54 protein-coding genes (1 of these 54 cut by a window edge) are annotated in these 55,454 nt (G+C 53.1%); 17 read left to right on the top strand and 37 right to left on the bottom strand.

All coding sequences use genetic code 11. The features are described 5' to 3' along the window. The 9 genes from ACM615_RS22430 to fkpA all read right to left on the bottom strand — a co-directional run. Positions 1-120 (bottom strand): GTP-binding protein (locus tag ACM615_RS22430; protein ID WP_431012559.1); only part of this gene is annotated, 120 nt, incomplete at its 3' end. 71 nt (positions 121-191) lie between these two features. Then, positions 192-2,306: an elongation factor G gene (gene fusA, locus ACM615_RS22425; protein WP_013573669.1), complete on the bottom strand. Its 2,115-nt coding sequence runs from the start codon at positions 2,304-2,306 to the stop codon at positions 192-194. A 96-nt stretch (positions 2,307-2,402) separates the two neighbouring features. After that, positions 2,403-2,873 (bottom strand): 30S ribosomal protein S7, encoded by a 471-nt coding sequence (gene rpsG / locus ACM615_RS22420; RefSeq protein WP_005969574.1) that lies wholly within the window; start codon positions 2,871-2,873, stop codon positions 2,403-2,405. Positions 2,874-2,969: 96 nt separating this feature from the next. Then, complete coding sequence (gene rpsL, locus ACM615_RS22415) at positions 2,970-3,344, bottom strand: 30S ribosomal protein S12 (RefSeq protein WP_013573668.1); 375 nt, start codon at positions 3,342-3,344, stop codon at positions 2,970-2,972. Between the two features lie 143 nt (positions 3,345-3,487). Then, entirely contained in the window at positions 3,488-3,775 is a 288-nt protein-coding gene (tusB, locus tag ACM615_RS22410; RefSeq protein ID WP_112288593.1) for a sulfurtransferase complex subunit TusB, read from the bottom strand. Positions 3,776-3,788: 13 nt separating this feature from the next. Then, positions 3,789-4,148, bottom strand: a complete 360-nt coding sequence (gene tusC, locus ACM615_RS22405; protein WP_113877162.1) for a sulfurtransferase complex subunit TusC — start codon at positions 4,146-4,148, stop codon at positions 3,789-3,791. Between the two features lie 22 nt (positions 4,149-4,170). Continuing rightward, on the bottom strand, positions 4,171-4,563 hold the full coding sequence (tusD, locus tag ACM615_RS22400; RefSeq protein ID WP_112288595.1) for a sulfurtransferase complex subunit TusD: 393 nt from the start codon (positions 4,561-4,563) through the stop codon (positions 4,171-4,173). Beyond that, positions 4,560-5,282 (bottom strand): helix-turn-helix transcriptional regulator, encoded by a 723-nt coding sequence (locus ACM615_RS22395; protein WP_165353118.1) that lies wholly within the window; start codon positions 5,280-5,282, stop codon positions 4,560-4,562. Before ACM615_RS22395 ends, tusD begins: the two co-directional genes overlap by 4 nt. A gap of 264 nt (positions 5,283-5,546) precedes the next feature. Further along, positions 5,547-6,407 (bottom strand): FKBP-type peptidyl-prolyl cis-trans isomerase, encoded by an 861-nt coding sequence (gene fkpA, locus ACM615_RS22390; protein WP_112288597.1) that lies wholly within the window; start codon positions 6,405-6,407, stop codon positions 5,547-5,549. A gap of 293 nt (positions 6,408-6,700) precedes the next feature. On the opposite strand from fkpA, the gene ACM615_RS22385 reads away from it, so the two are divergent. Next, positions 6,701-6,919, top strand: coding sequence for a protein SlyX (locus tag ACM615_RS22385; RefSeq protein ID WP_112288598.1), 219 nt, complete (start codon positions 6,701-6,703; stop codon positions 6,917-6,919). Positions 6,920-6,990: 71 nt separating this feature from the next. Here ACM615_RS22385 and slyD read toward each other — a convergent pair whose 3' ends face one another. From slyD to kefG, 4 genes are all read right to left on the bottom strand, one after another. Further along, positions 6,991-7,596, bottom strand: a complete 606-nt coding sequence (gene slyD, locus ACM615_RS22380; RefSeq protein ID WP_112288599.1) for a peptidylprolyl isomerase — start codon at positions 7,594-7,596, stop codon at positions 6,991-6,993. A gap of 198 nt (positions 7,597-7,794) precedes the next feature. Beyond that, the gene (locus tag ACM615_RS22375; protein ID WP_013573660.1) at positions 7,795-7,998 is read right to left on the bottom strand and encodes a YheV family putative zinc ribbon protein; all 204 of its coding nucleotides are present in this window, start codon (positions 7,996-7,998) and stop codon (positions 7,795-7,797) included. Positions 7,999-8,077: 79 nt separating this feature from the next. Next, positions 8,078-9,886 (bottom strand): glutathione-regulated potassium-efflux system protein KefB, encoded by a 1,809-nt coding sequence (gene kefB / locus ACM615_RS22370; protein ID WP_112288601.1) that lies wholly within the window; start codon positions 9,884-9,886, stop codon positions 8,078-8,080. After that, positions 9,886-10,440 (bottom strand): glutathione-regulated potassium-efflux system ancillary protein KefG, encoded by a 555-nt coding sequence (kefG, locus tag ACM615_RS22365; protein ID WP_112288602.1) that lies wholly within the window; start codon positions 10,438-10,440, stop codon positions 9,886-9,888. The genes kefB and kefG overlap by 1 nt, the downstream gene beginning before the upstream one ends. 129 nt (positions 10,441-10,569) lie before the next feature. On the opposite strand from kefG, the gene ACM615_RS22360 reads away from it, so the two are divergent. From ACM615_RS22360 to ACM615_RS22350, 3 genes are all read left to right on the top strand, one after another. Then, positions 10,570-12,486, top strand: a complete 1,917-nt coding sequence (locus ACM615_RS22360) for an ABC transporter ATP-binding protein (protein ID WP_129637638.1) — start codon at positions 10,570-10,572, stop codon at positions 12,484-12,486. A 154-nt stretch (positions 12,487-12,640) separates the two neighbouring features. Then, entirely contained in the window at positions 12,641-13,807 is a 1,167-nt protein-coding gene (locus ACM615_RS22355; protein ID WP_374756906.1) for a toxic anion resistance protein, read from the top strand. Further along, complete coding sequence (locus ACM615_RS22350) at positions 13,804-14,859, top strand: 5-bromo-4-chloroindolyl phosphate hydrolysis family protein (protein WP_129637639.1); 1,056 nt, start codon at positions 13,804-13,806, stop codon at positions 14,857-14,859. The genes ACM615_RS22355 and ACM615_RS22350 overlap by 4 nt, the downstream gene beginning before the upstream one ends. 69 nt (positions 14,860-14,928) lie before the next feature. Here ACM615_RS22350 and ACM615_RS22345 read toward each other — a convergent pair whose 3' ends face one another. Continuing rightward, positions 14,929-15,531: a LysE family translocator gene (locus ACM615_RS22345; RefSeq protein WP_112288605.1), complete on the bottom strand. Its 603-nt coding sequence runs from the start codon at positions 15,529-15,531 to the stop codon at positions 14,929-14,931. A 100-nt stretch (positions 15,532-15,631) separates the two neighbouring features. On the opposite strand from ACM615_RS22345, the gene ACM615_RS22340 reads away from it, so the two are divergent. The 3 genes from ACM615_RS22340 (at position 15,632) to ACM615_RS22330 (ending at position 17,894) form a co-directional block, all read left to right on the top strand. Continuing rightward, positions 15,632-16,639, top strand: coding sequence for a hydrolase (locus ACM615_RS22340; RefSeq protein WP_431012557.1), 1,008 nt, complete (start codon positions 15,632-15,634; stop codon positions 16,637-16,639). Next, positions 16,636-16,881 (top strand): YheU family protein, encoded by a 246-nt coding sequence (locus tag ACM615_RS22335; protein WP_112288607.1) that lies wholly within the window; start codon positions 16,636-16,638, stop codon positions 16,879-16,881. The genes ACM615_RS22340 and ACM615_RS22335 overlap by 4 nt, the downstream gene beginning before the upstream one ends. A 143-nt stretch (positions 16,882-17,024) precedes the next feature. Beyond that, on the top strand, positions 17,025-17,894 hold the full coding sequence (locus ACM615_RS22330) for a phosphoribulokinase (RefSeq protein ID WP_112288608.1): 870 nt from the start codon (positions 17,025-17,027) through the stop codon (positions 17,892-17,894). A gap of 5 nt (positions 17,895-17,899) precedes the next feature. Here the strand turns inward: ACM615_RS22330 and ACM615_RS22325 are convergent, their stop codons facing one another. Both ACM615_RS22325 and ACM615_RS22320 read right to left on the bottom strand, forming a co-directional pair. Then, complete coding sequence (locus ACM615_RS22325; RefSeq protein WP_095923781.1) at positions 17,900-19,084, bottom strand: amidohydrolase; 1,185 nt, start codon at positions 19,082-19,084, stop codon at positions 17,900-17,902. Between the two features lie 15 nt (positions 19,085-19,099). Then, positions 19,100-20,290 (bottom strand): MFS transporter, encoded by a 1,191-nt coding sequence (locus ACM615_RS22320; RefSeq protein WP_431012556.1) that lies wholly within the window; start codon positions 20,288-20,290, stop codon positions 19,100-19,102. A gap of 193 nt (positions 20,291-20,483) precedes the next feature. On the opposite strand from ACM615_RS22320, the gene ACM615_RS22315 reads away from it, so the two are divergent. Continuing rightward, positions 20,484-21,395, top strand: coding sequence for a LysR substrate-binding domain-containing protein (locus tag ACM615_RS22315; RefSeq protein ID WP_129637642.1), 912 nt, complete (start codon positions 20,484-20,486; stop codon positions 21,393-21,395). A 1-nt stretch (position 21,396) separates the two neighbouring features. Here ACM615_RS22315 and ACM615_RS22310 read toward each other — a convergent pair whose 3' ends face one another. After that, positions 21,397-21,804: an OsmC family protein gene (locus ACM615_RS22310; RefSeq protein WP_112288612.1), complete on the bottom strand. Its 408-nt coding sequence runs from the start codon at positions 21,802-21,804 to the stop codon at positions 21,397-21,399. 362 nt (positions 21,805-22,166) lie between these two features. Here ACM615_RS22310 and crp point away from each other — a divergent pair, with 362 nt between their 5' ends. Together crp and ACM615_RS22300 are read left to right on the top strand one after the other, a co-directional pair. Next, the gene (gene crp / locus ACM615_RS22305) at positions 22,167-22,799 is read left to right on the top strand and encodes a cAMP-activated global transcriptional regulator CRP (RefSeq protein ID WP_013573634.1); all 633 of its coding nucleotides are present in this window, start codon (positions 22,167-22,169) and stop codon (positions 22,797-22,799) included. A 61-nt stretch (positions 22,800-22,860) separates the two neighbouring features. Continuing rightward, positions 22,861-24,936: a YccS/YhfK family putative transporter gene (locus ACM615_RS22300; RefSeq protein ID WP_129637643.1), complete on the top strand. Its 2,076-nt coding sequence runs from the start codon at positions 22,861-22,863 to the stop codon at positions 24,934-24,936. Positions 24,937-25,638: 702 nt separating this feature from the next. Here ACM615_RS22300 and argD read toward each other — a convergent pair. The 8 genes from argD to ACM615_RS22260 all read right to left on the bottom strand — a co-directional run bounded on the left by argD (position 25,639) and on the right by ACM615_RS22260 (position 33,638). Beyond that, the gene (gene argD, locus ACM615_RS22295; RefSeq protein WP_120162589.1) at positions 25,639-26,856 is read right to left on the bottom strand and encodes a bifunctional acetylornithine/succinyldiaminopimelate transaminase; all 1,218 of its coding nucleotides are present in this window, start codon (positions 26,854-26,856) and stop codon (positions 25,639-25,641) included. A 134-nt stretch (positions 26,857-26,990) separates the two neighbouring features. Continuing rightward, positions 26,991-27,566, bottom strand: coding sequence for an aminodeoxychorismate synthase component II (locus ACM615_RS22290; RefSeq protein WP_129637645.1), 576 nt, complete (start codon positions 27,564-27,566; stop codon positions 26,991-26,993). A gap of 90 nt (positions 27,567-27,656) precedes the next feature. Further along, entirely contained in the window at positions 27,657-28,259 is a 603-nt protein-coding gene (locus ACM615_RS22285) for a putative adenosine monophosphate-protein transferase Fic (protein ID WP_431012555.1), read from the bottom strand. Continuing rightward, on the bottom strand, positions 28,249-28,419 hold the full coding sequence (locus ACM615_RS22280) for a YhfG family protein (RefSeq protein ID WP_112288617.1): 171 nt from the start codon (positions 28,417-28,419) through the stop codon (positions 28,249-28,251). The genes ACM615_RS22285 and ACM615_RS22280 overlap by 11 nt, the downstream gene beginning before the upstream one ends. Before the next feature lie 96 nt (positions 28,420-28,515). Then, positions 28,516-29,721, bottom strand: coding sequence for an aldose 1-epimerase family protein (locus ACM615_RS22275; protein ID WP_129637647.1), 1,206 nt, complete (start codon positions 29,719-29,721; stop codon positions 28,516-28,518). Positions 29,722-29,965: 244 nt separating this feature from the next. Next, positions 29,966-31,489 (bottom strand): helicase HerA-like domain-containing protein, encoded by a 1,524-nt coding sequence (locus ACM615_RS22270; protein WP_129637648.1) that lies wholly within the window; start codon positions 31,487-31,489, stop codon positions 29,966-29,968. A gap of 154 nt (positions 31,490-31,643) precedes the next feature. Continuing rightward, entirely contained in the window at positions 31,644-32,210 is a 567-nt protein-coding gene (ppiA, locus tag ACM615_RS22265; RefSeq protein ID WP_112288623.1) for a peptidylprolyl isomerase A, read from the bottom strand. A gap of 144 nt (positions 32,211-32,354) precedes the next feature. Then, positions 32,355-33,638, bottom strand: a complete 1,284-nt coding sequence (locus ACM615_RS22260) for a cytosine deaminase (protein WP_113877175.1) — start codon at positions 33,636-33,638, stop codon at positions 32,355-32,357. A gap of 222 nt (positions 33,639-33,860) precedes the next feature. Here ACM615_RS22260 and nirB point away from each other — a divergent pair, with 222 nt between their 5' ends. The 5 genes from nirB to ACM615_RS22235 all read left to right on the top strand — a co-directional run bounded on the left by nirB (position 33,861) and on the right by ACM615_RS22235 (position 41,517). Then, the gene (nirB, locus tag ACM615_RS22255) at positions 33,861-36,416 is read left to right on the top strand and encodes a nitrite reductase large subunit NirB (protein WP_431012554.1); all 2,556 of its coding nucleotides are present in this window, start codon (positions 33,861-33,863) and stop codon (positions 36,414-36,416) included. Next, a complete protein-coding gene (gene nirD / locus ACM615_RS22250; RefSeq protein WP_431012553.1) occupies positions 36,413-36,763 on the top strand; it encodes a nitrite reductase small subunit NirD in 351 nt (116 codons plus the stop codon). Before nirB ends, nirD begins: the two co-directional genes overlap by 4 nt. Before the next feature lie 104 nt (positions 36,764-36,867). Then, positions 36,868-38,250, top strand: a complete 1,383-nt coding sequence (cysG, locus tag ACM615_RS22245) for a siroheme synthase CysG (RefSeq protein WP_431012552.1) — start codon at positions 36,868-36,870, stop codon at positions 38,248-38,250. 239 nt (positions 38,251-38,489) lie between these two features. Next, complete coding sequence (locus ACM615_RS22240) at positions 38,490-39,650, top strand: collagen-like triple helix repeat-containing protein (protein WP_129637652.1); 1,161 nt, start codon at positions 38,490-38,492, stop codon at positions 39,648-39,650. A 139-nt stretch (positions 39,651-39,789) separates the two neighbouring features. Beyond that, a complete protein-coding gene (locus tag ACM615_RS22235) occupies positions 39,790-41,517 on the top strand; it encodes a ShlB/FhaC/HecB family hemolysin secretion/activation protein (RefSeq protein WP_431012551.1) in 1,728 nt (575 codons plus the stop codon). Between the two features lie 62 nt (positions 41,518-41,579). Here the strand turns inward: ACM615_RS22235 and trpS are convergent, their stop codons facing one another. From trpS to pilM, 11 genes are all read right to left on the bottom strand, one after another. Next, on the bottom strand, positions 41,580-42,596 hold the full coding sequence (trpS, locus tag ACM615_RS22230; RefSeq protein WP_132966938.1) for a tryptophan--tRNA ligase: 1,017 nt from the start codon (positions 42,594-42,596) through the stop codon (positions 41,580-41,582). A gap of 1 nt (position 42,597) precedes the next feature. Then, entirely contained in the window at positions 42,598-43,296 is a 699-nt protein-coding gene (locus ACM615_RS22225; RefSeq protein WP_129637654.1) for a phosphoglycolate phosphatase, read from the bottom strand. Then, a complete protein-coding gene (gene rpe / locus ACM615_RS22220) occupies positions 43,289-43,966 on the bottom strand; it encodes a ribulose-phosphate 3-epimerase (protein WP_132966941.1) in 678 nt (225 codons plus the stop codon). The genes ACM615_RS22225 and rpe overlap by 8 nt, the downstream gene beginning before the upstream one ends. Before the next feature lie 49 nt (positions 43,967-44,015). Next, complete coding sequence (dam, locus tag ACM615_RS22215; RefSeq protein WP_113877183.1) at positions 44,016-44,828, bottom strand: adenine-specific DNA-methyltransferase; 813 nt, start codon at positions 44,826-44,828, stop codon at positions 44,016-44,018. A gap of 80 nt (positions 44,829-44,908) precedes the next feature. Continuing rightward, entirely contained in the window at positions 44,909-45,964 is a 1,056-nt protein-coding gene (locus ACM615_RS22210; RefSeq protein ID WP_431012550.1) for an SPOR domain-containing protein, read from the bottom strand. 127 nt (positions 45,965-46,091) lie between these two features. Next, positions 46,092-47,174, bottom strand: coding sequence for a 3-dehydroquinate synthase (gene aroB, locus ACM615_RS22205; protein WP_112288635.1), 1,083 nt, complete (start codon positions 47,172-47,174; stop codon positions 46,092-46,094). A gap of 57 nt (positions 47,175-47,231) precedes the next feature. Beyond that, the gene (gene aroK, locus ACM615_RS22200) at positions 47,232-47,753 is read right to left on the bottom strand and encodes a shikimate kinase AroK (protein ID WP_014333540.1); all 522 of its coding nucleotides are present in this window, start codon (positions 47,751-47,753) and stop codon (positions 47,232-47,234) included. A gap of 348 nt (positions 47,754-48,101) precedes the next feature. Continuing rightward, complete coding sequence (hofQ, locus tag ACM615_RS22195) at positions 48,102-49,361, bottom strand: DNA uptake porin HofQ (protein WP_431012549.1); 1,260 nt, start codon at positions 49,359-49,361, stop codon at positions 48,102-48,104. A gap of 30 nt (positions 49,362-49,391) precedes the next feature. Next, entirely contained in the window at positions 49,392-50,237 is an 846-nt protein-coding gene (locus tag ACM615_RS22190) for a pilus assembly protein PilO (protein WP_431012548.1), read from the bottom strand. After that, positions 50,234-50,797 carry a PilN domain-containing protein gene (locus tag ACM615_RS22185; protein WP_120162602.1) on the bottom strand — a complete coding sequence of 188 codons (564 nt, stop codon included), beginning with the start codon at positions 50,795-50,797 and terminating at the stop codon, positions 50,234-50,236. Before ACM615_RS22185 ends, ACM615_RS22190 begins: the two co-directional genes overlap by 4 nt. Beyond that, positions 50,797-51,630, bottom strand: a complete 834-nt coding sequence (pilM, locus tag ACM615_RS22180) for a pilus assembly protein PilM (RefSeq protein WP_159281906.1) — start codon at positions 51,628-51,630, stop codon at positions 50,797-50,799. The genes ACM615_RS22185 and pilM overlap by 1 nt, the downstream gene beginning before the upstream one ends. Positions 51,631-51,751: 121 nt before the next feature. Between pilM and mrcA the strand changes: the two genes are divergently transcribed. Further along, entirely contained in the window at positions 51,752-54,307 is a 2,556-nt protein-coding gene (mrcA, locus tag ACM615_RS22175) for a peptidoglycan glycosyltransferase/peptidoglycan DD-transpeptidase MrcA (RefSeq protein ID WP_112288640.1), read from the top strand. Between the two features lie 75 nt (positions 54,308-54,382). On the opposite strand, the gene nudE is transcribed toward mrcA, so the two are convergent. Next, complete coding sequence (nudE, locus tag ACM615_RS22170; protein WP_112288641.1) at positions 54,383-54,940, bottom strand: ADP compounds hydrolase NudE; 558 nt, start codon at positions 54,938-54,940, stop codon at positions 54,383-54,385. Positions 54,941-55,382: 442 nt separating this feature from the next. Between nudE and ACM615_RS22165 the strand changes: the two genes are divergently transcribed. Then, a protein-coding gene (locus tag ACM615_RS22165; RefSeq protein WP_181955535.1) for an intracellular growth attenuator family protein crosses the window boundary here: on the top strand, positions 55,383-55,454 show its 5' end (the start). The gene runs 2,070 nt beyond the window's last position; the window shows 72 of its 2,142 coding nt (coding positions 1-72); it begins with the start codon at positions 55,383-55,385; its stop codon lies off the right edge, out of view.

Genomic DNA, 55,454 nt, shown 5'->3' with positions numbered 1-55,454 from the left:
GTAGGTTTTAGCCAGAACGGTAGTGATTGCTGCAGTCAGGGTAGTTTTACCGTGGTCGACGTGGCCGATAGTACCAACGTTGACGTGCGGTTTGTTACGTTCAAATTTTTCTTTAGACACGGCTATATTCCTTACTCTTGTGCTCTCCCTTCATAGAGAGAGCACGGGATCATTGTGTTTAAAACTGTGGCTTATTTGCCACGAGCTTCAATAACGGCCAGGGCCACGTTATTTGGCGCATCATCATACTTCAGGAATTCCATGGAGTAAGATGCACGGCCTTTGGTCAGTGAACGCAGCTGAGTCGCATAACCGAACATTTCGGAAAGAGGAACTTCAGCATGAATCACAACGCCAGTAGCGTTAGATTCTTGGCCTTTCAGCATACCACGACGACGGCTAAGGTCACCGATGACGTCACCAGTGTTCTCTTCCGGAGTCTCTACTTCAACCTTCATGATCGGCTCAAGCAGAACTGGTTTCGCTTTCTTAAAGCCATCTTTGAAGGCGATAGAAGCGGCCAGTTTAAACGCCAGCTCGGAGGAGTCGACGTCATGGTAAGAACCGAAGTGCAGACGCACGCCCAGATCTACTACCGGGTAACCGGCCAGTGGACCAGACTTCAGCTGTTCCTGGATGCCTTTGTCAATCGCGCCGATGAATTCACCAGGAATTACACCGCCTTTGATTTCGTTGACAAACTCATATCCTTTCGGATTTGTGCCAGGTTCTAATGGGTACATGTCGATCACAACGTGACCATACTGACCGCGACCACCAGACTGCTTAGCGTGTTTACCTTCAACATCGGTAACTTTAGCGCGGATAGCTTCACGGTATGCAACCTGCGGCTTACCGACGTTAGCTTCAACGTTAAATTCACGACGCATACGGTCAACCAGGATATCCAGGTGAAGCTCACCCATACCTGCGATGATTGTCTGACCAGACTCTTCATCAGTCCAAACGCGGAATGATGGGTCTTCTTTCGCCAGACGGCCCAGAGCCAGACCCATTTTTTCCTGGTCAGCTTTGGTTTTTGGTTCTACCGCAACGGAGATTACCGGCTCAGGGAATTCCATGCGTTCCAGGATAATCACGTTATCTGGATCACACAGGGTATCACCTGTAGTCACGTCTTTCAGACCGATCGCTGCAGCGATATCGCCTGCACGAACTTCTTTAATTTCTTCACGCTTGTTAGCGTGCATCTGAACGATACGACCCAGACGTTCACGCTGAGATTTCACTGGGTTAAATACAGTGTCACCTGAATTGACGAGACCGGAATAAACACGGAAGAACGTCAAGTTACCCACGAATGGGTCAGTAGCGATTTTGAACGCCAGAGCAGAGAACGGCTCTGAATCGTCAGAATGGCGAACTGCCGGAGTGTCTTTACCGTCATCCAACAGACCGTTGATAGCTTCAACGTCAGTTGGTGCTGGCAGATACTCAACAACAGCATCCAGCATTGCCTGTACGCCTTTGTTTTTAAACGCAGAACCACAGGTAACCAGGATGATTTCGTTGTTCAGAACGCGCTTACGCAGAGAAGTTTTGATCTCTTCTTCAGTCAGCTCTTCGCCACCAAAGAATTTCTCCATCAGCTCATCAGAGCCTTCAGCAGCGGCCTCAACCAGTTTCTGACGCCATTCTTCAGCCAGTTCTTGCATGTTTGCAGGGATTTCTTCGTATTCGAAGGTAACGCCCTGATCAGCTTCGTTCCAGTTGATAGCTTTCATCTTCACCAGGTCAACAACACCGGTGAATTTCTCTTCCGCGCCGATTGCCAGTTGCAGTGGCACCGGAGTTGCGCCCAGACGTTTTTCAATCTGATCAACAACTTTCAGGAAGTTAGCACCCATACGGTCCATTTTGTTAACGAACGCGATACGAGGAACTTTATATTTGTTTGCCTGACGCCATACGGTCTCAGACTGTGGCTGAACACCACCAACAGCACAGTAAACCATTACCGCGCCATCAAGAACACGCATGGAACGTTCAACTTCGATGGTGAAGTCAACGTGCCCTGGGGTGTCGATGATGTTGATGTGGTGTGGTTCGAACTGCTTAGCCATACCTGACCAGAAACAGGTGGTCGCAGCGGACGTGATGGTAATACCACGTTCCTGCTCCTGCTCCATCCAGTCCATGGTGGCTGCGCCATCATGCACTTCACCGATTTTGTGGTTTACACCGGTGTAGAACAGAACACGTTCGGTAGTGGTTGTCTTACCGGCGTCGATGTGAGCACTGATACCAATGTTACGGTAGCGCTCAATGGGTGTTTTACGAGCCATTTGATTCCTCTATAACTAGGACGTTCAAGTTCAGTTAACCCAAGCGGGTTGGCTTCTTGAAGCGCCCGCTTGGTTAGCATAACTACTGCGAAGTGATTACCAGCGGTAGTGCGCGAACGCCTTGTTGGCTTCAGCCATACGGTGAACGTCTTCACGTTTCTTAACTGCAGTACCTTTGTTCTCTGCAGCATCAGAAAGTTCGTTCGCCAGGCGGAGAGCCATGGATTTATCACCGCGTTTACGAGCAGCTTCAACGATCCAACGCATTGCCAGAGCATTACGACGAACCGGACGGACTTCAACTGGAACCTGATAAGTAGAACCACCTACGCGGCGGGACTTAACTTCGACAGTCGGACGAACGTTGTCCAGAGCGACTTCGAAAGCTTCCAGGTGGCCTTTACCGCTACGTTGAGCCAGGGTCTCAAGAGCAGTGTAGACGATTGCTTCTGCAGTAGATTTTTTACCATCTACCATCAGAATGTTGACGAATTTTGCCAGCAGTTCGGATCCGAACTTAGGATCTGGCAGGATTTTACGTTGACCAATGACGCGACGACGTGGCATGGAAATACTCCGTTGTTAATTCAGGATTGTCCAAAACTCTAAGAGTTTATTTTGACAGTAAAGTGAAAATGTTTGGCCTTACTTAACGGAGAACCATTAAGACTTCGGCTTTTTAACGCCGTATTTAGAACGAGATTGCTTACGATCCTTAACGCCTGAACAGTCCAGTGCGCCACGGACGGTGTGATAACGCACACCTGGCAAGTCTTTTACACGACCGCCACGGATCAGGATCACGGAGTGTTCCTGCAGGTTATGACCTTCACCGCCGATGTAGGAGGTAACTTCAAAACCGTTAGTCAAACGCACACGGCATACTTTACGCAGTGCGGAGTTTGGTTTTTTAGGAGTGGTAGTATATACACGAGTACATACGCCACGTTTCTGCGGGCAAGCTTCCAGCGCTGGAACGTTGCTTTTAGCAACCTTCGTAGAGCGTGGTTTGCGTACCAGCTGATTAATTGTTGCCATTAAAAAGCTCCTGGATTTTGGTTCATAAACTACTTTGTAAACGCGTGATAAATCGCCCCATAAAAAGCATTAGCTAATATGGGGACGCAGAATTTTAGGGCTGACCTAAGAGGGTGTCAAGAAATATACAGCAGATCAGTGAATCACCATGCTGTTTGCTGGGTGTGTTTCTCAGTCAGCGCGACGAATCCAGTATAGTCGATCAATGTAATTTTGTGTGAAATTTGACCAACCAATCCTCTGGCCGCCAGATCCTCGCTGAGGACATAAATCGACTGAACATGCTGGCTGAGCAGATTACATGCCTCACTGCCATCAAGCGCAGCCAGTACGCCATCCTGCATCAGCAAAAGTGCATCTTCCTGAGCGACCAGCTTAACAATCAATGAGAAATCACATTGTTGCGGGGAACGGGCAAGAGTAAAAAGCATGGAATTTCCTGATTTAAAACGTCATCACCACATCAAAACTGGCCAGTCGTCCGCGAATTTCACTCGCAGACAACGGCTCGACATCCAGCACCCATTCATGTCCCGCAGATAAACCACGTGACTTCAGCGAGTCTTCACAGACAAAGCACTGATCGACGTCGTAAAGTGATAACACACCGAATGTGGCAATATAATTACGGGCGAGAATTTTTTCGGGTTGTTGTGCCGGCATGAGCTGAAAAACACCGTCAGCCATAAAAAACACGCCGATATCCTCGGTCAGAGCTGACGTAGCCAGCAGCGCATCAAGGCCTTCTCTTCCCGCTGACGTGCCGTGCGGTCCCTGAGTGAACACGAACGCTATCTTTTTCATTGCCTGTCCCTGCTATAACCCATCAGAACTGCACCATGCGATCACAGGTCAGCGACGCTTCAGCGAGGCTGCCCAACCCTGTCAGGGCAAAGCCGGCTTGTAAATTCGTCTGGCCGTGTCCCTGATTGTGGGCTTCTGTTTCATCGATGACACCACGACGTAAAGCCGCAGCCACACAAACATTGAGAGCAACCTGATGGTCTGCCGCCATACGTTGCCAGGATCTGACCAGATCAAATTCATCCGACGCGGGTGCCGAAAGCATATTACCGTTGAGAACGCCCTCACGATAAAAAAACACGCTGTCCAGCTGATGGCCACTGCCAATCAATGCCAGTGCGAACTGATACGCCGCACTGGCTTGTTGTGTTCCGTAAGCAGGACCGGTTACCAGGAGGCAATAACGCAGTTTCAACGCTCGTTCCCCACCAGATCCCCGCTTTTAAACTGGCGGATATACAGGTAAACGGTATGCTTTGAAATATTCAGGCGGTCTGCCACCTGATTGATGGCATCTTTGATATCAAAAATACCCTTTTCATAAAGATTCAGCACAACCTGTCGGTTCTTCGCGTTATTAGAAACACTGCGGTCAGCGTTCACTTCTTCGATGGTGAATTCCAGCGTTTGCGCTACCAGGTCATCCACAGATGAGGCGAAGTTTACGGAAGAGGCCACTTCCTGAGTTTCAGGTGGCATAAAGGTCTGAATAATTTGCGAGAAAGGTACGTCGAGATTCATGTTGATGCACAACAAACCAATGACACGTTGCTCACGGTTGCGAATAGCGATGGTGACTGACTTCATCAGCACACCACTTTTCGCACGGGTGAAGTAGGCTTTGGACACATTGCTGTCCGCACCGGTCATGTCATGCAACATGCGCAGGGCTAAATCGGTAATCGGTGAGCCGATCTTACGGCCGGTATGCTCACCATTTGCAATACGGACCGCTGAACATTTCAGGTCTTCCAGTGAATGCAGAACAATTTCGCAATGCTCACCGATCAGCATCGCAAGCCCGTCCACCACGGCCTCGTATGAAGACAAAATCTCATGATCGACCTGGCTGAACGGACGTTGGTCCAGCAAATCCAGTTCACCGGTTTCGCCAGTTATAAGCGAATTAGACATTGAAGCTACCACCCTCTCTATCGCGCCTTCCAACGGGAGTCAGGACGCATTATTCATCATTCCACGGTCGTTACTGTATCAAAGACACAGAAAAAACGGCCTTGCGATTATATGGATCTGTGACGTTATGCCGGGGAAACAAAAGCGTCAAGTTATCATCATAGAGTAACCTCAATAAAATGAAGGGCGGCCTGTAAGAAAAGTTTAAGGCGAAAAAAAACCGCCGCATTTAGCGACGGTTTTCTGCAACAGCTCAACAGCAACTTAGTTTGCTTTTGGTGCCGCTTCAGCTTCGGCAGGTTTTTCAGCTGCTTTCGGGTCAGCCTTAGGTGCCGCTTTCACATCCAGCAGTTCAACATCGAACACCAGAGTAGAGTTAGCCGGGATCCCCGGAACGCCAGTTTTGCCGTAAGCCAGTGCCGGTGGAATGACCAGCTTGATTTTGCCGCCTTTCTTAATGTGTTTCAGGCCTTCGGTCCAGCCCGGGATAACACCATCAAGACGGAAAGACAGCGGCTCACCACGGGTATAAGAGTTATCAAACTCAGTACCGTCGGTCAGAGTCCCTTTGTAGTTCACTACAACGGTGTCGCTGTCTTTTGGCGCTGCCCCAGCACCTGGTTTTTCAACCTGATACAGCAGGCCTGATTCAGTCTTCTTCACGCCTTTTTCTTTGGCGAAATCAGCACGGAATTTGTCGCCTTTGTCAGCGTTAGCTTTAGCGTCCTGCTCCATCTTAGCCTGCGCAGATGCTTTCACACGGCCTTCGAAGGTTTGCAGAGTCTTCTCGATTTCCTGATCAGACAGTTTGCTTTTGTTAGCAAACGCATCCTGAACACCGGCGATCAGCTGGTCTTTATCCAGTTTGATGCCCAGTTTTTCTTGTTCTTTCAGGGAGTTGTCCATGTAGCGACCCAGTGATGCGCCGAGAGCATAAGCGGCCTGCTCGTCATCACTTTTGAACTTGGTCGTGTCTGTTGCTGCCGGAGCAGCTGCAGCAGGGGCAGCGGCTGGCGCAGGTGCAGCAGCGGCCGGTGCTGTGGCTTCAGCAGCCATAACCTGGGTGGCATTCAGGGCGATCGCCATGGTAGTTGCCAGCAGAGTTACTTTAAACAGTGATTTCATCCATTTCTCCAGGACCAGAAGCATATGACCTCTGGTAATAATTACGAAAGTTCGGCGGTTACTATAACTGTCCGTCTCACGACAAAACAATCTCTATACACGCCATTAGCGTCATATTCAGACCTTTTTTACATCAATTAGTTTCGTCTGCTCATGAAGAGTCAAAGATAAAGCGCCGCAGAGGTCAGGTAATTAAGCAGGTTTACGGGTAGAATCGCCGGTCTACAATAGAGTATGGGGTTCCGGTCAGTGCTCAACCTGATCAACTTGAGCCGCACAATGAGGTAATGATTATGGACTCAAACACCGTTGAACAACGTCTGGAGATGCTGGAAAACAAGCTGGCTTTTCAGGAAATCACGATTGAAGAACTGAATTTGATCGTCACTCAGCATCAGCTGGAAATGAGCAGATTGCACGATCACCTGCGCCTGCTGACAGACAAACTCCGCGCCAGCCAGCCATCAATGATTGCCGATCAGTCGGAAGAAACGCCTCCGCCGCATTACTGATACTGTTTCTGACGCAACAAAAAGGCGCCTTTCCGGCGCCTTTCGTTTTTATCGCTTTGCTTGCAAAGTGATCAGTGGCAACCGCAGCCGCCGTTACCGCCACAGCCGCCTTTTTTACCGTGATCATGACCGTGGTCGTGATCATGGTCGTGGCCGTGACCACCGCAGCAGCCTTCGCCGTGTTCATGGTCGTGACCATGATCGTGGCCGTGTTCGCCGTGAACGTGGCCGTGAGCCAGTTCTTCTTCAGTTGCTTCACGGATTGCCACCACTTCGACGTGGAAGTTCAGATCCTGACCTGCCAGCATGTGGTTGCCGTCGACAACAACGTGGTCGCCGTCAACTTCAGTGATTTCTACAGGAACCGGACCCTGATCGGTGTCAGCCAGGAAACGCATACCGACTTCCAGCTCATCAACACCCATGAACACGTCTTTAGGCACGCGCTGAACCAGATTTTCGTCGTAGTTGCCGTAAGCGTCGTTCGCGCCAACATGCACATCAAAAACGTCACCAATGGCATGACCATCCAGCGCAGTTTCCAGACCGGAGATCAGGGAACCATGGCCATGCAGGTAATCCAACGGCGCGCTCACCGGAGATTCATCAACCAACACACCGTCTTCTGTACGTACCTGATATGCCACGCTGATGACCAGGTCTTTTGCTACTTTCATGATAACTCCTACCGTTGGAAACTCAATTTGTTGTCTGCGGGCGTTTCATAACGCACGCAACTTCGCTTAAGGCTAATTCAGTGACGGCCACTTTTCGATGAGATCATCCTGAAAAGTGCGACCGGATAAATTTGGCGAAGAGTGTAGCGGAAATCCGCGTCTCTGTACTACCAGCATAAAAAAACACGAGCAAGAACGCTACTTCGGATCGAAAATACCAATCACCTGCTCTTCCGGCCGTAGCTTCTTGCTGACCTGTGCATCCGTCTGACGCTGATGGTGCCCGCACTTCACACACTCCACCACTTCGACCTGATCTTCCTGCCATAAAGCCAGCGTATCCATCGCCTTACATTTAGGACATACCGCACCAGCGATAAACCGTTTACGGGTTGTAGCCATGTTACTTCTCCTGAAATCTGCGACATTGCGTCCGGTCATTTTTCATTCAGACGGCAACATTATTTTTTCGCCAGCCGGACTATTCGTCATCGTCCCAGCCATCAAGCTGACGACGTTCGTTGTGCATTTCGCTCTGGAAGATATCCTCCAGTTCGCGCCGCGCTTCTTTCACACGGGAAATCTGCGCCACATCGCCGCGGTTTTGCGGCACCAGTTCACGTAGCATCCGCATATCAAGACGACGGAAATGTTGTTGGGCACGGTACGCACTGTGCGGATGCATACCCAGCGTGACCAGCGCCTTTTTGCCTAATTCCAGCGCACTGGAAAACGTCTCGCGGGAAAAATTCGCCACACCGGCCTGCAACAGTTCATGCGCTTCAACACGGCCACGGGCGCGCGCCAAAATATTCAGATGAGGAAAATGCTGCTGACACAAATGCACGATGGTCATGGTGTCCGCAGGCTCATCACACGTAATCACAATCGATTTGGCCTTTTCAGCACCAGAAGCCCTGAGCAGTTCCAGTTCGGTCGCATCGCCGTAATACACTTTATAACCGTAAGTCCGCATCAGCCCGACGGCGCTGATATCACGCTCAAGCACTGTGATACGCATTTTATTGGCCATCAGCAAACGTCCGATCACCTGTCCGAAACGTCCGAACCCGACAATAATCACCTGCGGTTCGTCATCCTGCACAAAATGCTTTTCATCACTTTCTTCGCCGTCGTTGTAACGTCGAACCAGGATGCGATCGACCCACTGCATCAGCAACGGCGTGGTCATCATTGATATCGTCACCACGACCAGCAACAGCGAAAGCTGCGACGAGGAAATCACTTTCTGCGCGCCAGCCGCCGAAAACAGCACGAAAGCAAATTCGCCGCCCTGACTGAGCACGGCAGAAAACTGCAAGCGTACCGATGTGCGCAGACCAAATATGCGGGAAAGCCCGTACAGCACCGCGCCTTTGACCGTCACCAGAATCATCACGCCTGCCAGCACCAGCAAAATATGCGTATACAGCACGCCCAGATTCAGCGCCATGCCGACAGAAATAAAGAACAGCCCGAGCAGTAAACCCTTAAATGGCTCGATAGCGATTTCCAGTTCGTGCTGATATTCGCTTTCAGCCAGTAAAATCCCGGCGATAAACGTTCCGAGCGCCATCGAAAAGCCCAGCGTATCCATAAACAGCGCCGAACCAAGCACCACCAGCAGCGCGGCGGCGGTAAACACTTCACGCACGCCGGAAGCCACAATCAGCCGGAAAATCGGCCGCAGCAGATAGCGTCCGCCAATCAGCATGCCGCCAAAGGCCAGCACTTTCAGGCCGATCATCTCCCAGTTATTGCTGCCTTCCGAACCGCCCGCCAGAATCGGGATCAGCGCCAGCGCCGGGATCACCGCGATATCCTGGAACAGCAGCACGGCGAAACCCAGCTGACCGCCTTCGTTACGCGTCATGCCTTTGTCGCGCATCAGTTGTAATGCCATCGCCGTGGATGACATCGCCAGCCCGATACCGCCAATCACCGCGGCTTGCCAGGAAAACTTCGTCAGATACAACAAACCGCCGAGCACCAGTGCAGTCAGGATCACCTGCCCGGCGCCGACACCAAAGATTTGCCGCCGCAGCGCCCACAGTTTTCCGGGGTTCAGTTCCAGCCCGATGATAAACATCAGGAAAACTACGCCCAGTTCGGAGAAGTGCAGAATTTCATCCACGTCGCGGATAAAGCCTAAGCCCCACGGACCGATGGCAATACCGGCCAGCAAATAACCCAGCACTGCGCCAATGCCTAAACGCTGTGCCACCGGCACCGCCACTACGGCAGCGAACAAAAACAGCAGGATCGCCATGGGAATATTCGAAACATCCATCAGGCAATTCCCCCCTGCGGTAACGGCGATTTCAGCCATTCGCCGTAAGCTTCGGCATGACTTTGCAGCACATCCGGTTTCTGACGACGCGCCCAGTAAATGATAATGGGCGTCATCCAGTGCATATGGCACATGGCAGACGTCAGCTCAAACGGACGCATAATGTCGGACATCGGATAACGGTTATAACCGCCCGCCCGGTACGCACCTTCCGGTTCACCCGTGGTGACCACCGAACGCCAGTACTTGCCGTTAAGCGCATTACCGCCTGCCCCGCTGGCAAAACCACGCGCCAGCACGCGATCCATCCACTCTTTCAACAACGCCGGACAACTGTAGGTATAAAGAGGATGCTGAAAAACAATCACCTTATGATCGCGCAGCAATTGCTGCTCACGATGAATATCAATAAAAAAATCAGGATAGTGGGCGTACAAATCATGCACGGTGACATGTTCAAGCTGTTGAGCTTGTTGCAGTAAAACGCGGTTGGCGACCGAATCGGGCGATTCCGGATGGGCATACAGCAGCAAAACCTTTGGTGGCTGCGACATCAATACCTCCAAAGCGTCGTCAGGGTGCGGTTTTTCCGTTACCATGCTTCGCAAAGACAAAATGGGACGCGATACGTCTTGTTTAGATCATTATCATGACAATTTAACATACTCTCAACACGGCGCTTTATGATTGTTTTCTCCTCCTTACAAATCCGACGCGGCACCAATGTGCTGCTGGACAACGCGTCTGCGACCATCAATCCCGGCCAGAAAGTCGGGCTGGTGGGCAAAAATGGCTGCGGTAAATCCACCCTGATTTCCCTGTTAAAAGGTGAAATGAGCGCCGATGCTGGCAACCTGACGTTTCCGTCTAACTGGGCGCTGGCCTGGGTGAATCAGGAAACGCCTGCGCTGGACGAACCGGCGATAGAGTATGTTATCGACGGCGACCGCGAGTTCCGCCAGCTGGAAGCACAATTACAACAAGCCAACGAGCGGGATGACGGCCATGCCATCGCCACGCTGCACGGTAAGCTCGACGCCATTAACGCCTGGACTATTCCTGCGCGCGCGGCCAGCCTGCTCAGCGGGTTGGGCTTTACCCAGAATCAGTTACAGCAGCCGGTGAAATCCTTCTCCGGTGGCTGGCGTATGCGCCTGAACCTGGCGCAGGCGCTGATTTGCCGTTCTGATTTACTGCTGCTCGACGAACCGACCAACCACCTGGATTTGGACGCGGTCATCTGGCTGGAAAAATGGCTGAAAGGCTACACCGGCACGCTGGTGCTGATTTCCCATGACCGGGATTTCCTCGATCCGATCGTCGATAAAATTATGCACATCGAACAGCAGTCGCTGAACGAATACACCGGTAACTACTCGTCCTTCGAGCGCCAGCGTGCGACCAAACTGTCGCAACAGCAGGCATTGTTTGAAAGTCAGCAGGAAAAAGTGGCGCATCTGCAAAGCTACATCGACCGGTTCCGTGCACAGGCGACTAAGGCCAAGCAGGCGCAAAGCCGTATCAAAATGCTGGAGCGTATGGAGCTGATTGCGCCGGCACACGTCGACAATCCTTTTCATTTTAGCTTCCGTTCGCCGGAAAGTTTGCCCGATCCGCTGCTGCGCATGGAAAAAGTCAGCGCCGGTTATGGTGACACCACCATTCTGGAGTCGATCAAACTGAATCTGGTGCCGGGATCGCGTATCGGCTTACTGGGCCGTAACGGTGCCGGTAAATCGACGCTGATCAAACTGCTCGCAGGCACTATGCCACCGCTTCAGGGCGATATCGGCCTGGCGAAAGGCGTTAAGCTTGGTTACTTCGCCCAGCATCAGCTGGAGTTTTTGCGTGCTGAAGATTCACCGTTGCAACATCTGGTGCGTCTGGCGAACAAAGAAACCGAACAGCAACTGCGCGATTATCTCGGCGGATTTGGTTTCCACGGCGATAAAGTGACAGATCCGACCGGGCGTTTCTCCGGCGGCGAAAAAGCGCGTCTGGTGCTGGCCCTGATTGTCTGGCAACGCCCTAACCTGCTGCTGCTCGATGAACCGACCAACCACCTGGATCTCGATATGCGTCAGGCGCTGACCGAAGCGCTGATCGACTTCGAAGGCGCGATGGTTGTCGTCTCGCATGACCGTCACTTACTGCGTTCTACCACCGACGATTTGTATCTGGTTCACGGCGGCAAGGTGGAGCAGTTCGACGGCGATCTGGAAGATTACCAGCAATGGCTGGTGGACATTCAGCGTCAGGAAAGCCAGCAGGATGCACCGGCCAAAGACGGCGGCGTTAACAGCGCGCAGTCGCGTAAAGACCAGAAACGTCGCGAAGCCGATTTCCGTAATCAGACCCAGCCGCTGCGTAAGCAAATCACCAAACTCGAAACCCAGATGGAAAAACTGAGTACCGAGCTGGCGGCTATCGAAGAGCGTCTGGCTGATTCCGCGATTTACGACAACAGCCGTAAAGCCGAACTGACGGAATGTCTGCAACAGCAGACCAAAGTCAAAGGCGCGCTGGAAGAAACCGAAATGACCTGGCTCGATGCACAGGAACAACTGGAAGACATGTCGAAGGCGTTTGATCTCGACTAGAAGATCCTCCCTGAAATCGCCATCGTCCGTAACAGGCATGGCGGTTTATCTCTCCCCGCTGGGTTCACTGGCAGTCATGCGTGTTGCGCGTTAAAATCCTTTCATCTTTTCGATTGTGCAATCGATAACCGCCCAAAGTTAAAAGGATTATGACGTGACGGACATCTCTTCTTCGCAACCTTTGCCCGAACCTGTTTTATCATCCCAGCTCGCCACCGACCTGACCTCCGACGCCGGTGAATCTACCCCCGCTATCAGTGCAGAAGAACAACAAAAAATTGAAGAGATTGCGGCGCAGATCGACATTACTGATCCGGTGCTCTCGATTGCCTATGGTGCAAAAACCCTGAATGCCATGTCGCGCTTTAACGAATCGCTGATGCAGGAAGTGCGCGCCAAAGACACGGGCGAAGTGGGTGCCCAACTGACCGACCTGCTGAGCAAGGTAAAAGGCATTGACCTGACAGTGTTCGACCAGAAAAAAAGCCTGCTGGCCTCTGTCCCGCTACTCGGCAAACTGTTTAACAAGGTCGAGCGGACGTTACTGGAATACCAGACGCTGGCCGGACAGGTGGATACGCTTTCCGAAAAATTGCAGAACACCATCACCGAACTGCTGCGCAATATCGCCACGCTGGAACAGCTTTTTATCCGCAACCGTGATTACTTCAAAGACATCAGCCTGCACATTCTGGCGGGCAAAAAGAAGATCGCGCAAATTCAGTCCGACGTGATCCCGGCGGCACAGGCGCGGGTGCAGGCTTCCGGCGATGCGATGGAAGCCCAGAATGTGCGGGATCTGGTCGAAGGTGTTCAGCGTTTCGAACGCCGCCTGAGCGACCTGATGCTGACGCGCACGCTGTCCATCCAGACCGCACCGCAAATTCGTCTGATGCAAAGCAACAGCCAGTCGCTGGCTGAGAAGATTCAGAGCAGCATTCTGACCACCATTCCGGTGTGGAAAAGCCAGATCGTGCTGGCGCTGTCGCTCAATTCCCAGCGTCAGGCGGCCAGACTGCAAAAAGATGTCGCCGACACCACCAATGCCATGCTGCGCCGCAATGCTGAGTTGTTGCAGACCGGTAGCATCGAAACCGCCACCGAAGTGGAACGTTCGATTGTGGACGTGGAAACATTACGGGATGTTCAAGGCCGTTTGCTGAGCACACTGGAAGACACCATGCAGATCGCCAGCAATGCCCGCACCCGCCGCGCGGAAGTGGAAAAAGAACTGGGCGCAATGGAGCAGGAACTGCGCAGCAAACTGGCATCGATTGCAGCGGAAAATAGCTCACAGAATAAAGTGACCGCGCAGTCATGAGGGCAATCAATCACAACACGGACATACTCAGCACCACCTATCATCAGTCACGGGGCGCGCAGATATTCCTCCATTTTCTGCTGTTGATAGCTGCCATTGCCTATGGAAAAGCGACCGCCAGCGGGTATCTCAACGTGGCGGACAGCGTTGTCAGGAAAGATCTGAGCGGCGCCTCTTCCGTTCTGGTGTGGATGTCCTTCATCCTGTTATTTCATACGTTTCTCTATGACCGCCTGAGCCTGTACTACAGCGTGATCATTGGCGCGATCTGGGCCTTCACGGGCGATGCCCTGGCGATCCCTTTCTGGATGGCCACTGCGGCACTGCTGCTCAGCTTAATCACGCAGTACCGTTTCCCTCTGACCGGGATGCTGCTGCCCTGGCTCATCGGCCTGATTTCCTATGCCGAATTTTACAGCTTCGCGCCTTATGCTGTTTTCTATGTGGCCTTTGTCATCGTGATGATCGGTTCCGTGATCCATCTGCGCAAAATCGAAAAACGCGGCGCCGTGCCTTCCCCTGCGCCGGTGGACAACATTCAGCCCGTGCCGTTACGCCGCCGGGAACCGGTAAAAACGGAAAGCACACCGGTGGACACGCCGCGCGAAGACGCCTGGACGGAGGATAAACCGGTCAGAAAATCCACATCCTATATTCCCGACAGGCCGTTCGACCAGGACATTACGCAGCTGGAAAACAAATCTGAGCTGAGCGACTTCCCGCAGGAAATCCGCAGCGAGATCGCCGAAATCGTCTCGTCAGCGCGCCGTATACAAAAATGTATGCAGGAAGATCCGAAAGATGTCACACCGGCCACCCGCTTCTTCCAGCGGTATTTACCTGCCGTGAATACCTTCATCGACAAAGATCTGAATTTACGCCGCCAGCAGGCCGGGGATGCACCAACCAGTGCCCGGACGCTGCAAACCCTGAAAGACATCCGCAGCATGTTTGATCAGCAGCACCAGCGGCTGCTGGAAAACGATCAGCTTGAGCTGGATACCGAAATGGGTGTGCTGGATAATCTGATGAAAACCGACGGCTTCAAATAATCTGCCGCTGAAAGTCAAAAGCCCGCCCGGAATAAACCCGGCGGGCTTTTTTGTCAGTGCCGGATCGACTTAGTGCCAGATCAGCAACACACAGGCGGCGGTCAGAATCCCCATCGCGATATTGAAGGTGTACCACGCACGCTTACTGCGCAGCAGGCGGCCAATGACGGTACCGAACCCGAGCCAGATAATCCCGGAAACCAGATTCACCAGAAACATGCCGAGGCTGATACCGGCAATCGAATGGTTGTAAGCCGCACCCGCCAGACTGAAACTCGCCACTGCGCCCAGCCCCATCAGCCACGCTTTCGGATTGAGGAATTGCAGCAACCAGCCCTGATACATGCGGATGGGTTTCGGTGGCGGTGCGCCAGTTTCCAGTTTTTCATAGGCCGACGTCGCAATTTTCCACGCCAGCCACAGCAGATACAGGCTACCGGCAATTTTGAGGAAAAGGTGTAACGCGGGATAAACCGTGATCAGGCCGCCAACGCCGAAGGCCACCAGCAGCAAAATACTCTGCATGCCGAGCATAATGCCGATCATCAGCCAGATTGAGCGGAAGAAACCAAAGTTAGCGCCAGATGTTGTTAACAACATATTGTTCGGGCCAGGGGTGATTGCAGCGACCCATAAAAATCCGAGCATCGAAAAAAATAAACCAAGTTCCATTTAATTTGGGTACTCCGACCCGAAAGATGTGCGATAGCATTGAAGCTAACAGCGTGATATTGATCGCACAAGAGCCTCTTAAGAGAAATTTATTCATCTTATGGTTGAATCCTTTCGTCCCCTGCGCGGGGCCAGTAATCCTCACATCCAGACGTTGTTACCACGGCTGGTGCGCCGCCATGCAAAACTCAAACCTCACTGGCAAAGACTCGATACGCCGGACGGAGATTTTCTCGATTTAGCCTGGAGCGAAGACCCGGAACAGGCGCGTCATAAACCGCGCATGATCTTGTTTCACGGACTGGAAGGCAGTTTCTACAGCCCTTACGCCCATGGCTTATTGCAGGCGTGGAAAGACAAAGGCTGGCTCGGCGTCGTGATGCATTTTCGCGGATGCAGCGGCGAACCGAATAAACTTCAGCGGATTTATCATTCCGGTGAAACCGAAGATGCGCGTTTTTTCATTCGCTGGCTCAATGAAACCTATGGCGAAGTGCCGACCGGCGCGGTGGGCGTATCCCTCGGCGGAAATATGCTGGCCTGTTATCTCGGGCAGGAAGGCGAAAACTGTACGCTTAAAGCGGCGGTTGTGGTGTCTGCGCCACTGATGCTTGAGCCGTGCGCTTACCGGCTGGAGCGCGGTTCATCGCGCATTTATCAGCGATACCTTCTCGATCAGCTCAAAGGCAATGCTTCGCGCAAACTGGCGAAATATCCGGGCACGTTGCCGGTGACGCTGGCGCAGCTGAAAGCCATGCGCCGCATTCGTGAATTTGACGATGCCATCACTTCAAAGGCGCACGGGTTTACCGACGCGCTGGATTATTACCGCCGTTGCAGCGGTCTGCCGTTGCTGTCACAGGTCAGGACGCCGCTGCTGATTATCCATGCCAAAGACGACCCGTTTATGACGCCGGAAGTGATCCCGAAAGCCGAGGATTTGCCGGCTTGCGTGGAATATCAGTTAACTGAACATGGCGGACATGTCGGTTTCGTCTCCGGCAGCTTACGCCATCCGCAAATGTGGCTGGAACAGCGCATTCCGGCCTGGATCGCCCCATTTTTAGAAACAAAAACAGAAACAAAGACAAAGGAACCAACAAAGTGATTATTCCCTGGCAGGAACTGGACGCCGAACTGCTCACCAGCGTGGTGGAATCCTTCGTATTGCGCGAAGGCACCGATTACGGCGAGCAGGAGCGTTCTCTGGAACAGAAAGTCGACGACGTAAAACGTCAGCTGAAAAGTGGCGAGATCGTACTGGTCTGGTCAGAACTGCATGAAACGCTGAACATTATGCCGCGCGGTCAGTTCCGCGCCGGACAGGAAGAAAACCCGCAGGACTGGTAAACACGATCATAAAATGGATTTGGACAGCCTGTCCCTCAGCGAATAATTATGGTAACAATGGGATTAATTATGCGCTTTGTTTCCGCCTGCCCTGAATGACCAGAAGGGCAATCTGGCGTGACGTTTATGGAGTAAGCCCGACTATGTCAGCAAAACATCCTGTAATAGCAGTTACCGGCTCCAGCGGAGCAGGCACCACCACCACCAGCCTGGCATTTCGTAAAATATTTCAGCAGCTTGGCCTGCGTGCCGCTGAGCTGGAAGGCGACAGCTTTCACCATTTCACCCGCCCTGAAATGGATGCGGCAATCCGCAAAGCCCGTGACCTCGGGCGTCACATCAGCTATTTCGGACCGGAAGCCAACGACTTTGGTCTGCTGGAAAAAAGTTTTATCGAATACGGTAAAACCGGTACCGGTCGTTCGCGCAAGTATCTGCATACTTATGACGAAGCGGTTCCCTACAATCAGGTGCCGGGCACCTTTACGCCGTGGCAGGCGCTGCCGGAACCGACTGACATTTTGTTCTACGAAGGGCTGCACGGCGGCGTTGTCGCAGACAAAATTGACGTTGCCGCGCAGGTCGATTTACTGGTCGGCGTGGTGCCCATCGTTAACCTTGAATGGATCCAGAAACTGGTGCGCGATACCGGCGAGCGCGGACATTCCCGCGAAGCGGTGATGGATTCCGTGGTGCGTTCGATGGATGACTACATCAGTTACATCACGCCGCAGTTCTCGCGCACGCACATCAATTTCCAGCGCGTACCGACTATCGATACCTCCAACCCGTTTGCCGCTAAAGCCATTCCTTCACTGGATGAAAGCTTTGTGGTGATCCACTTCCAGGGGCTGGATGACATTGATTTCCCGTATCTGCTGGCGATGTTGCAGGGTTCGTTTATCTCGCACATCAAAACGCTGGTGGTGCCGGGCGGAAAAATGGGGCTGGCGATGGAGCTGATTATGGCGCCGCTGGTGCAGCGCCTGATGGAAGGGAAAAAGATCGAGTAACGGACTCAGGCGTCGTTCATCAGCAACTGACGGATAAACCCGACATGCAGCGCGACGCCAGTCTGTAACGCCTCTTCATCGAGACGAAAACGCGGATTATGTACGCCGTAAGTCGCGCCAATTTTTTCATTCCCGCTGCCAATAAACAGAAAACACCCCGGCACTTTTTGCTGGTAGGAAGAGAAATCCTCTCCGCCAAACAGCGGCTGAGTAACTTCGCGCAGCGCCTGCGGTCCCAGCGTTTTTTCAATCACCTGACGCGCTATCGCACAGGCCTCAGGATGGTTGTCACCGTTCACATAGCCGCGTGTCCAGCGCAGTTCGTATGTCGCGCCATGCGCCGCCGTGATCCCCGAAATGATCTGCTCCATCACCTGCGGCACCTGTTCGCGCACGTTGCTGTGATGCGTCCGCAGCGTTCCGGCGAGCTTCACCCGCTCCGGGATCACGTTATAACTTTCGCCCGTCTGGAAGGTTGCGATAGTCAGCACCGGCACCTGAAGCGGATCAATACGGCGCGCCACAACGTTTTGCAATGCGGTGACGACTTCCGCGCCGATCACCACCGGATCGATACACAAATGCGGCATAGAACCGTGGCCGCCTTTGCCGGTAATGGTGATGTCGAAGTTATCTGTGGACGCGCAGAACACGCCCTCTTTCAGCCCCACTTCACCGGTCGGAGAATTAGGCATCACGTGCAGGCCGAAGATTTTCTCAACGCCATCCAGCACGCCTAAATCCACCAGTTCCTGTGCCCCGCCCGGTGGCACTTCTTCAGCATGCTGGAAGATAAACCGCACAGAACCATGCAACTCAGACTGACATTGGGTCAGCACTTTTGCCGCACCCAGCAACATTGCGGTGTGAGCATCATGACCACAGGCGTGCATCACGCCGGGGACCGTTGAGCAGAAAGGTTCATCGTTCTCTTCCTGAATCGGCAGGGCATCGATATCCGCCCGCAGCGCATACACCGGCCCCGGATGCGCCCCTTTCAGATCGGCAATCACGCTGTTGGGCGTCAGATGTGTCAGGGTCAGACCGCCGAAACTTTCCAGTTGCTGAGTAATGTACGCCGCCGTTTTATGCTCCTGAAAAGAGAGTTCAGGATGGGCATGAATATGTCTGCGCCAGCGCAGGACGTCCGCTTTGACTTCAGCCAGCATTGCTTCGAAATTAAAAGTCATCACTCTTCTCCTCAGTTAAGCCACATCGCGCATTGGCGCACGAGGTTTTATTGCCAGCGGCAGGATAGCCAGACCGGCCACCACCATCGCCAGCGCCAGAAATACAAACGTAGAAAGGTAACCGTGGCTGGCGGTGATGAGATATCCCATCGCAATCGGCGCCACAAATCCGCCGAGAGTCCCGCCGGTATTAATGATCCCCATCGCCGCGCCCATGACGTCAGAAGGCAGGCGTTTCATCGGCAGCGTAAAGACAGTCACAAAGGACGCCATCAGGAAAACGTAGCCGAGGAACAGGAACAACCCGGCCGTTATGGCTGATGCCGACGTAAAGACCAGCCAGATGCACAACGCACTGAGCAGTGCACAGCAGAAAATCACTTTCGGCTCTTTGCCCTGCATATAGCGTCCGACCAGCCAGCCGGTTGCCAGTGAAGAAATCCAGATACCCAGCCCGCCGGTCGCGACCACCATGCCTGACACGTCGAGTGACATACCGCGCTGCTGGACCAGATATTTCGGCAACCACGCCATCAGGCCGTAAGACGGAATGTTGATGCAGAAAATTGAGACAAACAGCAGCAGGACAATCGGGTTTTTCAGTAAGTCCCGATAACCGGTTTTCGCGCCGGTACGGGCTTGCGCTTCCGGCGGATTGGGCACAAAAATCACAATCGCTATGGCGATGGCAAAAGCCAGCAATCCGAGAATGGAGAACGATCCGCGCCAGCCAAGATGATCCAGGCTGTAAACCGCAATCAGCGGTCCGGCAGTCATCGCCAGTCCGGCGGAAGACAGCAAAATCGACTGCGCAAAGGTTCGCTTCTCAACTGCGAAATTAGACACTACCGCTTTGGCGCAGGACGCAGGATAGCCGGAATGGCCGACGCCGGAGAGAAACCGGAACGTGACCAGCAATCCCAGGCTGAGGCCCAGCGTTCCGAAACACAGCGCGAAGCCGCCCAGCAAGAACAGCGACATGCCGAGCACTTTTTTGTAGCCGAACCGGTCATTCAGCCAGCCCGCAGGGATCTGAAACAGCGAATAGGCCAGGAAGAAAATGCCGGTGATATACCCCAGCTGTTCAGGTTGCAGATTAAATTCGCGCTCGATGGGCAGCAGCGCAAAGCCCATCACTGTTTTATCGATATACACCACGGCATAACCGACAAATAGCAGGAAGATCATCAGGGAACGACTTTTCATAGCGGATATCCCTTTTTGTTATCACCACGTCAGATTTTCTCACTGCCGGATGAATCGTAAAATGCGACATGCATCACGTAATCAACTGAATAACAACATATTATTTTTCGCGATCCTGACGCTATCAGCTTTACAGCGTGACCATAAGATGCAATTTTTGGGCGGGTGATGCTTTTTACTGATAGGGATCGTGATGCGCTATTTGCCGAAATTGCAGCAACTGAAGGTTTTCCAGCAGGTTATCCGCAGCGGCAGTATTCGCGGCGCGGCGCGGGCGTTGAATCAGTCACAACCGGCGGTCAGCAGAACATTGCGTGAACTGGAACAAACGCTCGATACGCAGCTGATCGTGCGTGGCAATCAGGGGATGACGCTGACCGAAACGGGGCGGGCATTTGCACAGCGTATGCAATTTATCCTCGAAGAGCTTGAGCGCGCCGCCGATGAAATTCGCCAGATCGAACAATATTCGCAGGGCTCCGTCGCCATTGGATTTTCATCGCTGCTGGCGCTGACGGTTTTTCCCGGACTGGCAGGAGAATTTAAGACGCAGTTTCCGCAGTCCAAACTGCTGATCAAAGAGGGGCAACTTTCCACGTTATTACCTGCACTGCGCGAAGGGAAACTGGATTTCGCAGTCGGTACCGCCGGGCCGGGATTTCCGCTGGAAGATCTGGTACGTGAGCCACTGTTCAGCGCACCTTTCTGCGTTATCGCCCGGCGTGGACATCCGCTGGCAGGCTCCACAACTCTGGAGGAATTACAGGATGCGCGCTGGCTGTTGCCCGAAACGGATATGGGGTATTACCAGCAAATCAGGGTATCGATGGGAGGATTTCATCAGCCGGCAGCGGAAATGCCGGTGCATACAGATTCGGTGGTGTGCGGGCTAAATATGGTGTTGCAGTCTGATTATCTGACCATTGTGGCGCGGGCGATGAAAGCGCCGTTCGGATTGCAGGACAGGCTGAGTGTGCTCAATATCGATACCCTGCCGCAGGCGGAATATTGCGTGCTTTACTCGCAAAAATCGCCGCTGACGTTTGCCGCGCGGCGATTTTTGGATTTATTGCGCAGCCAGTGCCACGCGTATGACTGGTCGTAACTTATTCGACGCTGATCACTTCAAAGCTGTGCGTGATGGTCGCCGCTTTGCCGAGCATCAGGGACACAGAGCAGTACTTTTCCGCAGACAGGCTAACGGCACGTTCGACAATCTTATCGGTGAGATCTTTACCGGTGACGATAAAATGCAGATTGATGTGCGTGAACAGGCGCGGCGCTTCTTCGCGGCGTTGTGAGGTCAGCTTGACTTCACAATCACGCACGTCATTACGGCCTTTTTGCAAAATAGACACCACATCAATCGCGCTGCAACCGCCTGCGGACATCAGCAGCATTTCCATCGGGCTGGGTGCTTTATCGCCCGCATTACCATCCATAGAAATCTGGTGGCCTGACGCTGACTCGCCTAAAAACGTCAGCCCTTCTACCCATTTTACGCGTGCGTGCATGAACTATTCTCCCGGTGAATAAACTCGTCGAATTCCGCTCCCAGAGTACCCTTCCACCTAAAATCTGGCAACGTAACCCGATCGCCATCATGCTGAAGCGAGACAACAGAAGACAGCATTGCAAACCTGTGCTACAAACAAAGCCGAAACATACTTTCCAGTGAATTGCGGTGACGGTTTTCGCGGTTTAAGAACAGAACCCACGGTGATAACGGCAATAATCAGGCTGTTTCACTCCGACACCCGCTTGCAGCATTTCTGGGGAGTTATATGCTGAAAGGGCGCTTTTTTTATGAAGTGCCGTACAGGGAACTCTGAGCCCTGTGATTTTGGGCAGCGATAACAACAGAGGATAATAGCAAATGGTTCTCGGCAAGCCACAAACAGACCCGACTCTTGAATGGTTCCTGTCTCACTGTCATATACATAAGTATCCTTCTAAAAGTACGCTGATTCACCAGGGTGAAAAAGCCGAAACGCTTTACTACATCGTGAAAGGGTCAGTTGCTGTCCTTATCAAGGATGAAGAAGGCAAAGAAATGATACTGTCCTACCTTAACCAAGGTGACTTCATCGGCGAGCTGGGACTCTTCGAAGAAGGTCAGGAACGTAGTGCGTGGGTTCGTGCAAAAACTGCCTGTGAAGTGGCTGAAATTTCTTATAAAAAATTCCGCCAGCTGATTCAGGTTAACCCGGATATTCTGATGCGTCTTTCCGCGCAGATGGCAAACCGTCTGCAAGTGACGTCAGAGAAAGTCGGCAACCTGGCCTTCCTCGACGTAACAGGGCGTATCGCTCAAACTCTCCTTAATCTGGCTAAACAGCCTGATGCGATGACCCATCCGGACGGGATGCAAATCAAGATCACCCGTCAGGAAATCGGCCAAATCGTCGGTTGTTCACGTGAAACAGTCGGACGTATTCTCAAAATGCTTGAAGATCAAAGTCTGATCTCGGCACACGGTAAAACGATTGTCGTTTACGGCACACGTTAATCCCTTAAAAATCGGCGCGGCAGAATACTGTCGCGCCTTTTTTATGGGCTAAGCTTTATCCATGACGCTATGGCGAAGACTGTTTTACCATCCGGAAGTTAACTACGCGCTGCGCCAGACGCTGGTGTTGTGCCTGCCCGTTGGTATCTGCTGGTTGTTCGGCAATCTGCAAATGGGGCTGCTGTTCTCTCTTTGTCCTGCCTGCTGCAACGTCGCGGGCCTCGATACTCCGCACAAACGCTTTTTCAAACGCCTGATAATTGGCGGAACGCTGTTTGCCGTGAGCAGCATTCTGCTGCAAGTGATGCTGGAAAGCTGGCACATCCCCCTGCCGCTCATCATGTTGTCGCTGGCATTACTGCTTGGCGTGACCGGCGAAATCAGCCCGTTGCATGCGCGGCTGTTGCCCGGCGCGCTGGTGGCGACCATCTTCACACTGAGTATGGTCGGCGTACGCCCTATATGGCAGGCGCCGGTGCTTTTCGCCGCCGGTACGGCCTGGTACGGATTATTTAACTGGGCGTGGTTTCGCATATCGGAAGAACAGCCGATGCGCGAAACGCTCAGCCAGCTCTATCTGCAACTCGCGGATTACTTCGAAGCTAAATACAGCCTGCTGACGCAACACACCGATCCTGAAACCGCGTTACCCCCGTTGCTGACGCGACAGCAGCAGGTCATCGACCTGATTGCCCTGCTCTATCAGCAACTGCACATGCTGCCGCAACACGGCCATCATCATCACCATAAAAGACTGTTTCAGCGTTTTCAGGTCGCGCTTGATTTGCAGGAGCACATCACGGTGAGCCTGCATCAGCCGGAAGAAGTGCAGAAGCTGGTGGAAGAAAGCCACGCCGAAGCGGTTATCCGCCGTAATGCGCAGGTGATTTCCGCCCGTCTGCGGGTCATCGCCGACGACATTCTTTATCACCGTTTATCCGCGCGGTTTACGATGGCCAACGAGCTGGCCGCGCTGGAAAAAATTGCCGCGCGCAATCCTGAGAACCCGGTCGGCCAGTTTTGCTACTACCACTTCAGCCGCATTGCGCGCCTGCTGCGGACACAGCGCCCGTTGTACAAACGTGACCTGATGAACACTCAGCCGCGTTTACCCTTCTGGCCTGCGCTGAAAAGCTATCTTTCCTTCAAATCTGTCGCCCTGCGCAATGCCGCCCGTCTGGGGATCATTCTGGCGATTGGCAGTAGCCTGGGCCTGTTCTTTAATCTGCCCAAGCCTTACTGGATTTTGCTGACCATCATGCTGGTGAGTCAGAACGGTTATAACGCCACGCGCGTGCGTATCCAGCACCGTGCGCTGGGCACGCTGGCCGGATTGCTGATTGCCGCCGGATTGCTGAAGCTGGAATTACCCGAAGGCATCACGCTGATGTGTATGCTGATCGTCACGCTGGTGTCGTATACGGTGCTGCGTAAAAACTACGGGCTGGCGATGGTCGGCATGACCGTGACGGCGGTATATACCCTGCAACTGCTGGCGATGAACGGCGTGCATTTTCTGGTACCGCGACTGGTGGATACGCTGATCGGCTGCGCGCTGGCGTTCGGCGGCACCATCTGGCTGTGGCCGCAATGGCAGAGCGGATTACTGCGTCAGAACGCGCACCAGGCGCTGGAAACCTATCAGGATGCTATCCGCTTACTGCTTGAAGAAAACCCGGATACATCGAAGCTTGCCTACACCCGTATGCAGGTCAATCAGGCGCACAACAAGCTTTTCACGTCACTGAATCAGGCCATGCAGGAGCCCGGCTTTAACTCGCATTATCTGGCGGATATGCGCTTGTGGGTGACGCACAGCCAGTTCATTGTCGAGCACATCAACGCGATGACCATCCTCGCCCGCGAGCATTACATGCTACCGGAGAAACTGGCGACGGAGTATTTACAGACCTGTGAAATTGCGTTGCAGAGTTGTCAGCAGCGACTGCTTTATGACGGACCGGGCAATGAGAACACGCTGATCAATGCACCGGAACTGCATCCTGATATGCCACTGACCGAGATGGAACGCCATCTGCGGCGTGTGATTTCACATCTCAGCGTGATGCATACTATTTCGTCACTGGCGTGGAAGCAGAGACCACATCATGGGATCTGGTTGACGCGGAAGGCGTGAACGTGAAGGGGATTGCCCCTTTTAAATCCCCTTTTTACTGGCTTACAGCCAGACTGCTTTTTAAAGCTAATCGGAGAATATTTCGGTTTCTTAAGTACGGATGCCGTGTACTGGCGGCTTGAAGCAGACCGGAGAATATTTCGGTTTCTCAAGTACGGGGATCACTTAACGCGCTGCGCCGAAACCGCCCAAAGGAGGAAAGTGCTTTTCCTCCTTTGGATTCCTCCTCGCTTTTTCAACACGCGCTCCGCTTGCTGGCTATGTTTCAGCAACTGCGGTGACAGGCTGGAAATCTTACCGCTGCGCGGTTCCCTCTCTCGGTCCTGAAGCCCTGGGTCTTCAGGCCGCTCCGTTCGGCAAGATTTCTGATTCGCCCGCGAGATCTTAAATTCAACAGCAGACTGTTTTTATCTTTTAGATAAGTTGACTGGCGTGCTCAAAAATGGCACCGAATGAACGGTTCGAGACCAGAGGCTCGAAGCCTGAAATTCGGGAATCGCGTAGCGATGACATTTTGCGCCACTCACTAATACACCAGAACATGTCCGTCATGCCTGCGGCAGCGCGCAGTAAAAAAGCGAGGGGAGTGCAGAGGGGAAAAGCCTTTCCCCTCTGCTCGGTTTCGGCGCACAAGGCCTTGTGATAACCGTACTTGAAAAACCGAAATTTACTCAGTCAGTTGCAAAGATAGGGCCGTGGGGCTCACCCCCCACAAACTTTCCCCACTGCTTTCTCAAATCTTTCCATCCCTTCGCTGATATCAGCGAAATCAATCACCAGTGAGGGCGCAAACCGCATGACGTTCGGTCCGGCGACCAGCATCATCAGGCCGAATTCGGCGGCGGCGGCATGGAATTCGCCTGCACGATTTTTAAACGCGTCGGAAAGCTCAGCGCCGATCAACAAACCCTGACCGCGGAACTCGCTGAAGATGTGATATTTCTGATTAATGGCCTCCAGCGCGCTGATAAATTTCTCGCGACGCTCGTTGATACCGGCCAGCACGTCTGGCGTATTGATGATATCCAGTGCGGCTTCAGCGACGGCGCAGGCCAGCGGGTTACCGCCGTAAGTGGTGCCGTGTTTGCCCGGTTCCATCACCGAGGCCACTTCTTCGGTTGCCAGCATGGCGGAAACCGGGAAGCCGCCGCCCAGCGCTTTGGCGGTGGTCAGGATATCCGGCGTCACGCCGTAATGCATATAGCTGAACAACTTACCGCTGCGCCCCATGCCGCTTTGTACTTCGTCCAGCACCAGCAGCGCATTATGTTTATCGCAAAGCTCGCGCAGCCCTTGCAGGAACTCTTTAGTAGCCGGTGTGACTCCGCCTTCACCCTGAACGGGTTCGACAACGATCGCACAGGTGTGATCGTCGATGACCGCTTTTACCGCGTCCAGATCGTTAAACGGCACGTGGACAATGTCGGCCGGTTTCGGGCCGAAGCCGTCGGAATATTTTGGCTGACCGCCGACAGAAACGGTAAACAATGTGCGGCCATGGAAAGCGTTATGGAAAGCAATGATCTTACTTTTGTACGGGCTGTGGCGATGGGAAGCGTAATAACGCGCCAGTTTAAAAGCAGCTTCATTGGCTTCAGCGCCGGAGTTGGCAAAAAATACGCGGTCTGCAAAGGTCGCGTCGATCAGCTTCTGAGCCAGGCGCAGTGCAGGTTCGTTGGTAAACACGTTGCTGACATGCCACAGGGTTTCGCCCTGTTCGTGTAACGCTTTTACCAGTGCCGGATGGCAATGCCCGAGCGCCGTCACCGCGATACCACCGGCGAAATCAACGTATTCGGTGCCCTGCTGATCCCAGACACGACTGCCTTTACCTTTAACAGGAATAAATTTCGCAGGTGAATAAACCGGCAAAATCACTTTGTCGAACGTACCCCGATCTACCGCTGATTTTTCTGCCATAACCCTTCGCCCTTACTGATAGTGATGTGAAAATATAATCATAAAATATGCATAAAAAATCACACACAGGCAAACAGAAATCGCACCTGATGGGTAAGTAATTTTTGCAGCGATGTTAATGAGGAATTAAACGGTTAGATTTTAAGGAAATTATCCAGAAGCTGATGCCCCTGCTCGCTCAGAATGCTTTCCGGGTGAAACTGCACCCCGTGCAGCGGCAAGGTTTTGTGCATGATGCCCATGATTTCGTCGCGCTCGCCGTCGCGCTCTGTCCAGGCGGTGACGTCAAAACAGTCCGGCAGCGTATCGGGCGCAACCACCAGCGAATGGTAGCGGGTGACAGTCAGCGGATTATTCAGCCCGGTAAATACGCTCTGACCGGTATGTCGCACCGGCGATGTTTTACCGTGGATAGCCTGACGCGCCCGCACGATTTTCGCGCCGAACGCCTGCGCCATAGCCTGATGCCCGAGGCATACGCCAAGGATCGGCAAACGGGTGGAGAAATGCGCGATGGCTTGCAGGGAAATACCCGCCTGATCCGGTGTGCAAGGGCCGGGAGAAATCACCAGATGCGACGGAGCAAGTTGCTCTATATCGGTCAGCGTCAGCTGATCGTTACGCAGCACTTTCACCTCAGCGCCCAGCTCGCAAAAATATTGATAAAGGTTGTAGGTGAAGGAGTCGTAGTTGTCGATCAGCAGCAGCATAGCGTTCCCGGTAAAAGTCGAAAATTTACCGGGCAATTCTACGCATTTTTCAGCACAGGCTTCAGTATTTTGTCGCTCTGATCTTGCGCATCAATGTTCGTCATCGATTTCACTGATCACTTCACTGAAGATGGCGACCAGATCGGTTTCATCACCAAACACCGCCGTTTTATTGGCGGACAGCCAGCGTTCACGGCTGATGCTGGACCAGTCGATGTCATACCCGGCGTGGATAACCAGCTGCTCGACAAAAATCCTCAGCACCCGCCCGTTGCCCTCGCGAAAAGGATGCAACAAATTCAGGCCGGTATAATAGTGAGCCAGCCGCTCGGCAAGCTTATCAAGCGGTAAACTGACCAGAAACTCCTCTTCCTCAAGCTCCTGCATCAGGGCGTTGCCTTCATTTTCGATATAGCCGAAATGGCAGAACTGGGTATCGTCCTTGTAGATGTCGATCTCACGAAACTCCCCTGCCCATGGATAAATATCCTGAAACAGCGACAGGTGAATGGCGCACAGATGTGGCAAGCCCATAACCGCCGGGCCGAGTGGCATAGCCGCCGCCCGTAACGCCGTAAAGGCCAGTTCAGCCTGTTGCAGCCGGTGAGCTTCACGGATATCGAGAGAGTTTTTCAGGACATTGATGCCGGGATAATAATAAGGATCCGCACCGTCCACGAGTTTATCGTTCATAGTGCCCCCTCAGTTCGGCCAGACGTTGTGCAATTTTCTCGTTATCCAGAGACACGACTTCCACCTCCAGGCCATCCAGCGCGCTGCTGGCCTGAAAATTCTGCCGCTGACGTTCGCGAAAGAGTTTTTCCTGCTGTCTGAGTGTCAGTTTCTTCGCCATATTTCCTCCCTGGTTACCGCCATTCGGGCGCATACCTTGTGGGATTAAGTATAGACAGAGAAAAAAGGGCGCCAGCGTTAGCGCCCTAAACTCGGATTATTCAACAGCGATCGGCGTCTCGTTCACGTCCGTTTTATGCGTGTCCTGCAGCGTTTTCACCCGTTCCTCAAGCTGCTTCACTGCCTGCGCATCGGGCAGAAGTGAATATTTCAGCTCAAACACCGTGCTCTGGCCAGGCTGCAACTGTTTTACGCGCCCTTGTTTACGCTCGATGGTCACCGGATACGCATAGTTGGTGCCCGGTTCGATGCCTGTCACGTAACCTTGTTTCAGGGTGTCGGTGTTTTTCCACAGCGTCAGTAACGGCAACTGATGGGTATCAAATTCAATGGATGCCCCTTTGTTCCCCGCTTTGTTCACCACACCGGCAATGGTTTTGCCCTGCGCATCTGCCAGCGGCACCATATTAAAGACCATCTCATCAAATCCTTTGGTCGGTCCGGCGTAAGTCTGCCAGTCAGCTAACCCTTTTTTGGCGTAATCATTGAACGGTGAAATTGATTTCAGAGGCGCGATGAAACGGGCGCCCGCTTCGAGGATCGGCTGACCGAAGTTACTGTGATAAATAATCTGGTAGTCGTGCGGATAATCCGACAAGTTTGTCAGGGTGTCGTGGATAGACCAGGAATGGCTGCCGGGCACGTAACGCAGCTCGGTCCAGGTTTCCAGCCTGGCTTTCTTAAAGGTGTCTTCTTTCAGCAAGCCTCGTACGGTGATTTCATACGGGGCTTTGTCGGCAATCTCAACCTCCACTTTCGAGGCTGGCGTATTGCCCGCCCGTCCGTGCAACGTATAAATCATGCCGTCAGCGGTCACCGGATGTCCGGTCCATTCAAAGCCGCAGCGCACCATCATTTCATTGAAACCTTCCAGCCAGCCCACACCGTTACGGCTTTCAAGGTTGATATACGCCGGATTGACCACTTCCTGCACCGGTGAATCCCAGCCTAAGCGGATGTTATCGCCGGTGACGTGCAGCAAATCCATCCCCCGCGTCGGGCTGAGCGCAATTGTCAGCCCCTTGCTGGTAATGGTGATGACTTTTGACCCTTCCTGTTTACCCCCGTGCAACACTTTCTGTTCGATGCTGAAATCCGGACCTGCGATATTCAGCTTTTTACTGTCTGTCTTCCAGTTTCCCAGTTCAGTACCGGCTTCAGCATCCGTCAGCACAATGGTTTGTGCCGCAGCTTGCCACGAAAAAAGCCCCATGACGATCCCGGTAACGAGTAATTTTTTCACAATAACTCCTTTTTGCTGAATTGATTTAGCCCAAAAGCAATTCAGCCTACAAACCCGGGCAGGCTAAAAACGTGACAGCCTTCAAGTTGAGCGGTTTTAATACTGAACCGCAGGCAGTAACGTGCCGGACTCCGCAAAAAGCCATGCGTTAAGGAAAAAATTGCAGATGAAAATGAGAACTCAGACAGGACCAAACGCACAAAAGCTGATCCGTTTCAGCTTTTGTGCGTAAGCAGAACAGTGATTACTTTTTCCTTCCGCCCATAATCGAGCCGAGAACGCCACGCAGGATCTGACGCCCTAAATCGCGCGCCATGCTTTTGGCTGCGACCTGCACCACGCCGTCGCGTTTACCGCCACGCGGACCGGTGCTGCCAAACAGGATTTCATTCAGGCCGCCCAGCAGCCCGCCGCCGGAAGACGTTGGTTCCGCCGGTTTCTGCGTGCCCGTTTGTTGCGGCGCAGCGACGGTGCCAAAGCCTTGCGCAGTGATTTTCTCGTAAGCGGATTCGCGGTCAATGCTGTCTTCATAGCGGCCATACAGCGGAGACTGATTAATCGCTTTGTTGCGCTCATCGTCGCCCAACATGCCCATTTTGGATTCCGGGGCGATCACCATCGCACGCTGCACCACCTCCGGACGTCCCTTTTCATCGAGGAATGACACCAGCGCTTCGCCAACGCCCAGCTCGGTAATGGCCGTTTCAGCATCGAAAGCTGGATTCGCCCGCAGAGTTTGCGCTGCCGCTTTCACTGCTTTTTGATCACGCGGCGTGAAAGCGCGCAGGGCGTGCTGCACGCGGTTGCCCAGCTGCCCGAGCACGCTGTCGGGAATATCCAGCGGATTCTGCGTGACAAAATAAATCCCCACGCCTTTGGAGCGGATCAGGCGCACCACCTGCTCGATTTTAGTCAGCAAAGCCTGCGGCGCATCGTTAAACAATAAATGCGCTTCATCGAAGAAGAACACCAGTTTCGGCTGTTCCGGGTCACCGACTTCCGGCAGCTGCTCAAACAGTTCTGCCAGCAGCCACAACAGGAAAACAGAATAGAGCTTCGGCTGGTTGATGAGCTTATCAGCGGCCAGTAAATTAATAATGCCGTGGCCGTTTTTATCGGTTTTCATCAGGTCGTTGATATCCAGCATCGGCTCACCGAAGAACTGGTTGGCACCCTGACCTTCCAGCGTCAGCAGACCGCGCTGGATGGCACCAATGGAGGCAGAGGAAATATTGCCGTACTGCGTCTGGAATTGTTTCGCGTTATCACCGGTAAACTGCACCATGGCACGCAAATCTTTCATGTCGAGCAACAACAGGCCATTGTCGTCGGCAATCTTAAACACCAGTTGTAATACGCCGCTTTGCACCTCATTGAGATCAAGTAACCGCGCCAGCAGCAACGGCCCCAGATCAGAAATCGTCGCACGGATAGGATGGCCTTTTTCTCCGAAAATATCCCACGGAATAATGCTGCACGCTTGCGGTTGCCAGTCCGTCACACCGATATTATTTAGCCGCGCGGTGAGTTTTTCCGACAGCACGCCTTCTGCGCCAATACCGGATAAATCCCCTTTCACATCCGCCAGGAATACCGGAATGCCGATGCGGGAAAACTGCTCGGCCATTCTCTGCAACGTGACCGTTTTGCCGGTACCGGTCGCGCCGGTAATCAGTCCGTGGCGGTTGGCCAGCGCGGGGAGGATCACCAGATCCTGCACCGGTTTACCTTCATTCATGGCTTTTGCAATCAGACGGGCTTCACTCATTTCATTTTCCTTGAAAGTGGACGCAGGGCGTTCCTTAAAACCTATTAGTCAGCGGGATGGGCGTCAAGAAAGGGGCGTCAAATGGGCAAGAAAAAGCCCCCGGCTGGCGGAGGCTTGATCTTGTACTGCAGAAAGGAACGGAAAGGCTGAGAAATTAAGGCAGCACTTTCGCAGACAAAATCACAATCGGCGTGGTCGGCACGTTCTGGTAAGGCCCGACGTTGTCCGTTTTCACCTGTGACATTTTATCTACCACGTCCATGCCTTTGATGACTTTACCGAATACGGCATAGCCGAAATCACGCTGACCGTGATCCAGGAAGGCGTTATCCGCTACGTTGATGAAGAACTGGCTGGTTGCGCTGTCTTTGTCAGCAGTACGCGCCATCGCGACAGTACCACGCAGGTTACGCAGACCGTTGTCGGCTTCGTTCTTGATCGGCTCTTTCGTCGCTTTCTGCTGCATATCAGCAGTAAAACCGCCGCCCTGAACCATAAAGCCCGGGATCACGCGGTGGAAAATGGTGTTGTTGTAATATCCGCTCTGGGCGTAATCAACGAAATTCTTCACAGAAACCGGTGCTTTAGCACTGTCGAGTTCCAGTTCGATATTCCCTGCTGAAGTGGTCAGCATGACGTGGGTTTGACCAGCAGCAAAAGCCGGCGTTATTGCAGTCAGGGAGAGCAGCGCAGTTAAGGCCACCAAAGTACGTTTAAACATGACAATTCCTTTCTTGAAAGTACAAACAACAGATCCCAATGATTCTAAAGAGCCTTTACGCTCAGCGCCAGACCTTTACGGTTATTTACGCTTCATAGCAACTTTTTCAGATATTTCAAATTGTTACTATCGTTTTCTCAACGGTTAGCTGTTGAAATTAACGGGATAATCTTTATCGAGATGGATCGTCGTTTTCGCAGGCTGAGTTTCGGCTATCACCGAACCCTGTCGGATGGAATAGCGCACAGGGACTTGTCTGCGTAGCGCATCAAATCCGCTTTCTGCTGGCAGGATCACCAGACTTGCGGCGTTGCCACTTTCCAGGCCATAACCGTCCAGATTCATGGTGCGCGCACTGTAAGTCGTAATCAGCTTCAGCCCGTCATCAATTTGCTGATAACCCATCAGCTGGCAAACATGCAGCCCCATATGCAGCACCTGCAACATACTGGCAGTGCCCAGCGGATACCACGGGTCAAACACATCGTCATGACCAAAACAGACGTTTATACCGGCATCCAGCATCTCTTTGACACGCGTAATGCCGCGGCGTTTCGGATAGGTATCAAACCGTCCCTGCAGATGAATATTCACCAGCGGATTAGCGACAAAGTTAATCCCCGACATCTTCAGCAGGCGGAACAAGCGCGAGGTGTAAGCGCCGTTGTAGGAATGCATCGCCGTCGTGTGGCTGGCGGTGACGCGTGCGCCCATGTTTTCCCGCAGCGCGAGTGCCGCGACGGTTTCGACAAAACGCGATTGTTCATCGTCAATTTCATCGCAATGCACATCGATAAGCGCATGATATTTTTTCGCCAGCGCGAAAGTTTTGTGCAGAGATTCCACGCCGTATTCGCGGGTGAATTCAAAATGCGGGATAGCGCCGACCACGTCCGCACCTAGCTTCAGCGCCTCTTCCAGCAAAGCTTCGCCGTTCGGGTAAGACATAATGCCTTCCTGCGGGAACGCCACAATTTGCAGTGTCACCCACGGGGCAACTTCGGCTTTCACTTCGAGCATGGCTTTCAGCGCGGTGAGCGTCGGGTCGGAAACATCAACATGTGTACGCACATGCTGAATGCCGTTGGCGATTTGCCATTTCAGTGTCTGCCACGCGCGCTGTTTGACGTCCTCATGCGACAACAACGCCTTGCGTTCCGCCCAGCGTTCAATGCCTTCAAATAATGTACCGGACTGATTCCACGCTGGCTGACCGGCGGTCTGCGTAGTATCGAGATGAATATGCGGCTCGATAAAAGGAGGTATTGCCAGCCCGCCTTCCGCGTCCAGGATATGTTCGCCGTAATCGGCATTATCCAGCTGCGAAGTGATATGGCGAATAACACCGTCATCGATATCTATCTGCCACAACCCTTCCCGGTCCGGCAGGCGTACATTTTTAATAGTACGCAAAGGAGTTTTGGTCACGCGTTACCTCATCGTTTTAGAAAGACTTCATCATCAGTGATGTTATAGCCAATCTTAGAACAATAGCCTGAAAGTGTTTATAAATCGAAAGGTTACATAAAAACCCAATGAAATCAGTCAAATACCCCCTAAGGAGTATATTGGGAGCGGCTTGATTTGCATCAATACCCCCTGTTACGCGCGCGTTATGTTTAGCCTCAGAAAATCAAAATTGAGGCAATTATGAGCAAAGTCAGACTCGCGATTATTGGCAACGGCATGGTCGGCCATCGCTTTATCGAAGACTTACTGGATAAAGCAGAACCGGGTCAGTTCGACATCACGGTACTATGTGAAGAGCCGCGCGTGGCCTATGACCGCGTCCATCTTTCCTCCTATTTTTCACATCATACCGCCGAAGAACTGTCACTGGTTCGTGAAGGGTTTTACGAAAAGCACAACGTGAATGTGCTGATTGGCGAACGCGCCATTACCCTCAACCGCCAGGAGAAAGTTATTCATTCCAGCAGCGGCCGGACGGTGTATTACGACAAACTGATTATCGCGACGGGTTCCTACCCGTGGGTTCCGCCGATCACCGGCTCTGACGGTCAGGATTGCTTTGTTTACCGCACCATTGAAGATTTACACGCGATTGAATCCTGCGCCCGTCGCAGCAAACGCGGTGCTGTGGTTGGCGGTGGTTTGCTTGGCCTCGAAGCCGCCGGCGCGTTGAAAAACCTCGGCGTTGAAACGCATGTTATTGAATTTGCACCCGGTCTGATGGCCGAACAGCTCGATGTCATGGGCGGCAGCCAGCTGCGCCAGAAAATCGAAAGCATGGGTGTGCAGGTTCATACCGCCAAAAACACCAAACAGATTGTTCAGGGCGGCACGTCTGCCCGTAAGACGATGGAATTCGCCGACGGCACTTTCCTCGAAGTCGATTTCATCGTGTTCTCTACCGGTATCCGCCCGCAGGATAAACTGGCGCGCCAGTGTGATTTAGACATCGCTCCGCGCGGCGGCATCGTGATTAACGATCAGTGCCAGACCAGCGATCCGGACGTGTACGCTATCGGCGAATGTGCGTCGTGGAATCAGCGAACCTTCGGTCTGGTGGCGCCGGGCTATAAAATGGCGCAGGTCACCGCCGACCATTTACTCGGTCGCGATAACGCCTTCACCGGCGCAGACATGAGCGCCAAACTGAAACTGTTAGGCGTAGATGTGGCCGGTATCGGCGATGCGCACGCACGCACACCGGGCGCGCGCAGCTACGTTTACCTCGATGAAAGCAAGGCGCTCTATAAACGTCTGGTGGTCAGCGAAGACAATAAAACACTGCTCGGCGCGGTGCTGGTGGGCGATACCAGCGATTACGGCAATCTGCTGCAACTGGTGCTGAACAGCATTCCGTTGCCGGAAAACCCGGACGCGCTGATCTTACCTGCTCACGCAGGCAGCGGCGGCGGCGCGGTTATTGGTACCGATGCCTTGCCGGAAAGCGCGCAAATTTGCTCCTGCTTTGACGTCACTAAAGGGGACATCATCAAAGCCGTTCAGGGCGGTTGTCATACCGTGGCGGCACTGAAATCAGCAACCAAAGCCGGTACCGGCTGCGGCGGCTGTATTCCGCTGGTGACGCAGGTGCTGAATGCTGAACTGAGCAAGCAGGGCATCGAAGTTAACCATCATCTGTGCGAGCACTTCGCCTATTCACGTCAGGAGCTATACCACCTGATCCGCGTGGAAGGCATCCGTTCGTTCGATGATTTGCTGAATAAATACGGCAAAGGCTACGGCTGCGAAGTCTGTAAACCGACCGTCGGCTCGCTGCTGGCGTCGTGCTGGAACGATTACGTGCTCAAGCCACAGCACACGCCGTTACAGGACACCAATGATGTGTTCCTCGCCAACATGCAAAAAGACGGCACCTATTCCGTGATCCCGCGCTCGCCGGGCGGTGAAATTACCCCGCAGGGATTGCAGGCGATTGGTGAAATCGCAGCTGAATATAATCTTTACACCAAGATCACCGGCTCGCAGCGCATCGGCATGTTCGGCGCGCAGAAAGATGATTTACCGGCCATCTGGCAGAAACTGATTAATGCAGGATTCGAAACCGGTCAGGCCTACGCCAAAGCGTTGCGTATGGCGAAAACCTGCGTCGGCAGCACCTGGTGCCGTTACGGCGTGGGCGACAGCCTCGGTTTCGGCATCAGCCTGGAAAACCGCTACAAAGGCATCCGTACGCCGCACAAAATGAAGTTCGGCGTGTCCGGCTGTACCCGCGAATGTTCTGAAGCGCAGGGCAAGGATGTCGGTATTATCGCGACGGAAAATGGCTGGAACCTGTACGTCTGCGGTAACGGCGGCATGAAACCTCGTCATGGCGATTTACTGGCCGCCGATCTGGATAACGATACCCTGTTGCGTTACCTCGACCGCTTCATGATGTTCTACATCCGCACCGCCGATAAGTTGCAACGTACGTCAGTCTGGATGGACAACCTCGAAGGCGGTATCGACTACCTGCGTAAAGTCATCATCGATAACAAACTGGGGCTTAACGATCAGCTGGAAGCCGAACTGGCGCGCCTGCGGGGATCCGCGGTTTGCGAGTGGCAGGAAACACTGAATGACCCGGCGGCGCAAACCCGCTTTACCCACTTTATCAACAGCAGCCAGCGCGATCCGAATGTGCAGTTCGTCGGTGAACGTCAGCAGCATCGTCCGGCGCGTCCGGACGAGCGTATTCCGGTGACACAAATCGCTGACGGGGAGGAAGTATTATGAGCCAGTGGTTAACGCTTTGTTCTGTCGATCAGATCCTGCCAGGTTGCGGCGTTTGCGCACTGGCGGACGGTCAGCAAATCGCGCTGTTCCGTCCGTATGCCGACGAGCAGATTTTTGCGCTGTCGAATATCGACCCGTTCGCGCAGGCCAGCGTGCTGTCACGCGGGATTATCGCCGAACATCAGGGCGAACTCTGGGTCGCCAGTCCGCTGAAAAAACAACATTTTCGCCTGACAGACGGCCTTTGTATGGAAGATGAAGCGCATTCAATTTCCGCCTACGACGTGCGTATCCGCGACGGCAATGTTGAACTGAATACCGCCAGTCTTCAGGCGCAAACCAGCTAAACTCCGCGCTTTCCACGCCGCCTCCGGGCGGCGTTGTTCATATTTAAAAGAATGTCGTTAAAAGAACGCCGTATCAAAACGCGCCATCTCAGAGAAGATTATCTATGGATTACCTGCCCCTTTTTTGTCAGTTAAAAAACAGAGCCTGTTTGCTGGTCGGTGCCGGTGACGTGGCTGAACGTAAAGCGCGCCTGCTGCTGGATGCCGGTGCAAAACTGACGGTTAACGCCCTCACCTTCACGTCGCAGTTTCAGATCTGGGCTGAGGAAGGCAAAGTCCGGCTGCTGAAAGGCGAATTTTCCCCGTTGCTGGTCGATGAAAAATGGCTGGTGATCGCGGCCACCGATTCAGACTTAGTGAATCAGGAAGTCAGCGAGGCCGCTGAACATCGCCGCGTATTCTGTAATGTGGTCGATGCCCCTGAAAGCGCCAGCGTAATCATGCCGTCGATCATCGACCGTTCACCGCTGATGATCGCGGTGTCTTCCGGCGGCAATGCCCCGGTGCTGGCGCGTTTGCTGCGTGAACGCCTGGAATCCATTTTGCCGCAACATCTGGGCAAACTGGCACAGGTGGCGGGCGGATTGCGGGCTCGCGTGAAAGCACACTTTACCGATGCCTCTGAGCGCCGCCGCTGGTGGGAAAAGCTGTTCAATAATCATCGTCTGGCGCAGTCGCTGGCGAATAATGACGAGGCACAAAGCGGGCAATATCTCGAAGAACTGTTCAGCGAACCGGTCGATAAACACGGCGAAGTCATTCTGGTCGGTGCCGGGCCGGGCGATGCCGGATTGCTGACACTGAAAGGTTTGCAGCAGATGCAACTGGCCGATGTGGTGGTTTACGACCGGCTGGTTTCCGACGGCGTGATGAATCTGATACGTCGTGACGCCGAGCGAATTTTTGTCGGCAAACGCGCAGGGCATCATTGTGTGCCGCAGGAACGTATCAACGAAATCCTGCTGGAACAGGCGCAAATGGGCAAACGCGTTGTCCGGCTAAAAGGCGGCGATCCCTTTATCTTTGGCCGTGGCGGCGAAGAACTGGAAGCACTGAAAGCCGCGGGTATCGCTTTTTCCGTGGTACCGGGTATCACGGCGGCATCCGGGTGCTCTGCCTATAGCGGCATTCCGCTGACCCATCGCGATCACGCGCAAAGCGTGCGGCTCATCACCGGTCATGCAAAGCAGGATGGCGTTTTAGACTGGGCCTGTCTGGCGCAGGGTCAGCAAACGCTGGTGTTTTATATGGGGCTGACCCAGGCCTCTGAGATCCAGCGCCGTCTGCTGGAAAACGGGTTGCCAGCAGAAACGCCTGTGGCACTGGTCGAAAACGGCACCAGCCAGACGCAGCGCGTGGTCACCGGCATTCTCACTGAGCTCGGTAAACTGGCGACACAGGTACAGAGCCCGAGTTTGATTATTGTAGGTACCGTAGTGAGTTTGCGTCAGAAACTGAACTGGTTTGCCAGCGAAACCCGTCTGTAACGCCCTTCTGCTCAAAAAATCTCCATTTATTTTATTAATCAATTCAGAGAAGTGAATTCAGATTCACTTCTCGCCCTCCACTTATAAGATAAATCTTATAACAGAATATAATTCGTGTTATTTCACCCTTCACGATCGCAATTCAAAATAATCACCCCACTCAAATGGAATATTCAGAATCTTCACCTTAAACTTTAATTACGCCAACTGTGGCGTAATCTCCCGTGGAGGGTCAAATCATGCGCCATACCATTCATGTTGGTCATGTTAACAAGGTTGCCCTGGCAATCTTAGTCGCCCTGTCACTGGCTGCCTGTAGCGGCAGTGGCGGCGGCGGTTCTTCTCATACGGCAAAAACATCCACGACCGGATCGGCAACAACCGGCGATGGAACAACTTCAGGCAGTGACGGAACCACTACCGCAGGAACCGGCACCAGTACAGGGACAGGGACCACCACTACAGGTGATGGCACCACTACTGCGGGGAATGGAAGCGGAACGGGTACCGGAACAGGCACAGGAACGGGGACTGGCACCGGAACAGGGACCGGAACAACGCCATCAACAACCCTCGCGACGGGCACCATCCTGAGCAGTGCGGGCGGTGCTGTGAGCGGTGTAGGGACGCAAGTCAGCAGCATCGCAACTCAGACGCCAGTCAGTAATATTCCTGTCGCCGGTACCGGCGTCGTGACCATCATCGACAGCACCGGTAAAGCCGTAACTGCCGTCGGCAGCGGCGTGCAAAACGGTGTCGGACAACTCGGCACCAATCCGAATGCAATAGGCACCACTGTCGCCGGTGTACCTGTTGCCGTGGCTGATTTAGGCACCGGCGTTTCCGGACTGGGTACTTCTCTGGCAGCAAACACCACCGGAACACCTGCCAGTGGCGTGACATCAGCCGCAGGCGGGCTGGTAGATAATGTCGGGAAAGTGGTCACCACCACGGGCAACGGATTAGCCGCGAATGTGCAGACCGGCTCACTTTCCAATGTAACCACTGCCGCCACCGGCATCGTCACCCCCGTTGTCGCCAAGGTTCAGGGCACTACCCAGACCGTGGGCGGCGCCACCGGACTGGGCGCACCGGTTAACGGCTTGCTGAATCAGGTCGGCACCACCGTGAGTGGCGCAGGTACACAACTTTCCACCAGCACGCCAGCACTGGCCGGTCTGGGGACAACGGTGACGGATACCGGACAGGCCGTTTCTAAAACCGGCACGATCCTGGTTCCGGCGAGCAGCACCACCACGACAACGGCCAGTAATTCCGGCAGCATCTCAGCCGGAGCAGGAGCATCGGCTTCACAATCAGGAGGATTACTTGCTGGCGTGGGCACCACCGTCGGCGGCCTCACAGGAGGACTGGGTCTGAAAGTCAAAACAACCCCATAAGTCTGATGTGGTAAATCTTTAGCTGTAAATCTGTCGTTGTTATCTTCAGCTGTAAAAAAGCCCGCTCTCCGGTTTTCTGCGCAGAGCGGGCTTGATTCACCGGGTTCCAACATTTGCCTGTGCGTTCAAAGGAATATTTATGAGAATAAAATCCTGCATGGTGGCTTTATTGGGTTCTGCCATTGGTTACAGTTCGGCAGATATGTTTCCCACTTTGATCGACCCGAATAACCCGGCCAAACTGGCTGAGCCCATTTCCCAGCCTCCGGCCAAAACGCAAAAAATCGCCTTACCTTCACACTCCTTACCGGCAAAAGATTCCGCCCCCAAGCTGACACCTCAGACACTGATTGAGATAAAACACATTCAGTTTATCGGCGGCACTCAATACCCGCTGGATTCTCTGGTTGCGCCCTTCGCGTCCTTTGTGGGCAAAAAGGTGCCGCTGTCGGCATTACTGTCCGCCACTGATTCCATCACGCAACGCTATCACCGCGACGGTTTTATTCTCTCTTACGCCTATATTCCGGCCGATAACTTTAAAAACGGCACCCTCAACGTCGGGCTGGTTGAAGGATATATTTCCGGAACCCAAATCCACAGCGACAATCAGCAGGTTGGCCGCTGGCTGAGCAAATTATCGCAGCACATCATGGCGGAGAAACCGCTGACGCAGGACACCTTCGAGCGCTACACGATTCTGATGCAACGCACACCGGACACTAAAGTCAGCGCGACGGCCAATAATCCGAACAACATTTACGGTGCTACCACGCTGAATGTAGATGCGGTGCGGCAGCGAAACTGGAATATCGCCACCGCCGTGGATACCCGCAAAGGTGACAGTTCTGCGGTGGTGAACGCCACGCTGAGCGGCCTGAGCACCTACGGCGAACAACTGGGTATTGCGACACTCATCCCGCTGGAAAGTGATACCCGCAAAACCTATGCCGGTCTGAACTATCAGCAATATCTCGGTGATGATGGATTGCTGATGCAGCTTAAAGGCAGCTATTACCAGCAGAAAGACAAGGATTACAACACCATCCTGTTCCTGCCTAACGGCATCACTGTGGATTCACAGGATAAGCAAACGCAATACAACGGTGGCGTGGTATTCAGTTACCCGTTACAACTGACGCGGAAAAAACAGTGGACAGTCAGCGGCGGTCTGGATTATCTCGACAAGAAATATGAGTACGATTTACTGGCAAGGCTCGGCAATCAAAAACTGCAATTACCGCAGGTAAGCCAGCGGATACGCTATCCGGCAGCCGAGCTTTCCCTGACCGGATATCGTGAATACGATCAGGCTTACTGGAACACGACGTTTAACGTTCGTCAGGGAATTGACGGACTCGGCGCAACCAATTCGACACCCAACGCCGATCTGACCTTTACCCGCTGGAAATTTAACGGTGACTCGGCGTATCTGTTTGATAAAAAGTGGCGGCTCAGCGCGTCGGTTGAAGGTGACTGGTCGGACAATGATTTGCCGGAGCCTGAGCGGGTGAATTTTGGTGCCCTGCATTACGGGCGTGGCTATCCGGACAGCGATGCGCAGGGGGATTATGGCGTCGGCGGACAGGTGGAAATGCGCTATATCCATAGCCTGGAACAGGGAGTGTGGCTGAAAACCATTCAGCCTTACGCCGTGGTGGATGCGGCGCATACGGGTTTCAATCAGCAGGGGTTACCGAAGCAAAATCTGTCGTCTTACGCCATCGGTGTGATGTTTGGCGATAACCGTCATTACACGTTATCCGTGGAAGCCGCCCGCCCGATTGGCGACACGCCGCTCGACAGCACATCCCGCGACTGGCGTTATAACGCGACATTTACCTATAACTTCAGTTCCGGTTCATGATGCGCTGAAAATAAAAAACCACGTCCGGGGACGTGGTTTTTTGCTTTGATGCCAGACCAGAATTATTCGTAGCTGACAAAACCAATAGCTTCATAGGCTTTCTTCAGCGTCACACTGGCACGGGCGCGGGCTTTTTCAGCGCCCTCTTTCATCACCTGTTGCAGATAAGCTTCGTCGCCGCGGAAACGGTTAAAGCGCTCCTGCACCTCGGTCAACATGCCTGAAACAGCTTCGGCCACTGCGCCTTTCAGATGACCATACATCTGGCCTTCAAATTCCGCTTCCAGCTCAGGGATCGCTTTGCCGGTGACACCGGAAAGAATATCCAGCAGGTTAGAAACGCCCGGCTTGTTCTTAATGTCGTAACGGATGACTGGCGGCTCTTCAGAGTCGGTCATCGCGCTTTTGATTTTCTTGGTCACCGCTTTCGGATCTTCCAGCAGGCCGATAACGTTTTTACGGTTGTCATCAGACTTGGACATCTTCTTGGTCGGTTCCTGCAGGGACATCACGCGGGCACCAGACTTCGGAATAAATGGCTCAGGTACAGTAAACACATCGCCATACAGCGCGTTGAAACGGGCGGCGATATCGCGGCTCAGTTCCAGATGTTGTTTCTGGTCTTCACCCACCGGCACCTGATTGGTCTGGTACAGCAGAATATCGGCGGCCATCAGCACCGGATAGTCGAACAGACCGGCAGTAATGCTTTCGCTGTTAGAAGTCTCGTAACGCGCAGACTTGTCTTTAAACTGCGTCATACGGCCCAGCTCACCGAAATAGGTGTAGCAGTTCAGCGCCCAGCTCAGCTGACTGTGTTCAGGAACGTGAGACTGCACGAAGATGGTACTTTTCTTCGGATCAATGCCGACCGCCAGATACAGCGCCAGCGTGTCGAGTGTCGCTTTGCGCAGTTTTTCCGGATCCTGACGCACGGTGATCGCGTGCAAATCGACGATGCAGTAAATGCATTCGTAATCGTCCTGCATTTTGACCCATTGACGCAGCGCACCCATGTAGTTGCCAATGGTCAATTCGCCGGAGGGCTGTGCGCCACTAAATACGATGGGTTTACTCATTTTATGCTTCCTGATCTTTTAAAGATGACAGCCCTAATATGGGCAAAAGGTCGGCAAAATTATCCAGCACACGATCGGGTTTGGTCAGCGCGATAGTTTCACCGTAGTTATAGCCATAAGTCATGCCGACACACGGGCAGCCTGCGGCCTGTGCAGCATGGATATCATTGCGGGAATCGCCCACGAATACCATTTCACTGGCGCGCAATCCGAGCAAGGCTAACGTCATGTAGACGGGTGCCGGATGCGGTTTTTTCGCCACGACATCGTCACCGCCAATCACCACGGTGAAATAGCTGTCGATACCCAGAGATTGCAGTAATGGCGCGATGAAAGGCGTCGGTTTGTTAGTCACCAGCCCCATCGGAATTCCGGCTGCGGCCAGAGCGGCCAGCGTCTCTTTGACTTGGGGGTACAAACGGCTGCCGCCCGCGGCAGTATCGGCATAATAGTGATCGAATTTATCGCGCACTTTCTGCAGAAACTGCGGTGATAAATCGCCTTCGGCCCAGCGCACGGCGCGCTCAACCATGATATCGGCACCGTTACCAATCCAGGTGCTCAGGCGTTCAACGCCTGCGGCAGGCAAATTAAAATCTTGCAGCGCCCTGTCCAGCGCGTCAGAAAGACCGGGCGCGCTGTCAACCAGCGTGCCGTCGAGATCAAAACCTAAACCGAGGGCTTTCAGTGGCTCAGTCATGGGTGGCCTTAGCCAGCTCGCTGCGCATGTGGTCGATAACGGTTCGGTAATCCGGCTGATTAAAGATGGCTGAACCGGCCACGAACATATCCGCACCCGCCGCAGCGATTTCACCGATATTTTCGGCTTTCACACCGCCGTCAACTTCCAGACGAATGTCATAACCGCTGGCATCGATGATTTTACGTACCTGACGCAGTTTATCGAGCGTGCCCGGAATAAACGACTGACCGCCAAAGCCCGGGTTCACCGACATCAGCAGGATCACATCGAGTTTATCCATCACGTATTCGAGATAACTCAGCGAAGTCGCAGGGTTAAATACCAGACCCGCTTTACAGCCATGGCTTTTAATCAGTTGCAGCGAACGGTCAACGTGTTCTGATGCTTCCGGATGGAAGGTGATGTAAGTCGCACCGGCCTCGGCAAAATCCGGAATAATACGATCTACCGGCTTAACCATCAGATGAACATCGATCGGCGCCGTAATGCCGTAGTTGCGCAGCGCTTTCAAAACCGCCGGCCCCATCGTCAGATTAGGTACGTAGTGGTTATCCATGACATCAAAATGGACAACATCTCCGCCAGCTTCCAGTGCTTTGGCAGTGTCTTCACCCAGACGGGCAAAGTCAGCCGACAGAATGGACGGTGCAATCAAAAACTGTTTCATCCGCTTCTCCAAACGATAGGGTTATCCGTCACTCACCGCTGAACGGCAATCACCGGTAGAGCGCTAAAAGTTCATTCACCAGGCTGCGTTTTGCAACTTTACTGCTGATGGTACGCCGTGCCGAAACACGGTGCAGAACCGCCTGTGCGTACCATTCCAGCGTTTGTGGTGTTTCGTGGTTGGAAATCAGCACCGGCACATCATTCTCATGGGAAAGCTGATACGCCAGCCGCGCCAGATTACGCTGATCATCCATACTAAAACTGTTGGTGTGGTAAGCCGTAAAATTTGCAGTCGCAGAAAGCGGGGCATACGGAGGATCGCAATACACCACCGAGCCAACCTGTGCTTTCAGCAAAGTGTCCTGATAATGCTCACACACAAATACTGCATTTTTTGCTTTTTCAGCAAACCAGTAGAGTTCTTCTTCCGGGAAATACGGCTTTTTATAACGGCCGAAAGGCACGTTAAATGCCCCACTGAGATTGTAACGGCACAGACCGTTGTAACAATGGCGGTTGAGATAGAGGAAAAGCACTGAACGACGATAAGGGTCGCTGCTGGCATTAAACTCAGCCCTCAGGACGTAAAAACGCTCTGACTCATTAAACTCTGGCGTGAAAAGCACACGGGCATCACGCACAAATTCATCAGTGCGTGTCTTCACAATGTTGTAGAGGTTGATCAGGTCGTTGTTGATGTCCGCCAGAATATAAGCGTCATACTCGGTATTTAAAAATACCGAGCCCGCGCCAACAAAAGGCTCAATCAGACAATCTCCCGCCGGAAGATGACGTTTGATGTCATCAATCAGCGGGTATTTGCCGCCAGCCCACTTCAAAAACGCGCGGTTCTTCTTCATGCCGTCAGTTAGCTACTTATACAATTCACAGCCGCGGATTGTATCCTGTTTTTAGACAGCAAATCGCGTTGAGATCAGTTTCATTTTTTCAGGTCTTGCTGTACCTGATGTACAGGTTTGACCCACGGTTTTTTCGCCTGAACTTCCGCAGGCAAGCTGGAAATGGCACGTTTGGCTTCTGCAGAAGAAGCATAGTTACCACTGACCAGCACAAACCACGGCTTCCCGTCGCGGGCTGTCTGATATACCAGATAATTTTTCAGACCTTGCTGTTTAGCAAAGGCGTTCAGCGAGTTCGATTGTGAAGCTCCGCTTAATTGCAGGGTAAAGTGCGTACCCGGCGCTGACTTGATGGCCGCTGAACTGCCTGACGACGCGACAGAAGATGACGCTGACGGAGCCGCTGTTGCCGATGATTTGGAAGCCTGCGGTTTCGCTGCATGTGCAGTCTGGCTGGTCGCAGCAGGTTTGTGCTCTGCCGGTTTCGCCGTGTGTGAAGTCTGTGGATTACGAACAACCGGAGCCGGGCGGATATGCGAGGCGGATGGTTGAGCACCGGCCACTGCCTGAGTGCGGGCAGAACCGTTCACGGTCGCCGGGGCGGTTGGCAAAGAGGTCAGTGACTGTGCAGCAGGATTCATTCCACCCTGCGCGGCATTATCCACCTGATTTTGCTGAGAAGATAACGCATCACTCATATCGCCAGGCAAATCGACCCGCTCTTTCGCCTGACCATTATCCGGAACGGGCTGGGCTTCCGTTGGTGTGGAGGAAACCGGCGGTAAGCCGATACTCTTCGGTTGCTGGCCATCAGCAGGTTGCTGACCGTTAACGGCTTGCGCCGTATTGGCCTGAGCCTGGGCAGAAGGCTGAGCAGGCGCTGCTGCATCGTTACCGGCAAGACTAATGTCTTTCGGTCCGTTGTTCTGCTGGGCTGGCTGATTGGATGTTGGCGACTTCATGGCGGAGCCGATGCCGACAATCAGCAATACCAGCACCACAATACCGATGCCGATCATCACGTACTGACGGGAAACAGCAACTTTGGGAATGGAAGGAGACGGTTTGCGGGCGCGCGGCGGGCGGCGATCGCTGGTGTCTGGTTTGAGATCGTCTTCCGGTGTTAAATCATCCATCTAAAACCTCCAACCCGGCTAAAAGCCTAAACTGGCTTTACGCGGAGCAACTATCCTGACTAAAAAATAAAGCTTTGCTGGCATGGGTGAAATCGGTCGTTATCTGGCCAAAATTATGGCCACATTCTTAACGGCAATCTTCAATCGAAGCCAGCACCATTTCATGTGATACGCCGGAGCGTACTTCAGACTGACCAATGGCTTTTGGTAAAACCAGACGCAACTCGCCAGCCAGCACTTTCTTATCACGCATCATGTGCGGCAGATAAGACGGGGCGTCCATCACTTCGGGACCGGTTACCGGTAAACCCGCACGAGTCAGCAACGCTTTCACCCGGGCAATATCACCCAGACTGAATTGCCCAAGACGATGAGCCGTATAACAGGCCATCACCATCCCGGCCGCCACAGCCTCGCCGTGCAACCAGTTGCCATAACCCATTTCTGCTTCAATAGCATGGCCGTAAGTATGGCCCAGATTCAGCAAGGCGCGCAGTCCGTTTTCACGTTCATCGGCTGCCACCACCTCGGCTTTCAGCTCGCAGCAACGACGGATGCAGTAAGCCAGCGCGTTCATATCCAGCGCCAGCAGAGCGTCCATGTTGTCTTCAAGCCAGGTAAAGAAGTCGGCATCCAAAATAATGCCGTATTTGATGACTTCCGCGAGACCCGATGACATTTCACGGGCAGGCAGAGTTCTCAGACAGTCAAGATCAACCACCACCGACGCAGGCTGATAAAACGCGCCGATCATGTTTTTTCCGAGGGGATGGTTTACCGCTGTTTTACCGCCAACAGAGGAATCGACCTGAGATAGCAGCGTGGTTGGCACCTGAACAAAGCGTACACCGCGTTGATAACTGGCTGCGGCGAAGCCGGTTAAATCACCGACAACGCCGCCGCCAAGGGCGACAAGCGTGGTATCACGTCCGTGCGGCTTTTCAAGCAGCGCGGAAAACACGTCATTTAGAACAGCCAGGGATTTGTATTGTTCACCATCAGGCAAAATCACCTGATCAACACGAACGCCTGCCTGCTCCAGCACTGAACGGATTGCGTCCAGATAGAGAGGGGCGAGGGTTTCATTGGTCACTATCATGACCTGATCGCCTGCCTTTACCGGCATAAAAGAAGCCGGATCGTGGAACAATCCGGCAGCAATCGTAATGGGGTAGCTACGCTCCCCTAACGTTACGGTAATCCTCTCCATGTCGTGCTCTGTGACCTTCTTTAACTAACACCCTCAGGCAATGATGGAAACCAATAATCAGTTACTTTCCAGCATGTTAATAATCTGGTTAGCAACGACTTTGGCACTTTGATCATCGGTACGAATAGTGACGTCGGCAATCTCTTCATACAAAGGATTACGCTCTCTCGCCAGTGCTTCAAGCACTTCACGTGGCGGAGCACTCACTTGTAATAATGGACGTTTTTTGTCGCGTTGTGTACGCGCCAGTTGTTTTTCGATGGTAGTTTCAAGATAGACGACAACGCCACGCGCTGACAAACGGTTACGGGTTTCACGTGATTTCACGGAACCGCCACCTGTCGCCAGAACAATGCCTTGTTTTTCGGTCAGTTCGTTGATCACTTTTTCTTCGCGGTCGCGGAATCCGTCTTCGCCTTCTAAATCAAATACCCAGCCCACATCAGCTCCGGTACGTCGCTCAATTTCGTGATCGGAGTCGAAAAACTCCATATTGAGTTGCTGAGCTAACTGTCGACCAATAGTGCTTTTGCCGGCACCCATAGGCCCAACCAGAAAGATATTGCGTTTCTCTGCCATGTTTTTCGGTATTACTAAGACAATTCGTTGATGATAACCCGCCCCGCCAATCAAATTAGCGGCGGGACCTAAACTGAAACCTCATGAGCGATATAGTGCGAGATCAGAAAAAAATTATCTCAACACTCTTGGTAGTTTGGCAACCGAATAAATCACTTTGCACGCCGCAGGAGGGAAACCGTACGTTTTTATCGGCGTGTCTGTCGTAATAAAAAGATCACGGTGCTCAATTCGGTAACCCTTGTAAGCTAAATCGACGGCAGCGTCAAACGCAGAAGCCTCTTGCGACACAAAAAGTTGCATGTGCTCAACGTTATTGTGCAATTTACGTTAAGTCAGAATACCCGTTTATCGCGTGTGGATTAGGGTCGGAGTGATAAAAATCACCAACTCACGCCGCTGTTCACTTGTGTACTGATGTTTAAACAAGGAACCGACCACCGGCATGTCGCCCAGCAACGGCACTTTTGTATCTGTTTTCTGATTTTTACGCTGAAATATCCCGCCAAGCACAATGGTTTCCCCATCCTTCACCGTCACCTGAGTTTTAATTTCCTGCTTGTCGATAGCCAGTGCCTCGCCTTCTGACTGTTTTATACTTCTTCCCGGCATGTTCTGGCTTATCTGTAAGGCCATCTGAATGCGCCCGTCGCGTAAGATCTTCGGCGTCACTTCCATCCCGAGCACGGCTTCTTTAAATTCAATGGATGTGCTGCCACTGGCGCCGCTCGAAACCTGATAAGGAATTTCGGTCCCCTGCTTGATACTGGCGGTTTGCATATGCGCCGTCATCAGTCGCGGGCTGGCAATAATATCCACCTTATCTTCCTGCTCAAGGGCGGTCAGTTCCAGTTCCAGGATCCGCCCGCTGATGTGCGCCAGATTGAAGCCCGCCGTAAATATCGGATTCTCAACCGGCATTCCCATACTGAAATTGTTCATACGCACGGCTTTCGTGATCGGCTCATCACCGGTAAACCCCCATTGCACGCCCAACTCCCGCAAGCTCTCACTGTTCATCGTCACGATATGTGCCGCAAGTTGTACCTGCTGTAGCGGGAAATCCATTTCTTTTATCCACGGCGCAACAACGTCCAGCGCCTCCTGCGTATCCCGTAATAAAAGCGTATTGGTTCGGGTATCGGCCGACGCATTGCCTTTCACCGAAAGCAAAGACCCTTTTTGGGTATTCAGACTCTGCGCAGTATCTTTGGCATCCGCATACCGCAGCGGCACGGTCATGCTGATGATCGGGCTGTTCAGCGCCCGTTGCCCGGCGGCATCTTCCTGCTGCTGTCGCTGAATCAGCGGATCAACCACCGGAGACACCAGTAAAACATTGCCCTGCAACTCGCTGGTGAGATGGCTCATTTTCAGAATGATGTCGAGCGCCTGCTGCCACGGCACCTCTTTAAGCTTCACGCTGATTTCGCCGTCCACACCCGGTGCAGTGACCAGATTGAGTTGCCGCGAATCCGCCAGTGCCTGCAAGACCAGGCCGACAGGCGATGACGGAAACTCCAGAGAAATAAGCGCCGGGGCAGCTTTCACCGGACTGAGGCACAGGCAAAGCAGAACAAGAGCCAGTTTATGATTGATGTATTTCATTATTTTCCTTTCCGTGGAGAATCGTTTTTCTTACTTAAACGCAGAGTTCTTACCCAAACGCAGAGTCTGGCGCAGCAAACCGCACCGTGGCTCGCTGAGACTGAGCTCTGCCTGCGAGGCGTTCAGTGTTTCGACTGTCCATGCGGGCGTTCCCACCTGATTACCGGCCTCGACTTTTGTCCAGCGGCCATCTGGCGATAACAGCCAGCCTGATTGCCGGCCATCCGCCTGTGAAATGCCGCTCAGGATCCAACCCGACATCGCAGAATCGTCCGGACATGTTGAGGAAGCCAGACGTGAAAAAGGGTCGCGCGCGGCCACAGCACCGGGTGAGTTGAAAGCCAAACCGCCGGTACCGGTCGTTTGCGTTAGCAGAATCGATGCTTTTAAACCGGAGGCAGTCATCCTGATATCCGGCTCACTGAACGCGGGATGTTCCGGACGTTGCAGCAAGGCATGAAGAAAATGTGTCAGGCCGGAAAAAGTCAGCTGCAAATCCAGCGTCCCCTGTTCTTCTGCTTTCGGCTGCAGGGCTGGCGACCAGCGAAGCAACTCTGCTCCGGCGTCTTTCAGCGGCTGAGCAAATTGTTGCGCTAGCGGCAAACTCTCTTGCACAAGAACTGCGTTATTTTGGATTTCCTGCTTCAGGGTGTTCAGCGGAGGTAAACGCAACAAATCCCTCTGAGACTGAAAAACGGTGCGCTGTGCTATCGCAATATCCCGTGTCAGTGCAGCCTGTTGCTGCCACAATCCGCGAAATGCGAAGACGTAAAGCAACAGCATCAGAACCAGCACGCCAGCGGTCAGATTCAGGCCTCTCTGCCAGGCCGGTTTTTCCATCAGTGGCTCGAGGCGTTCTGAAAAAAGCCTCATCATGGCGCTTTCCCTTGTTCAGGCGCGGGACTGGCGGAGCGGAATTGTGTCTTTATCACGAAGCTCAGTATCCGGTCAGGTTGTTGCTGAACATCAGAAAGGCTGACGTTGCCAAACAACCCGCTGGCCGCCAGCACGTCCCGGAAAGACAAAATATCGTGATAAAAGTGGCCCTCTCCCTTCAGCGTCAGAGCTTGCTGATGCTCCGTCATTTCAGTCAGGCTCACGTCTTGCGGGATCTGCGCAGCCACTAATTCCAGTAACTGAAGATAATCCTGACTTCGCTTCAGTTGCTGAAGAGCAGCCAGACGCTGCGCATTCAGCGTTTTTACCCGTTCCGTTGCCGCGTTCACCTCCAGCAGCTGGCGCGATAACACCTGAACAGAGGTATTCAGCGCAGATAAATGCAGTTGCCGCAGTGCCCGCTCCTGAACGAGAAAGGCGGTCAGTGTCAGAAAAGTCATCGTGATAATCGCCGGAAAACTGATAAACATTTTCAGCCAGTAACGGCTCCGGCGCTGCAGGCGAAGTTTCCGCCAGGGCAATAAATTTACCTGCAGCATCAGTGATCGCCCTGCCGCAATGCCAGCCCAACTGCGGGTGCGAAATCCCCCGGATTGACGGGCAACGGCGCGGATAACTGCGCAATAGCACTGAGGGGCGACCAGCATTGCATTGCCGGAAGTGGAGACGCTCCGCTGAAAAAGCATTCGCTGTGGCACAACGCCGCCGCGCGGTATTGCTGGCGGATGCGTTCTGACAGCGGCAGATCTTCAGATGCGTCATCAGACAAACCAAACTGAAATGGCAAACTGTGGGGCGAGGCCCAGAGGAATCCGTCATCAAGCCGATGAACCAGCAATGCGTCACCCGGAAGGCCGGCAGCAAAAGCCGCCACCTGAAGTGCGCAGGGGGTCAGTTCGATGGCATCCGGATAAAGCTGCGCCTGAGACAGACATTCCATCCATTGCTGAATTTCCTGTTGTCTGGCTGCGGTGACCACCACCTGATTGTCGCCGTGCGGATCAGCGCGGTAATCCATCACCAGATGTTCCATGCCCAGCGGAAACTGTTTCGCTGCATGCGCAAAGATAAACGCACTGCGGGCGGGATCGCGCAAACGGGGATCCGGCGCCGCCATGCGTTGTTGCATAATCCGTTGTGCCGGAAGGGTAATTCGCAGAGAAAATGTCGTCGGGAGGGTTTTTCGCCAGCACGATAAAATGGCGATCAGCGGCGCGGTCTCATGTAATATCCCCTCCCGCAATGTGAAGGAAGGCAGCGGATGCTGCCACCAGTGACGTAATTGCCAGCCATTCCGCCGCCGCTGAACGGCGATCGCACGGGCAAAACCGGCTTGAATATCCAGACCTACCTGCCATGCTTGTAGTCTCATTTTCGCCCAATCTCCATATTGTCAGGTAAATAAAAGAACGTATCCATGTTGCTGGCTTGCCTTTATACTACCGCGCGGTTGTTTATAAACTGCCCAATTGACACTTAATGGGAAATCTCAGGTGAAGTTCGTAAAGTATTTATTGATTCTTGCAGTGTGTTGCATTTTGCTGGGAGCCGCCTCGATCTTCGGATTGTATAAATATATCGAGCCTCAGTTACCCGATGTCGCCACGCTCAAAGACGTGCGCCTGCAAACACCCATGCAGGTTTTCAGTGCTGATGGCGATTTGATCGCCCAATACGGCGAAAAACGTCGTATCCCGCTGAAACTCGACCAAATCCCACCGGAAATGGTGCATGCGTTTATCGCGACCGAAGACAGTCGTTTCTATGAACACCACGGCGTGGATCCTATCGGTATTTTCCGTGCGGCTTCCGTTGCGCTGGTGTCCGGCCATGCCTCACAGGGCGCGAGTACCATTACTCAGCAGCTGGCACGTAACTTCTTCTTAAGTCCTGAACGCACGCTGACCCGTAAAATTAAGGAAGCGTTTTTGGCCATCCGCATTGAGCAGATGATGTCCAAAGATGAAATCCTCGAGCTGTATCTCAACAAGATTTATCTCGGTTACCGTGCCTATGGCGTGGGTGCCGCTGCCCAGGTTTATTTCGGTAAAGATGTCAGCCAGCTGACACTGAGTGAAATGGCAGTGATCGCCGGTCTGCCTAAAGCACCGTCAACCTTTAACCCGTTGTATTCCCATGACCGTTCTCTGGCGCGTCGTAACACCGTGCTGGCCCGTATGCTGGATGAAAAATACATCACGCAGGCGCAGTACGATCAGGCTCGCGCTGAGCCGCTGGTGGCGAATTATCATGCCCCGCACATTGAGTTCTCTGCGCCGTACCTGACAGAAATGGTGCGTCAGGAAATGGTGAAACGTTATGGCGATAACGCTTATAACGATGGCTACATGGTTTACACCACCATTACCAGGAAAACGCAGCTTGCAGCGCAGGAAGCCTTGCGTACCAACGTTCTCAACTACGATATGCGTCACGGCTATCGCGGTCCGTCTAATGAATTGTGGAAAGTCGGCGAACCGGCGTGGGATCAGGACAAAATTGTTCAGTCACTGAAAACGCTGCCAGTGTATGGCCCGCTGTTCCCTGCGGTTATTACCGCAACAGATGATGCACAGGCGACGGCGACCATGTCGAACCGCGCGGTAATCAGTCTGCCGTTTAGCGGTATGCGCTGGGCGCGTCCTTACCGTAACGATAATGCTCAGGGGCCGACGCCGAAAAAAGTGTCTGATGTGGTTCGCCCTGGCCAGCAAATTTGGGTTCGTAAAGTGGGCGATGTCTGGTGGCTGGCGCAGGTTCCTGACGTGAACTCAGCTATCGTTTCGCTCAATCCAAACGACGGTGCGATTGAAGCGCTGGTCGGCGGCTTTGACTTTAACCAGAGTAAATTCAACCGTGCCAATCAGGCGGTGCGTCAGCTCGGTTCAAACATCAAACCGTTCCTGTATACCGCAGCAATGGACAAAGGCCTGACGCTGGCGACCATTCTGAATGACATGCCGATTACCCGCTGGGATGCCGGTGCCGGTACAGATTGGCGTCCGAAGAATTCACCGCCAACGTATTACGGTCCGATCCGCTTACGCCGGGGTCTGGGTGAGTCTAAAAACGTGGTGATGGTGCGTGCGATGCGTGCGATGGGTGTGGATTACGCAGCAGAATACCTGCAACGTTTCGGCTTCCCGGCTTCTAACATTGTGCATTCCGAATCGCTGGCGCTGGGCTCGGCTTCTTTCACCCCGTTACAGGTTGTGCGCGGTTACGCCACCCTGACCAACGGCGGCTATCTGGTTGACCCGTATTTCATCACCAAAATCGTGGATGAATCCGGTCAGGTTCAGTTTGAAGCGAAACCCAAAATTGCCTGCCGCACCTGTAATATTCCGGTGATTTATGGCGATACGCAGAAATCAGCGGTGCTGTCCGATGACAACGTAGAAAACGTGGCAACATCGACCACCGGCAATAATACCAGCGTACCAACTCCGCAACTGGAGCAGGTCCCGCCTAACTCACCGCAGGTTGACGCCGCGCAGCAATACGCGCCGCACGTGATCAGCACACCGCTTTCATTCCTGATAAGCGATGCACTGAACTCCAACATTTTCGGTGAACCAGGCTGGATGGGAACCGGCTGGCGTGCAGGGCGTGACCTTAAGCGCCACGACATTGGCGGTAAAACCGGTACAACCAACAGCTCGAAAGATGCGTGGTTCTCAGGTTATGGCCCGAATGTTGTCACCTCGGTCTGGATTGGTTTTGACGATCACCGTCGTGATCTGGGTCGTTCAACGGCTTCAGGTGTGATCCCTGATCAGATTTCCGGTGCAGAAGGCGGCGCGAAGAGTGCTCAGCCAGCCTGGGATGATTACATGAAAGCCGTGCTGGACGGCGTGCCGGAACAGCCACAAACACCACCACCAGGCGTAGTGACGGTCACTATCGATAAGAGTTCCGGTAAGTTGTCTGATGGCGGCGGTAACAGTCGTCCGGAATACTTCATCGACGGGACTCAGCCGACAGAACATGCCGTGCATGAAGTCGGGACCACCATCATGGATAACGGTCAGGAACATGAACTGTTCTGATGCGTAAGCTGTAAAGCAAAAAGCCGGTCTGCATCAAGCATGACCGGCTTTTTTAATGGGATTTTATCGGGGAATTCAGCGGGCGTTGCGCGTCAGAAAATCATGCGCAAGGAACAGAGCGCTGACGTTACGGGCTTCGCAAAAATCAGGGTGTTGCAGCAATTCCATCATCCGTGAAACCGGCCAGCGGGTTTGCGGCAACGGTTCCGGCTCATCGCCTTCCAGACTTTTCAGGTAAAGATCTTTGGCAATGACGATATTCATGCGGCTGGAAAAATACGAAGGTGCCATAGTCAGTTTGGCCAGCACATCAAAATGCCGGGCACCAAAGCCGACTTCTTCCATGAGTTCGCGGTTAGCCGCTTCCAGAATACTCTCGCCGGGATCAATCAGCCCTTTAGGAAAACCCAGTTCATAGCTTTCAATGCCGACAGCATATTCGTGGATTAACACCAGCTCATTATCAATGACAGGAATAATCATCACCGCTTCGCGATCTGAGGGCCGCATACGTTCGTAAACACGCTCTGCGCCATTGCTGAACGTCAGATCAACGGATTCAATGGTGAACAGACGCGAACGGGCTACGGTTTCCACCTTAGTGATTTTCGGTTTTTGCAGGTGTTGTGTCATTTCATCCCCAACTTATTATTCACCTGACCAGAGGTGTTCTAATGGGTTCGTTTTTCTGTTTAAAGACCGCTATCAATGAGCATTGTGCGTTATTGAGAGCCAGAATCGCAATCTTTACTGCAAACCGGTTCAGAACGCACTCATTTTTTGCACAGAAAGCCCCTAAAAAATCAGCAAAAAAAGCGTAAAAAGCATCCGAACACTCACGCTGGTCACATTTTTGCTGTAACAAAAACATTGAGACATCAAAATAGGATTATACCGATACCAGACAGTTCTTAAATGCAGGTATCCTCTAGCGTGGTATTTTTGTGCATAATATTCACCCAAAGAATAATAAAATTCCTACCTAAAAGGCACACGCGCGCAAAATGTGCATTCCATTTATGTATAATACTTTCACAGAGTTGACGTAAGTCACCCACGTCTGAACGGGGATCGGATGAGCACAGTAGTCGTGACATTGGTGTTGTTGTGTATCGCAATCATTGCCACAGCGTCTTATTTTTGGCTT

The organism is Rahnella sp. PAMC25617, from assembly GCF_050606005.1.
GTDB classification, from domain to species: domain Bacteria; phylum Pseudomonadota; class Gammaproteobacteria; order Enterobacterales; family Enterobacteriaceae; genus Rahnella; species Rahnella variigena.
Note: the sequence above shows the minus strand (reverse complement) of the source record. Positions and strands in the feature narration are given on the sequence as shown.

Bases quoted from the DNA above. Each gene is read 5' to 3' on its own strand.
- fusA (WP_013573669.1), bottom strand. From the start codon at position 2,306: ATGGCTCGTAAAACACCCATTGAGCGCTACCGTAACATTGGTATCAGT.
- rpsG (WP_005969574.1), bottom strand. From the start codon at position 2,873: ATGCCACGTCGTCGCGTCATTGGTCAACGTAAAATCCTGCCAGATCCT.
- rpsL (WP_013573668.1), bottom strand. From the start codon at position 3,344: ATGGCAACAATTAATCAGCTGGTACGCAAACCACGCTCTACGAAGGTT.
- tusB (WP_112288593.1), bottom strand. From the start codon at position 3,775: ATGCTTTTTACTCTTGCCCGTTCCCCGCAACAATGTGATTTCTCATTG.
- tusC (WP_113877162.1), bottom strand. From the start codon at position 4,148: ATGAAAAAGATAGCGTTCGTGTTCACTCAGGGACCGCACGGCACGTCA.
- ACM615_RS22395 (WP_165353118.1), bottom strand. From the start codon at position 5,282: ATGTCTAATTCGCTTATAACTGGCGAAACCGGTGAACTGGATTTGCTG.
- fkpA (WP_112288597.1), bottom strand. From the start codon at position 6,407: ATGAAATCACTGTTTAAAGTAACTCTGCTGGCAACTACCATGGCGATC.
- ACM615_RS22385 (WP_112288598.1), top strand. From the start codon at position 6,701: ATGGACTCAAACACCGTTGAACAACGTCTGGAGATGCTGGAAAACAAG.
- slyD (WP_112288599.1), bottom strand. From the start codon at position 7,596: ATGAAAGTAGCAAAAGACCTGGTCATCAGCGTGGCATATCAGGTACGT.
- ACM615_RS22375 (WP_013573660.1), bottom strand. From the start codon at position 7,998: ATGGCTACAACCCGTAAACGGTTTATCGCTGGTGCGGTATGTCCTAAA.
- kefB (WP_112288601.1), bottom strand. From the start codon at position 9,886: ATGGATGTTTCGAATATTCCCATGGCGATCCTGCTGTTTTTGTTCGCT.
- kefG (WP_112288602.1), bottom strand. From the start codon at position 10,440: ATGTCGCAGCCACCAAAGGTTTTGCTGCTGTATGCCCATCCGGAATCG.
- ACM615_RS22360 (WP_129637638.1), top strand. From the start codon at position 10,570: ATGATTGTTTTCTCCTCCTTACAAATCCGACGCGGCACCAATGTGCTG.
- ACM615_RS22350 (WP_129637639.1), top strand. From the start codon at position 13,804: ATGAGGGCAATCAATCACAACACGGACATACTCAGCACCACCTATCAT.
- ACM615_RS22345 (WP_112288605.1), bottom strand. From the start codon at position 15,531: ATGGAACTTGGTTTATTTTTTTCGATGCTCGGATTTTTATGGGTCGCT.
- ACM615_RS22340 (WP_431012557.1), top strand. From the start codon at position 15,632: ATGGTTGAATCCTTTCGTCCCCTGCGCGGGGCCAGTAATCCTCACATC.
- ACM615_RS22330 (WP_112288608.1), top strand. From the start codon at position 17,025: ATGTCAGCAAAACATCCTGTAATAGCAGTTACCGGCTCCAGCGGAGCA.
- ACM615_RS22325 (WP_095923781.1), bottom strand. From the start codon at position 19,084: ATGACTTTTAATTTCGAAGCAATGCTGGCTGAAGTCAAAGCGGACGTC.
- ACM615_RS22320 (WP_431012556.1), bottom strand. From the start codon at position 20,290: ATGAAAAGTCGTTCCCTGATGATCTTCCTGCTATTTGTCGGTTATGCC.
- ACM615_RS22315 (WP_129637642.1), top strand. From the start codon at position 20,484: ATGCGCTATTTGCCGAAATTGCAGCAACTGAAGGTTTTCCAGCAGGTT.
- ACM615_RS22310 (WP_112288612.1), bottom strand. From the start codon at position 21,804: ATGCACGCACGCGTAAAATGGGTAGAAGGGCTGACGTTTTTAGGCGAG.
- crp (WP_013573634.1), top strand. From the start codon at position 22,167: ATGGTTCTCGGCAAGCCACAAACAGACCCGACTCTTGAATGGTTCCTG.
- ACM615_RS22300 (WP_129637643.1), top strand. From the start codon at position 22,861: ATGACGCTATGGCGAAGACTGTTTTACCATCCGGAAGTTAACTACGCG.
- argD (WP_120162589.1), bottom strand. From the start codon at position 26,856: ATGGCAGAAAAATCAGCGGTAGATCGGGGTACGTTCGACAAAGTGATT.
- ACM615_RS22290 (WP_129637645.1), bottom strand. From the start codon at position 27,566: ATGCTGCTGCTGATCGACAACTACGACTCCTTCACCTACAACCTTTAT.
- ACM615_RS22285 (WP_431012555.1), bottom strand. From the start codon at position 28,259: ATGAACGATAAACTCGTGGACGGTGCGGATCCTTATTATTATCCCGGC.
- ACM615_RS22280 (WP_112288617.1), bottom strand. From the start codon at position 28,419: ATGGCGAAGAAACTGACACTCAGACAGCAGGAAAAACTCTTTCGCGAA.
- ACM615_RS22270 (WP_129637648.1), bottom strand. From the start codon at position 31,489: ATGAGTGAAGCCCGTCTGATTGCAAAAGCCATGAATGAAGGTAAACCG.
- ppiA (WP_112288623.1), bottom strand. From the start codon at position 32,210: ATGTTTAAACGTACTTTGGTGGCCTTAACTGCGCTGCTCTCCCTGACT.
- nirB (WP_431012554.1), top strand. From the start codon at position 33,861: ATGAGCAAAGTCAGACTCGCGATTATTGGCAACGGCATGGTCGGCCAT.
- nirD (WP_431012553.1), top strand. From the start codon at position 36,413: ATGAGCCAGTGGTTAACGCTTTGTTCTGTCGATCAGATCCTGCCAGGT.
- cysG (WP_431012552.1), top strand. From the start codon at position 36,868: ATGGATTACCTGCCCCTTTTTTGTCAGTTAAAAAACAGAGCCTGTTTG.
- ACM615_RS22240 (WP_129637652.1), top strand. From the start codon at position 38,490: ATGCGCCATACCATTCATGTTGGTCATGTTAACAAGGTTGCCCTGGCA.
- ACM615_RS22235 (WP_431012551.1), top strand. From the start codon at position 39,790: ATGAGAATAAAATCCTGCATGGTGGCTTTATTGGGTTCTGCCATTGGT.
- trpS (WP_132966938.1), bottom strand. From the start codon at position 42,596: ATGAGTAAACCCATCGTATTTAGTGGCGCACAGCCCTCCGGCGAATTG.
- ACM615_RS22225 (WP_129637654.1), bottom strand. From the start codon at position 43,296: ATGACTGAGCCACTGAAAGCCCTCGGTTTAGGTTTTGATCTCGACGGC.
- rpe (WP_132966941.1), bottom strand. From the start codon at position 43,966: ATGAAACAGTTTTTGATTGCACCGTCCATTCTGTCGGCTGACTTTGCC.
- dam (WP_113877183.1), bottom strand. From the start codon at position 44,828: ATGAAGAAGAACCGCGCGTTTTTGAAGTGGGCTGGCGGCAAATACCCG.
- ACM615_RS22210 (WP_431012550.1), bottom strand. From the start codon at position 45,964: ATGGATGATTTAACACCGGAAGACGATCTCAAACCAGACACCAGCGAT.
- aroB (WP_112288635.1), bottom strand. From the start codon at position 47,174: ATGGAGAGGATTACCGTAACGTTAGGGGAGCGTAGCTACCCCATTACG.
- aroK (WP_014333540.1), bottom strand. From the start codon at position 47,753: ATGGCAGAGAAACGCAATATCTTTCTGGTTGGGCCTATGGGTGCCGGC.
- hofQ (WP_431012549.1), bottom strand. From the start codon at position 49,361: ATGAAATACATCAATCATAAACTGGCTCTTGTTCTGCTTTGCCTGTGC.
- ACM615_RS22190 (WP_431012548.1), bottom strand. From the start codon at position 50,237: ATGATGAGGCTTTTTTCAGAACGCCTCGAGCCACTGATGGAAAAACCG.
- ACM615_RS22185 (WP_120162602.1), bottom strand. From the start codon at position 50,797: ATGCTGCAGGTAAATTTATTGCCCTGGCGGAAACTTCGCCTGCAGCGC.
- pilM (WP_159281906.1), bottom strand. From the start codon at position 51,630: ATGAGACTACAAGCATGGCAGGTAGGTCTGGATATTCAAGCCGGTTTT.
- nudE (WP_112288641.1), bottom strand. From the start codon at position 54,940: ATGACACAACACCTGCAAAAACCGAAAATCACTAAGGTGGAAACCGTA.